The organism is Streptomyces sp. NPDC001890 (assembly GCF_042891445.1).
Lineage (GTDB): Bacteria > Actinomycetota > Actinomycetes > Streptomycetales > Streptomycetaceae > Streptomyces.
This window is the reverse complement of sequence record NZ_JBIATE010000001.1, coordinates 283,229-340,619: the sequence shown is the minus strand read 5'-3', so window position 1 is coordinate 340,619 and position 57,391 is coordinate 283,229. Positions and strand designations below refer to the sequence as shown.

Genomic DNA, 57,391 nt, shown 5'->3' with positions numbered 1-57,391 from the left:
GAGATGACCACCGCGGCGCCCGGGAACTCCAGGAGGGCGTTCTCCAGCGAGGACAGGGTCTCGACGTCGAGGTCGTTGGTGGGCTCGTCGAGGAGCAGCAGGTTACCGCCCTCCTTGAGCGTCAGCGCCAGGTTGAGGCGGTTGCGCTCACCACCGGAGAGGACACCCGCCGGCTTCTGCTGGTCCGGGCCCTTGAAGCCGAACGCGGAGACGTACGCCCGCGAGGGCATCTCGACCTGGCCGACGTTGATGTAGTCCAGCTCGTCCGAGACGACGGCCCAGAGGGTCTTCTTCGGGTCGATGTTGGCGCGGGACTGGTCGACGTAGGAGATCTTGACCGTGTCACCGATCTTGACCGAGCCGGTGTCGGGGGTCTCCAGGCCCTGGATCATCTTGAACAGCGTGGTCTTGCCCGCGCCGTTCGGACCGATGACGCCGACGATGCCGTTGCGCGGCAGCGTGAACGACAGGTCGTCGATGAGGACCTTGTCGCCGAAGGCCTTCGAGAGGTTCTCGACCTCGACGACGATGGAACCGAGCCGCGGGCCCGGCGGGATCTGGATCTCCTCGAAGTCCAGCTTCCGCATCTTGTCCGCCTCGGCCGCCATCTCCTCGTAACGGGCGAGTCGGGCCTTGGACTTGGTCTGCCGGCCCTTGGCGTTGGAGCGGACCCACTCCAGCTCTTCCTTGAGCCTCTTGGCGCGCTTCTCGTCCTTGCGGCCCTCGACCTTGAGGCGGGCGGCCTTCTTGTCGAGGTACGTGGAGTAGTTGCCCTCGTACGGCAGGGCGCGGCCGCGGTCGAGTTCGAGGATCCACTCGGCGACGTTGTTCAGGAAGTAACGGTCGTGCGTGACGGCGACGACGGCGCCGGAGTACTTCGAGAGGTGCTGCTCCAGCCAGTTCACCGACTCGGCGTCGAGGTGGTTGGTGGGCTCGTCGAGGAGCAGCAGGTCGGGGGCCTCGATCAGCAGCTTGCAGAGCGCGACGCGGCGCTTCTCGCCACCGGAGAGGTTGACGACCGGCCAGTCGCCGGGCGGGCAGCCCAGGGCGTCCATGGCCTGCTCCAGCTGGGCGTCCAGGTCCCACGCGTTGGCGTGGTCCAGGTCCTCCTGGAGCTTGCCCATCTCCTCCATCAGCGCGTCGGAGTAGTCCGTCGCCATGAGCTCGGCGACCTCGTTGAAGCGCTTGAGCTTGCCCATGATCTCGGCGGCGCCGTCCTGGACGTTCTCCAGGACCGTCTTCGCCTCGTCGAGGTGCGGCTCCTGCATGAGGATGCCGACGCTGAAACCGGGCGACAGGAACGCGTCACCATTGGACGGCTGCTCCAGGCCCGCCATGATCTTCAGCACCGTGGACTTACCGGCGCCGTTGGGGCCCACCACACCGATCTTCGCCCCGGGCAGGAAGTTCAGATTGACGTCATCAAGGATCACCTTGTCGCCGTGCGCCTTGCGCGTCTTGCGCATGGTGTAGATGTACTCAGCCAAGAGAAACCGTCCGGCAATCGATGTGTGGGCAGATACACCCCATCTTGCCTGACGTCCATCCCCGGATGGAAACCCGCCCGGTCCACGAGACACCCCGTCCCGGCCCCCGGAGCGTGCGGGCGGCCGCCGCCGGGCATGAGAGGGCCCCGGTACGCGTCGGCGTACCGGGGCCCTCATCAGCGAACGTGACAGTCCGCCCCCTGTTCGTCACTCCGCAATCAAAGGTGCGGCGCGACGGTGCGGAATCACTGTGCGGAGGTCTGCGTCTTCCGCTTGCGCAGGAGGAAGACCGCGCCGCCGCCGACGACGACGAGGGCGATCGCGACGCCCGCGATGACCGGGGTGGCGCTGGAGCCACCGGTCTCGGCGAGGTCACCCGAGCCGCCGGTGGTGGAGCTGCCGCCGGACGTGGCCGGAGCGGGCTTGTCGCCGCCGGTCTGGGTGTCGGTGCCGCCGCTGGCGCTGCCGCTGGTCTTGCAGTCCAGGACGCCCTTGAACGTCTTGGAGAAGCCGCCGGGGCCGGTGATCGTGAAGTCGTACGCCTGGTCCTCGGCGACCGGTACGGTGACCGTCTGGGACTTGCCCGCCTCGATGGTGTGCTTCGCGCCGGCCAGCTCGAAGGTGAATGCCTCGTCGCCCGTGTTGGCGGCGGTGACGTCCACGCCGCCCTTGGCGCAGTTCTTCTTCGCCGTGACGGCCGGGATGGCGCCCTTCTTGGCCCAGGTGCCGGTGGCGGTCGCGGAGACCGTGGACTCGCTGGAGCCGGCCAGGATCATGGTCTGGCTCTTGGTGACACCGGCGAACGCCCGGCCGACCGGCACCGAGGTGGTGGCCTGGACCGTCAGCGAGGCGGAGCCGTCGGCGGTGCCCTCGGGCACGTCGAAGTAGAGCTCGGCGCCGTTGGCCGCGGCGGTGACGGGCTTGCCGGCCTTGTCGGTGACCTTGACGCCGGTGGCGGCGTCGGCGGGCGGGGTCACGGTGACCTGGCCGGCGTTGGTGTGGACGGTGACCGGGCCGAGCCGCTCACCGGACTTGCCGGAGACCGCGGCCGGGTCCAGGGCGAGGGACGCCTTGGGCTCGGCCTGGTCGACGGCGTTGCTCTCCAGCCAGTCGGCCAGCTTCTCGGCCTGACCGTCGGTCGCGTCGACCTTCACGTTGTCCGAGTAGCGCCAGATGGCGACCTGGGTGCCCGCCGCCGCGGTCTTCTCGGTGAGCGGGCCGGTGCCGGCCTCCTTGGCGAGCGCCGCGAGGTCGTCGACCTGCGGGTAGGAGTGCTCCAGGATCCAGCGGATCTTGCCGGCGTTCTTGTTGCTGCCGAGCGAGGTCTGGTTCCAGGGGGTCTCCAGGTACTTCGCCTGGTCCTGGGTGGGGTTGTGGATGTCGATGCAGTACGTCTTGAGCTTGCCGCCGCCGTCGACGGTCATCTCGAAGAGACCGGCGGGCAGCTGCTGGTCCTTGCCGCCCGTGTGCAGCACGGCGCGGTCGAAGGTCTTCAACCCGTCCAGTACCGCGGCCGCGCCGCCCTGATGCTGCGGTGCCTCGTCGGCGACCGCGCCGCCCGCGCCGACGAGGGCGCCTGCCATGACCAGACCGGATGCCACCACCGATGCGGCCAGCCGGGCTATGCCGCGCCGCCTCGGAGAATTGGCCGTCGCCCCCGAGGACGACGAAACGGTCGCTGAAGAAGCAGAAAACACAGAATTCCCCTCCGGGCGGGGCCCTCCGCGCCTGATGCGCGTGTGGGGATTGCCCCGCCAGTCGACTCAAGTGCCCCGTGAGTACTGGGGAATCCTAAGGAGGAAGCGATGAACAGTCCCCCGTCATACCGTCGTACAACCATTCCGAATCGGAATCGTTATCGCCGGTATCACCGGCGTTCGCCTCCCGGGCCCGTTCCCTACCCGTTCCCTGCCTGTTTCCGGCCTGCTCCTGGCCCGTATCTCACCTTGCTCCCGGGCCGCTCCAGCCCCCTCATGACACCGACGCGAGTTCCTTGACGGCTTTCTGACGGTCCGTCGACCGCTTGCGCCGGGAGCCGTCCGGTCCTCCGGACCCGTCGGGGCCGCCCGGTCCGGCGGCCTCCCCCGGCTCCGCCGGCACACCCGACGCGTCCACAGCCTCCACCCGTGCCGTCAGCGCGGGTTCGCCCCTCGTCACCCGCCGGAACGCCGCCGTCCCCCGCGTCAGATCGTGGCCCACCGCGACCGCCTCGATGTCCACGAACGTCCTGTGCTGCCCCTCCCGTTCCTCCTCGCGCACCTTCAGCCGGCCGTGCACGACGAGTGGTTCCCCGACGGAAACGGAACCAGCCAGATTCAAAGCCAGAGTGCGCCAGGCCCACACCGTGTAAAAGCTGGTGTGCCCGTCCGTCCAGAGCTGTTTCTCGCGGTCCCAGCGGCGCGGCGTCACCGCGAACCGGAATCGCGCCATTCCGCCGGTCGCGGTCTCCCGGAACTCCACGCCCGTAGCCGCGTTGCCCACCAATGTCACCAAGGTGTCGTTCATGACTCCGCCTCCCCTTCGGCCTTCGGAACAGCGATCGCGTCCACGCGGTCACTGATCCCAGGTTGAAGGGGAGGCGGAAATCCTGCTCGCGCCTGTGGACTACCGGCCGGTTGTGGAAATCTCCGTCACCGTCGCGTACCTCTCGCGCACCTCGCGGTACCGCACGAGCTCCGCGGCCACCGGATCGAGCACCCGGGCCCGCCCGCAGGCAGCCGCCGCCTCGCGCAACTGCCGCTCGGCCTCCTGCCCGTACCGTCGCGCCGGCCCCCGTGCCGCGGCCACGCACGACCACTCCACGAGCGGCCCGCCGACGACGCCGGCCATCATCACCAGGGCGGGCGTGAGGTAGCCCGGTTCGAGCACGCCGACGATCTGGCCGGCCAGCCAGAGCCCGCCGAAGATCTGCAGCAACGTCATCGCGGCCTGCGCCAGCACCGCCGCGGGCCACCACTTCGGCCGCGGCGGCTTCCCGCCCGCCCGGCCGCTGTGCGCCGCTCCGCAGGCCCCGGCGACGCCCGTGGCCACCACCGCCCCGCCGCCCGGGGCGTGCTCCGCACCGGCCCTTTCCGCCAGCGCGTCGAGCGCCTCCGGCAACCCGTCCGCGCCGTTCACCGCCGCCTCGCGGACCGCCTGCGCCCAGGGACCCGGCAGCCCGTCGGCGGCCTCGTCCGCCACCGTCCGTACCGCCTGCTCGACGCGCTGCCGGGCGGTGAGCCGCTCCTCGGGGGGCTCGGGCCGCGCCGGGCGCTCCGGGCCTCCGGGACGCCGGGTGGACTCGTACCAGCGCCAGAGCCGCAGCCACGGCGTGCCGCACGCCCTTCCGGCGTTCCTGCGCCACTCGCGCTCGGCCGCCTGGCCCGCCGCGGCCGCCCCGACGGCTTCCGCCAGCCCGTCGGTGAACTCCTCACGGGCCCGCTCGCCCAGGCCGGGCCGCCCCTCCGCCACGTACACCGGGCGGAGCCCGGCCGCGGCGGCGTCCACGTCCGCGGAGAGCCTGCGCGCCGCCGCGGTGCGTTCCTGGGCGAACCGGCCGAGCACCTCGCGCAGTTCGTCGACGCCCTCGCCGGTGAGCGCGGACAGGGACATGACGGTGGCGCCCGGTTCGCCGTGTTCGCCGAGCGCCATGCCGTCCTCGTCGAGCAGCCGGCGCAGGTCGTCGAGGACCAGGTCGGCCGCGTCGCCGGGCAGCCGGTCGATCTGGTTGAGGACGACGAAGGTGATCTCGGCATGCCCGGCGAGCGGCCGCAGATAGCGCTCGTGCAGGGCCGCGTCCGCGTACTTCTCCGGGTCGACGACCCAGATCACCGCGTCGACCAGGGCCAGGACCCGGTCGACCTGTTCCCGGTGTTCGGTCGCCGCCGAGTCGTGGTCGGGCAGGTCGACGAGTACGAGTCCCTGGAGCGCCTCGTCGGTGTCCGCACCGCCCGGCTGCGGCCTGCGCCTGAGCCGTCCCGGGATGGCGAGCCGGTCGAGCAGTCCGGCGGCCCCGTCGGTCCAGGAGCAGGCGATGGGGGCGGCGGTGGTCGGCCTGCGCAGCCCGGTCTCGGAGATCTGGGCGCCCGCGAGGGTGTTGAAGAGCATCGACTTGCCGCTGCCGGTGGCCCCGGCGATGGCGACGACGGTGTGCCGGGAGGAGAGCCGCTGCCGGGCCGCCGCCTCGTCGAGCACCCGTCCCGCTTCGGCGAGGGTGTCCCCGTCGAGCCTGGCCCGGGACAGTCCGACCAGTTCCCGCAGCGCGTCGAGCCGGGGGCGGAGCGGGCCGCCGGAGGGCACGTACGCCTCGACCTGGGGCGGCCGTGCGTCGTCGTCCCGGACGGGCTCGGGTTCGGGTTCGGGGTCCGCCGCCTTGACCGCCGCCCGCCGGGCGATGAGCCCGTCGTTCCATTCCCGGCCCGGCTCCGGCACCAGGACCGGCTCCGGCACCCGGCCGGCCTCCGGTACCGGGACCAGCCCGTCGGTCCCCTGGTCCTCGGGGGGAGCGGGGCTCCCGGCCGGTGCGGTCCCCTCGTCAGTGACGGCAGTCATCGCTGCCACCTCTCCTTCTGCAGTACGGACAGCGCGGCAATCAGTTCGGCCTGCGGCTCCGGGGCCACGTCGAGCGCGTCGAGCGGTGCGAGCCGCCGGTCGCGCTCGCCGTTCAGCACCCGGTCCAGGCATTCGGTGAGCAGCGCCCCGCCCTTGTCGCGCAGCCGCAGCGCGGTCTGGGCGCCGATCCGTTCGGCGAGCTGCTCCCCGGCGCCGCGGGTGCGGCGGCCGCCGAGCAGCTCGGCGGCCAGCAGCGCGGCCACGGTCTCGGCGTCGGGAGCGGCGTTGCGTTCCAGGTCGCGCACCTCTTCCTCGGCCAGCTCCTCCAGGACCCGCCACCACCGCCGTACGGTCATGGCGATCCGGCCCCGGATGTCCTCGGCGGGCCCCCATCCCCCGGCCTCCCGGCCGACGTCCTCGAAGCCGAACCCGCGGCCCGCGGGTTCGCGCTGCCAGGTCGTACGGATCTGCTCGTCGGCGGCGGCCACGGCGCACTGCAGGAGCGCGGCGAGGCTTTCGACCAGCGCTTCGAGAAGTTCCCCCGCGGTGCTGTACTGCGGGTAGCCGCGCCACCTGGTCCGGGCGTCCCCGGCGAGCACGCCGCCGCTGTGCAGCCTGCGCCGGACCCGGACGCCCTCCGCCCGGTACGCGTCCTCGACCACGCCGGTCAGCCGCACGGCCGCCGCGTACTGCGCGGCGACGGCCCCGGCCAGCTCGGGCATCCGTACGTCCAGCGAGTCGATGACCCCGGCCGCCGTACGCCCGACCGCCTGCTGGCGGGCCGCCGGGTCCTGGGCGCGGTGGCTGAGCCAGGCCCGCAGCGGGGCGACGGCGGTCGTGGGCAGCAGCCCGCTGCCGCCATCGGCCGATTCGGGCAGCTCGGGGATGGTGAAGCGCGGCACCTCGCCGAGTCCGGCGCGGGCGAGCAGCGCCCCGTACTGCTGCGACACCTCGGCGATCACCTGGTGCGGCACCCGGTCGAGGACGGTGACGAGCGAGGCGTCGTACTCCTTGGCGGTACGCAGCAGGTGCCAGGGCACCGCGTCCGCGTAGCGGGAGGCCGTGGTCACCATCACCCACACGTCAGCGGCGCAGATCAGCTCGGCGGCCAGCATCCGGTTCCGCACCACGAGCGAGTCGATGTCGGGCGCGTCCAGCAGCGCGAGCCCGCGCGGCAGCCCCGGCGAGGTCTCGACCCGCAGCCAGGTCCCGTCCTCCTCCTCGCCCGCGTCGAGTCCGTCCAGCCCGTCGAGGTCGTCGCAGCGGCCGGGCTCCCCGGACTCCTCGGGCGGCAGCCAGACCCGGGTCAGCTGCGGCAGTACGCGTGCTCCCGCGAACCAGTGGTGATCGTCCGGATGGCAGACGAGCACGGGTGTCCGGGTGGTCGGCCGCAGCACCCCGGCCGCGCTGACCGGCCGCCCCACCAGCGAATTGACCAGCGTCGACTTCCCCGCCCCGGTCGACCCGCCGATGACCGCGAGCAGCGGCGCTTCGGGATCCCTGAGCCGGGGAAGCAGATAGTCGTCGAGCTGGGCGAGCAGCTCGCTGCGGGTCTGCCGGGCGCGCGCGGCTCCCGGCAGCGGGAGTGGCAGACGCACGGCGGCGACACGGTCGCGCAGGGCGGAGAGTGCGTCGATGAGCTGAGGCCGTACGTCCAAGGTCACCACATGCGAAGAATGCCCAATTTTGGAGCCTTTTTGAAGCGTATAGCCACCTCTGCGCGCCGCTTCTCTTCCAGAAATGAAGTCGGGACAGACGGGATGAGTGGGGCGCAGGCATAACGAGTGCACAACACCCGGGGCGGGAGGCGCCAAAAGCGGTGCAGGAATCCCACCCACCTGCGATTATCGGTTCGCTTCACCGAACCTCCACATCGTGCCACGCAGGTGAAGCAACCAGGACGAGGCGATCGGAGCCCTATCCTTGTCCCGGCAGGTCACCGACCGGCCCGGCCCCAGGGCTCCAGGCCGCCGAGGCCACCACCCGGCCCCCGTAGCTCAGTGGATAGAGCAGGTGCCTTCTAAGCACTTGGCCGCAGGTTCGAGTCCTGCCGGGGGCGCACGGATCAAGACCCTCCTCCGGGAGGGTCTTTTTGCTGCCCGCGGACCGGTTCGGGTCCGGGGCCGTCAGGCGCGCAGGAAGGTCAGGACCGCCAGGACTCGGCGGTGCGTCTCGTCGGCCGGCGGGAGGTCCAGCTTGGCGAGGATGTTGCCGATGTGTTTGCCCACCGCCGCCTCGGAGACGACCAGTTCGCGGGCGATCGCGCCGTTCGACCGGCCCTGGGCCACCAGGGCGAGCACCTCGCGCTCCCTGGCGGTGAGGCGTTCCAGCGGGTCGCGGCGGCGGCGCAGGAGCTGGCGTACGACTTCGGGGTCGACGACCGTGCCGCCGTCGGCGACCTCGCGCAGCGCGTCGATGAACTCCTCGACCTGGCCGACCCGGTCCTTGAGCAGATAGCCGACGCCCGAGCCGTCACCGGAGTCCAGAAGGTCCGCGGCGTAGGCGCGTTGCACGTACTGGCTCAGGACCAGCACCGGGAGGGCGGGCTGCCGTTCGCGGAGCCGGACCGCCGCGTGCAGGCCCTCGTCCTGGAAGCCCGGCGGCATCCGGACGTCGGTGACGACGATGTCCGGGGAGTGTTCGGCCACGGCCGTGGCGAGGGCTTCCGCGTCGCCGACCGCCGCGACCACCTCGTGGCCGAAGCGGCCGAGCAGGCCCGTCAGTCCCTCGCGCAGCAGCACGCTGTCCTCGGCCAGGACTACGCGGAGCGATCGGTCCACTCGCAAGGAATCTCCACACGCAATCGGGTCGGGCCCCCGGCCGGGCTGGACAGCGCAAGTCTGCCATCGAGCACGGAGACCCGGTCGGCCAGGCCGGTCAGTCCGCTGCCGCCCCCGGACGTGCTCGCGCCGCCCCGTCCGTCGTCGTGGATCTCCAGGAAGAGGCGGCCCTCGCGGTGGCCCCCGCTGACCTCGGCGCGGCTCGCGCCGCTGTGCCGGGCGACGTTGGCGAGGGCCTCGCAGACCACGAAGTAGGCGGCCGCCTCGACGGCTTCGGGGAGCCGGCCGGGCAGTTCGACGTCCACCCCGACGGGGATCACGGAGCGTTCGGCGGCGTCGGCGACCGCGGCCTGGAGGCCGTAGTCGGCGAGCACCTGCGGGTGAATTCCGTGGATCAGTTCGCGCAGTTCCGCGAGGGCCCGGCCCGCCTCCTCGTGGGCCCTGGTGAGCTGGTCGGCGAGGGGGCCGGGCGGGGCGTCCAGGCGGGCCAGGCCGAGCATCATGGTGAGGGCGACGATGCGCTGCTGGGCGCCGTCGTGCAGATCGCGTTCGATGCGGCGGCGTTCGGCCTCGAAGGCGTCGACCAGCCGGACCCGGGAACGGGTCAGTTCCACGACCCGTGCGTCCGGCTCCGAGGGGCCGGGGGTGAGCAGGAGGCGGGTCAGTTCCGCCCTGGCTCCGGCCAGGGCGCCCAGGGCGTAGCCGCCGAGCAGCAGGAGCACGAGCCCGAGCGCCGCCGTCGCGAAGGCTTCGGGCCACGTCGTGACCATCCACAGCTTCACCACGCGGAACTCCTCGCCGTCCCCGTAGAGCTCCATCAGTACGGGGGTGCCCGCCATCACGAGGGGCGCGGCCGCGCAGACGCTCACCGCGAGGGCGTCGAGCGGCCACAGGACCAGGGCGAACAGCGCCGCGTACCCGAGCTCCCACCAGGTCGCCCGTTCCCGGAACCGGCATGCCGCCCAGCTCCGCAGCCCCGGTTCGGCCGGGCGGCGGTGCGGGTCCGGGGCCGGGGCGGGGCCCAGCAGGCCGAGCCTGCGCCGCTCCAGGGCCGCCACCGGGATGCCGGTCAAGGTGAGGAGGGCGAGCAGCGGCAGGCCGATCAGCACGACGGAGAGCGCGCCGCCCACGGCCGCGACGGTCACGGTCACCACCAGGACGACCGCACCGGCCAGGGCGCCGCTGATCAGGTAACCCGCCGACCGCCAGGGCCAGGAGGACAGCAGGTAGCGGGGGGACGGCAGGGCCTGCCAGACGGCGCCGGGGCGCGTCCGGGGCGCGTCCGGCTCCGCATCCTCCGGGCGCACGACGGGGCTTGGCTGACGCTGCCTCGGGCTCATCGCCCCACCGTAGAAGCCGGTCCCGGACGGGTACATCCGGGCTGCCCGACTCCCGGGGGTGGGGCAGGGCCTACCCCCGGGGCGGGGACGCGGGGTCAGCGGTTGAAGGACGACCCCAGCGCCGCGTTCGTTCCGACAGTGCCGAGCGCTCCGTGGCCGAAGGTGAACGAGCCCTTGGCCACCGGGCCGGCCGCCGCGTCCGGGAAGACCCACAGGGAGCCGGCGTCCGAGTTCTCGCCGGGGGCGCCGACGGCCAGTTCGCTGCGGCCGTCGCGGTCGGCGTCGACCAGCTTGGCGGCGCCGCCGAACCGGTCGTTCGCCTCGGCGACTCCGGGAACGTCCGCCGTGTCCTGGTTGAAGCCCACGGTGCCGGTCCCGGTCGGGCCGGACACGGTGCCGGGGAGGACCAGGACCGAGCCCGCGTCCTTCGTCGTGCCGAGGTCCTCGCCCGGGACGCCGACGGCGATGTCGCCGTAGCCGTCGCCGTTCATGTCGCCGATCGACACCGAGGCGCCGAAGCCGTCGCCCCGCTCGGCGGCGCCCGGGACACCGGCGCTGTCCTGGTTGAAGACCTTGGCCCGGTCGCCCCGCGGGCCGTTCGCGCCGCCCGGTACGTAGGTGATCATGCCGCCCTTGGCGAGCGGGAGGTCCAGGTCGCTGTCGTAGCCGTCGACCGGGCGGCCCACGACGAGGTCGGCGTACTCGTCGCCGTCGATCCGGCCGGCCGTGATGGTCTCGCCGCCCTGGAGGCGGTAGCCGTTGGCCGCGTTCACGGTGGTGTAGTCCTCGGCGAGGCCGGTGGCACCGCCGTCGCGGACGAGGATGCGGCGGGCGTCGTACTCGTCGCCGTCGTGGACGACGCCGGCCAGGTCGTCGTGGCCGTCGCCGTCGAAGTCGCCCGCGGTGATGTCCATGTAGCGCAGGTCGTCCACGTCGGGTATCTCCCTGGCGGGGGCCGCGGCGCCGCCGTCGCGCTTGAACGGGCCCGACAGGACATAGGTGTTGTGCATGCCGACCGTGACGATGTCCATGGCGCCGTCGCCGTCGAAGTCACCGACCGCGGTCCTGGCGCCGACCTCGTCGTACAGCTCGTCCCCGGTCAGGAGGGTCGCGCCGCCGGAGAGTCCGTGCGCGCCGCCCCAGATCACGGTGAGCGAACCGGCGGACCCGGCCGTGCCGATCTTCTCGTTGCCCGCGCCGACCACGAGGTCGCTGTATCCGTCCTTGTCGAGGTCGGCGGAGACCATCGAGCCGCCGAACGCGTCACCGGCCTCGGCGGAGTCCGGTATGCCGGGCGAGTTCTGGGTGAAGACCTGCTTGGTGGAGGTCTGCGGCCCGTTCCCGGAGCCGTACACCACGGCCACGTAACCGGCCTCGGCCTTGCCGTCGACGGTGCCGCCCGGCGCGGTGAACGCCAGGTCCGGGTAGCCGTCCCCGTTGAAGTCGTCGCGGCGCGGGGCCGGGGCGGGCACGGCCGCGTTCGTGGACGCCGGCGCCGAGGCCGTGGCGCGGCCGGGCGTCGCCGCCTGGGCGGCGGGGAAGGTGATCACGGCGGTCGCCACGGTGATGGCGAGCACCACGGTGGTTCCTAGCGCGCGGGATGCCACATGGGCTCCTTCGTTCGGGTGTGGGAGGTTGGTGTGAGCCTGAGAGCCGGAGTACGTGGACGGTCCGGTGCGGTACGGCGGTACGGCGGTACGGCACCGGTGCTTCGCAGAGTCAGACCTGTGATGGCGCGCGGCGGTTGCGTTCACACGGCAACCGTCACAGCTCCTCCACCCGGGCCCTGGCGGGCGGGTACGGAACAGGGGCGCCACCGCACCATTGACGGTGCCCGCGATCCCCGTCTAGCTTCCGAGCTACCTCATTGAATCCTTTCACGGTGCGTGCCTCCGCTGAGGAGCCCTCATGAACCAGCCCGCCAGGGGCCCGGCCCCGGCCCCCGCCTCCCCGGTCCTGGCACTGAAAAGCGTGAGCAAGTCCTTCGGCGCCGTACGCGCCCTGCACGACGTGTCGCTGTCGCTGTGCCCCGGTGAGGTGCACGCGCTCGCCGGGGAGAACGGTGCGGGAAAGTCCACCCTCATCAAGACGCTCGCCGGAGTGCACCGCCCGGACGGCGGACAGGTGCTGCTCGACGGCCGGCCCGTCGTCTTCCACGGGCCCGCCGACGCGCGCGACGCCGGGATCGCCGTCATCTACCAGGAGCCGACGCTCTTCCCCGATCTGTCGATCGCCGAGAACATCTTCATGGGCCGTCAGCCCCGGCGCGGCCTCGGCCGGATCGACCGCCGCGCCGTGCACGGGGCCACCGCGGCACTGATGCGCCGGCTCGGGGTCGACCTGGCGCCCGACCGGCCGGCCCGCGGTCTGTCCATCGCGGACCAGCAGCTCGTCGAGATCGCCAAGGCGCTCTCCTTCGACGCCCGGGTCCTGATCATGGACGAGCCGACCGCCGCGCTCACCGGCAGCGAGACGGCCCGGCTCTTCGCCGCGGTGCGGGCGCTGCGCGACGAGGGTGCGGCCGTGCTGTTCATCTCGCACCGGCTCGACGAGATCTTCGAGCTGTGCGGGCGGGTCACGACGCTGCGCGACGGCCGCCTGATCTCCTGCGAGCCGCTGGCCGGGCTGACCCAGGACGACCTGGTGCGCCGGATGGTCGGCCGCGAGCTGGACGAGCTCTATCCGAAGCAGGACGCGGAGATCGGCGAAGTCGCCCTGTCGGTGAGCCGGCTGACCCGCGAAGGGGTCTTCCGCGATGTGTCGTTCGAGGTCCGGCGCGGGGAGATCGTCGCGCTCGCCGGGCTCGTCGGCGCCGGCCGGACCGAGGTCGCCCAGGCGGTCTTCGGCGTCGACCGCGCGGACGCCGGGGAGGTACGGGTGAACGGCACCGTGCTGCGCCCCGGGTCGCCGACCGCCGCGATGGCCGCCGGGCTGGCACTCGTGCCGGAGGACCGCCGTCAGCGCGGGCTCGTGATGGCGCTGTCCGTCGAGCGGAACATCTCGCTCACCGGCCTCGGCGACGTCCGCAGGCGCGGGCTGGTCCGCCGGACCCTGGAGCACGACCGGGCCGCCGACTGGGCGGTACGCCTCCGGCTCAAGTACGACCGGCTCGCCGGCGCCGTCGGCGAGCTGTCCGGCGGCAACCAGCAGAAGGTCGTGCTCGCCAAGTGGCTGGCGACCGGGCCGTCCGTGCTCATCGTCGACGAGCCGACCCGTGGCATCGATGTCGGCACCAAGGCCGAAGTCCACCGGCTGCTCTCCTCGTCGGCCGCGGACGGGCTCGCGGTGCTGATGATCTCCTCCGATCTGCCCGAGGTGATCGGGATGGCCGACCGGGTGCTCGTCATGCGCGAGGGCCGGCTCGTCGCCGGACTCCCGCGCCGCGACGCCACCGAGGAGACGGTCATGGCCGCCGCGACCGGGCTGGGCGAGAGGGCGGTGGCATGACGACCCACGGCGACACGACCCCCGTCGGCGACACGGCCACCACCGTCGGCACGACCCCCGCCGTCGGCACGACCACGACCCCCACCAGCGGCACGACCACCACCGGCGCCGCCTCGCTCCTGGACGCCGTGTTCCGGGCCCGGGAGATCTCCATCGCCGGGGCGCTCGTGCTGCTGGTCCTCGGCACGTACCTCGCCAACCCGCGGTTCCTGTCCGGCCAGGGCGTCAAGGACCTGCTGCTCAACGCCTCGATCCTGGTGCTGCTCGCGGTCGGCCAGTCGGCCGTCGTGATCACCCGCAACATCGATCTGTCGGTCGGTTCCGTCGTCGGGCTCTCCGCCTTCGCCTGCGGCCGGTTCGTCGCCGGGACGGACCACGGGGTGCTCACCGTGCTGCTGCTCGGCGCCGCCGTCGGGGTGGTCTGCGGGCTCGTCTCCGGCGCCCTGGTCAGCTTCGGCGGGGTCCCGGCGCTCGTCGTGACGTTGGGCATGCTCTACGTCGTCCAGGGCGTCGACTACTGGTGGGCGCAGGGCGACCAGATCAACGCCGCCGAGGTACCGGACCCGGTCCTGGGGCTCGGCAGCGGCAGCGTCATCGGCGTGCCGTATCTGCCGCTGATCGCCGTGGTCCTGCTCGCCGCGACCGCGTACTTCCTGCGCAACCACCGCTCGGGCCGGGAGCTGTACGCGATCGGTTCGAGCCCGGAGGCCGCCCTGCTCGCCGGAATCCCGATCCGCCGCCGGATCCTCGCCGCGTACGTCTTCTCGGGCGCCGTCGCCGGTTTCGCCGGGGCCCTGTGGCTGGCCCGGTTCGGCACGGTCGTCGCGGACAACGCGCACGGCTGGGAACTGACCGTCGTCAGCGCCGTGGTCGTCGGGGGCGTCGCCATCACCGGTGGTACGGGGACGGTCTGGGGCGCGGCGCTGGGCGCCCTGCTGCTCACCACCATCGGCAGCGTCCTGGTCGTGCTGAAGGTCGACTCCTTCTGGCAGGGCGCCATCACCGGTGCGCTGCTGCTGCTCGCCATCGGTGTCGACCGGGTCGTGAACCTGCGGATGACCGCCGCACCGAGGAAGAGGAGCACCCGGCATGGGAACGGCGGCTGAGACGCGGGAGGCGGCGGACGCCGCGCGGACCGGGAGGGGCCGGGCCGCTCGCGTACGGAGTGCGGCGCTGCGCTGGGACAGCGCGGTCGGGGTGCTCCTGGTGGCGGTCCTCGTCGTCGGCCTCGGCACCACGGACGGCTTCGGCTCCGGCGAGAACCTCGCCTTCGCGTTCAACGACATCGTCGAGGTCGCCGTCATCGCGCTGCCGATGACGCTGCTCGTCGTCGCGGGTCAGGTCGATCTGTCGGTCGCCTCGATGCTGGGCCTGGGCAGTGCGCTGACCGGTGCGCTGTGGAACGCCGGCTGGGCCTTCGAGACGATCGTGCCGGTGGTGCTGCTGGCCGGTGCGGCGGGCGGGCTGCTCAACGGCTGGCTGGTCACCCGGGTGGGGCTGCCCTCGCTGGCCGTCACCATCGGCACCCTGGCCCTCTACCGGGGTCTGGCCTCGGTGGTGCTGGGCAGCGACGCAGTGACCGACTTCCCGCAGGCGTACGCCGACTGGACCGTCGACACCACCACCGTGCCCGGCACCTTCGTCACGTACCCGGTCCTGCTGTTCGCCGTCCTCGCGGTGGTCACCGGGATCGTGCTGCACGCCACGGCGCTGGGCCGTTCGCTGTTCGCGATCGGGTCCCAGGAGGAGGCTGCGTACTTCGCGGGGATCCGGGTCAAGCGGATCAAGCTGCTGCTGTTCGTCGTGACGGGGCTGTTCGCCGCGTTCGCCGGTGTCCTGTTCACGCTGCGGTACGGCAGTGCCCGCGCCGACAACGGTCTCGGCTTCGAAATGCTCGTCATCGCCTCGGTGCTGCTCGGCGGCGTCGACTTCGACGGCGGGAAGGGCACCGTGTTCGGCGCGGTCGCCGGGGTGCTGCTGATCGGAGTGCTGAAGAACCTCCTGACACTCAACGACATCGCCAACGAGGTGCAGGTGATCGTGACCGGCCTGCTGCTCGTGGCGTCCGTACTCACCCCCCGGGTGATCGCCGCCGTCGTGGCACGAAGGCACCGGCGTTCCGCCGCCCGCGGCCCGTCCTGAGCCCTCCCCCGCACCTCGCCGAAACCGCTGGTACCGCTGATACCGCCGAAACCGTCGAAAGGCAGATCGCCGCCATGATGCTCCGCAGCACCGCCGGGCGCCGCGCCGTCGCGACCGCCGCCACCGCCGTGTCCCTGGCCCTCGCCCTGGCCGCCTGTTCCGGCACCACGAAGGACAGCGTGGGCAAGGGCTCCGCGAAGTCCGGGCGCACGGCGGAGGCCGATCCGAACGCGCCGCTGAAGAAGGGCCTGAAGCTGGCCTTCCTGCCCAAGCAGATCAACAACCCGTACGAGAAGATCGTGGACGACGCGGGCATCGCGGCGGCCGCGGAGTTCGGCGGTACGGGAAAGGAGGTCGGCCCCTCCGACGCCGGTGCCTCCTCGCAGGTGAGCTACATCAACACGCTGATCCAGCAGCGTCAGGACGCGATCCTGGTGGCGGCCAACGACCCCAACGCGGTGTGCGGCCCGCTGAAGCAGGCCATGAAGAAGGGCATCAAGGTCGTCGCGTACGACTCCGACACCGCGAAGGACTGCCGCCAGCTCTTCATCAACCAGGCGAGCTCCGAACAGATCGGCCGCAGCCTGGTCCAGCACCTCGGCGAGCAGATCGGCTACAAGGGAAGGATCGCGATCCTCTCGGCCACCCAGAACGCCACCAACCAGAACACCTGGATCGGCTTCATGCAGGACGAGTTGAAGCTGCCCCGGTACAAGGACATGAAGCTGGTGAAGGTGGCGTACGGGGACGACGCCGACCAGAAGTCGTTCCAGCAGACGCAGGGCCTGATGCAGGCGTACCCGGACCTGAAGGGCATCATCTCGCCCACCACCGTCGGCATCGCCGCCGCTGCCCGCTATCTGAGCGACTCCTCGTACAAGGGCAAGGTCGTGCTGAACGGCCTGGGCACGCCGAACCAGATGCGCAAGTACGTCAAGGACGGCACCGTCGAGCAGTTCTCGCTGTGGAACCCGGAGGACCTGGGCCACCTCGGTTCGTACGCCGCCGCCGCGCTGGCGTCGGGGCAGATCACCGGCGCGCAGGGGGAGAAGTTCGAGGCGGGCCGGCTCGGCGAGTACACGGTCGGCAAGGACGGCGAGGTCATCCTCGGAAAGCCGACCGTGTTCGACCGCCGGAACATCGACAGGTTCGACTTCTGAGCGGCCGAACCGGCCCGGCTCTTCCTTCCGCTCGCTCCGCGCGGCCTAGAACTCCGCCCCGACCACGGCCAGCAGGGCGAACGCGGCGAGGGACAGCAGCGTCCTGACCCGGTGGAGCCGGTTCCAGCGGGACTCGAACGCGGCGCGGGCCGCGCTGTCGTCGCCGCCCTCGGACTCCGCGAGCGCCTTGTTGAGCGGGATGTTGCCGGCGATCGTGATCAGGTGGCCGGCGACCGCGCAGACCAGTGCCGCGACGGCGAGCACCCGGTCCGTGCCGCCGTCGCCGCCGATGGCCACGACGGCCGGGAACGCGATCACGCCGAGGAAGAGGACCAGGAAGGCGGGTCCCGGCACCTTTTCGTTGAAGCGGCGCATGGCGGCCGTGAACCGCTCGTCGGGCAGTTCCGCGATGCCCGGCATGATCGCGATCAGGAAGGTCAGCATGAATCCGGCGTAGAGGCCCGTCGTGATCACGGCGAGCACCAGGAACAGGGAGGACAGGGAGGAGGACATGAGGCACATCATGTCCTCGGCGGGCGGGCCGCCGCTCCCCGTTCGGCCCAGTCGGTCCAGCTGAACCGGCCGGTCCGGTCAGCCCAGTTCGCCTTCCGGTGTTCCGTCCGGACCGCCGTCGTCCGGGCCGTTCTTGAGCCGGTCGGCCTGTCCGATCATGGTTGCCAGTTTCTGCACCGATTCGTCCTCGGTCCCGGCAGCCAGCTTCCTCGCGTGCGAGGAGAGTTCACCGAGTCCGGGCGCGCCCGGCAGCTGCTCGCCGCGCAGCGCCTCGGCGAAGTAGGCGGCCACCGCGGTCACTTGGAGGCGCTTGCTGTCACCGTCCCACAGCGGTCCGTCGATCGCGTCCGTCCCGACGGTGCCCTCCCGCTCGTGCGGTGCCCGGGTCCTCGGGTCCAGCCAGCGCACGGTCGCCGTCGCCACGTGGCCGGAGGCGCCCGCCCTGAGGCGTACGGCGTAGAGCGCGGTCACCGTGTGGCCGGGGCCGACCTCGCCGCCGTCGACGCGGTCGTTGCGGAAGTCCTCGTCGGCGACCTTGCGGTCCTCGTACCCGATGAGCTTGAACTGCTTGACGGTCTTCGGGTCGAAGGCGACCTGGGCCTTGGCGTCGCGCGCCGTCAGTTCGAGGTGGGCGGGCAGCTGGTCGACGAAGACCTTGCGGGCCTGGTCCTCGTCGGCGATGTAGGTGGTGTGGCCGTCGCCCTTGTTGGTGAGCTGCTCCATGAACGCGTCGCCGTAGTCGCTGCCGACACCGACGCCGAAGAGGGTGATGCCGTGCTCGCGGCGGGCGGAGCCGATGCGCTCCAGGATGGCTTCGGCGTCCGTCTCGCCGGTGTTGGCGAGGGCGTCGGAGAGCAGCACGACCCGGTTGTTGGCGCCCTCGACGCGGCCGTCCACCGCCTCGTCGTACCCGCGGCGGATGCCGGCCTCCACGTTGGTGGAGTCGGTGGGTTCCATGGAGTCGACCCGCTCACGGATCCTGCCCCGGTGGTCCCGCAGCCGGGTCATCGGCAGCAGGGTCTCCGCCTCGTCGCTGAAGGTGACCAGGGAGACCGAGTCGTCGTCGCGGAGTTCGTCGGTGAGGATGTCCAGGGACTTCTTCACCAGGTCGAGGCGGCCCGCCTCGGCCATCGAGCCGGAGATGTCGACGACGAAGGTGAGCGCGGCAGGCGGGCGTTCGTCACGGGTGGGGGCGGCCCGGGTGGCCAGCCCGACCCGCACCAGCGACCAGTCCTCGTCCTTGTCCCCGGCGCGGGCCCCGTCGACGTTCACGGTGAAGCCGTTGCCGTCCGGGCGCCGGTAGCCCTGGCGGAAGCTGTTGACGAACTCCTCGGGCCGCACGGTGGACGGATCGGGCAGGCCGCCGTCGGCGAGGGTGCGGCGCGCGTAGCCGTACGAGGCGGTGTCGACGTCCAGGGCGAAGGTGGACAGGTAGTCGGGCGGTGCGGACTCCCGCAGCCCGTCCTGCTTCTTCGCGCCGTCGCTCTCGGCACCGGCCGAGGCGGCGGGCCCGGGGCCCGGGAGCGCCCCGCCGCCCCGGCTGTCCGTGGCGGCCTTGTCCCCGTTCGACGTCCCCGCCGAGCATCCGGTGAGCAGCGCCCCGCCCACCAGCAGCACACCGAGTGCGCCCCGCCAGGTCCGTGCGTGCCGCCTGTGCCGCCTTGTGTGTTCAGCCGTCCGGCGTTCCATCGCCTGCCCCCAACGTCGTCGTGTCAGCACTTGTGAATGTGACGTGCGAGACGGCGCCGGGGAGCAGACGAAGATGTTGCGGAAGGATCTCGATGCGGCAACAACGGGCGGGAATCCTGCGGAACATCAAGGTCAGGACACGATGTCCTTACGACTGAACCCCCGGAAGGCCAGCGCGAACAGGATCAGGGCATAGGTCACCGAGACCGCCGCCCCCTTGGCCATGCCGCCCCACTCCAGCTCCGGCTGGAGCGCGTCCGCCCAGGCGAACTGCCAGTGCGCGGGCAGGAATTCGCGCCAGGAGCCGAGGGCGGTGACGGCGTCCAGCACATTGCCGACGATGGTCAGCCCGACCGCGCCGCCGACCGCGCCGAGCGGGGCGTCGGTCTTGGTGGACAGCCAGAACGCCAGCCCGGCAGTGACCAGTTGGGACACGAAGACGAACGCGACGACGAGGGCGAGCCGGGGCACGGTCTGCGAGGCGGCGAGCGCTCCCCCGGTGGGCAGTTCGAGCGGCCCCCAGCCGTAAGCGACGGCTCCCGCGGCCAGTGCGACGAGCGGCAGCAGCACCATCGCGGCCAGGCTGAAGCCGAGCGCCACGACGAGCTTGCTCCACAGCAGCCTGGCCCGTGGCACCGGCGCCGCCAGCAGGTAGCGCAGTGAGGACCAGCTCGCCTCGGAGGCGACGGTGTCGCCGCAGAACAGTGCGACCGGGACGACGAGCAGGAACCCGGCCGAGACGAACAGGCAGGTCGCGGCGAAGTTCGCGGCGGACGCGGTCGCGGTGTCCATCAGGGTGATCCGGTCGCTGCCGCCGCCCCGCGAGTCCGGGGTGCCGCCGATCGCGAACGCGACGATCAGGATGAACGGCAGCGCGGCCAGCACCCCGCCCATGAGCAGGGTGCGGCGCCTGCGCAGCTGGCGCACCGCCTCGACGCGCAGCGGCAGGGTGTGCCGGGCCCGGTAGCCGGGGGCTTCGGCGCCCTGGGCGAGATCGACTGCGGCACTCATGCGGAGCCTCCGGAGATCAGGGTGAGGAACGCGTCCTCCAGGCGGCGGTGCGGTCCGACACCGGTCAACGGCACGTCCAGCCTGACCAGTTCGGTGATCAGTCCGGACGTGGTGGCGCCGTCGAGCCGCACCAGCAGGCCGAGCCCGTCGTCGGTGCGGGCCGCCGAGCCGATCCCGGTGAGTGCGGCGATCTTCTCCACCAGCGGTTCGGGGACCTCCTGGGCGGTGGTGACGAGCAGCATGTCGCCGGAGCCGGTGATCTCGGCGACCGGGCCCGCCTGGACGAGCCGGCCCCGGTCCATGACCACCAGGTGGGTGCAGGACTGTTCGACCTCGGAGAGCAGGTGGCTGGAGACGATGACGGTCCGGCCCCCGGCCGCGTAACGGATCATCACGTCACGCATCTCGCGGATCTGGGGCGGGTCGAGGCCGTTGGTCGGTTCGTCGAGGATCAGCAGGTCCGGCATGCCGAGCATGGCCTGGGCGATGGCGAGCCGCTGCCGCATGCCCTGCGAGTACGTGCGGACGGCGCGGGCCAGGGCGTCGCCGAGCCCGGCGATCTCCAGGGCCTCCTCCAGGTGCGCGTCCTCGGCGGGGCGCCCGGTGGCCTGCCAGTACAGCTCCAGGTTGGCGCGCCCGGACAGGTGCGGCAGGAAGCCGGCGCCCTCGACGAACGAGCCGACGCGGGAGAGCACGGGGGCGCCCGGCCGGATGGCCTGGCCGAAGACCCGGATCTCGCCGTCGTCGGGGGTGATGAGCCCCATCAGCATGCGCAGCGTCGTGGTCTTGCCCGCGCCGTTGGGACCGAGGAGGCCGAGCACCTGCCCCTTCTCGACCCGGAAGGACAGGTCCTTCACGGCATACCTGTCGGCGGACTTGGCGTATTTCTTGGCCAGGCCGGTGATCTGGAGGGGTACGTCGGCCAGGGCCGGGTCGGGTGCGGGGGTCGCGGTGCGGCGGCGGGCGGTGAGCAGCAGCAGGGCGGCGATCGCGACGGCGGCGGCCGGGAGCCCCCAGGTCCACCAGGGCAGGGTGGCCGGTGCGGTCTTCAGGGCGGGTGCGGTGGGGACGGCGAGCGGTCCGGCGGGGCTCACGGTATACGTCGTCGGCTCGGCCGGTGAGGCGTAGCCGAGGTCGGTGGCGGAGAGGACGAGGCGGAGCCGGTGTCCGGCGTCGAACCGGTGGTCGATGGCGGGGAGGGCCAGCCGGACCGGCTTGCCCTGCTGGCCGGGGGTGATCCGGAAGGGGGCGACGAGCTGGGAGGGCAGCAGCTGCTGCTTGCCGTCCGGCGACACGTCGTACACCTTGCCGAACAGCACCGCGTCGCCGTGCCCGGCCTTGACGTCGACCTGGACGGCCGGCGAGCCGGTGACGTCCAGCGCCTCGTCCAGCGGGGCGGAGTCGAAGCGGGCGTACTGGCCGGGGAAGTCGATGGAGAGGCCGACGCCGAGGGAGGAGAGCTGGGCGAGGCCGCCGCCGACGCCGGGAACGGCGGAGATGGCGGGCGGGCCGGCCCCGGCGGGGTTGTGGAACGTCTTGGTGCGGCCGGCGAGGGCGACGCTCCGCGTGCCGTTGCTCAGCCCCGGGTACGTATCGCTGCTCGCCCCGCGCACCAGGGTGGCCCCGTCGGTGGAGTCGATGCCTCCGGTGCGGGTGACGCGGAAGGCGGGCCCGGTGTCGGCGCCCTTGTCGTCCTTCAGGTACCGGTCGAACCAGCTGCCGATGCGCCGGTGCACCCGGTCGGTCTCCGGGTCGCCGCCGTCGTGTCCGCCGGCGATCCAGTCGACGGCGACCGGTGCGCCGTTGCCGCTGATGGCCTTGGCCATGGCGTCGGCCTGGCCGAGCGGGAAGAGGGAGTCGGACTGGCCCTGCACGATGAGCGCGGGCACCTCGATGCGGTCGGCGACGGCGCTCGGCGAACGCTCGGTGAGCAGGGCGCGTGCGGCGGCGTCGGGCTTCCCGCTGACGGCGACCCGTTCGTACATCTCGCAGAGCCGCTTCTCGAACTTCTGGCAGCCGCCGCCGGTGGTGACGAAGATTCCGGCCCAGAGCTTCTTGAAGACCCCGTCGGGGAAGAGGGCGTCGGCGAGGTTCCAGTAGGTGATCTGCGGGGTGATGGCGTCGACCCGCTCGTCGTGCCCGGCGGCGAGGAGGGAGACGGCTCCGCCGTAGGAGGCGCCGGTGATCCCGACGCGGGGGTCGCCCTTCGCGTCGAGTTCCACCTCGGGCCGCTCGGCGAGCCAGTCGATCAGCCGGGACACGTCCGCGACCTCGCGGTCGGGGGCGTTGAGCCCGATGTTCCCGCCCGACTTCCCGAACCCGCGGGCGGACCAGGTCAGCACGGCGTACCCGGAGCGGGCCAACTGCTCGGCCTGTGCCCGCACGTCGTCCTTGCTGCCGCCGAAGCCGTGCCCGATCAGCACGGCGGGCCGGCGCCCGGTGGAGCCGGCGGTGAAGTACGAGGTGTCGATGGACACCCCGTCGGCCTTCATCATCCGGTCCTGGCGGTGCACGGCGGGTCCGCTGTCGTCGGCCGCGGCGTTCCAGGTTCCCGCACCGGCCAGCACGGCGAGCGCCGCCAGGCCCGCGACCCAGCGGCCGCGTCTGCGGAGCGGCAGCCGCCGCCACCTGGACCTGCTCGCTTCGGAAGTCTCCATGGTGCGACCCTAAGCGGACCGTCGCGGCGTGCGGCCAGCCACCAGAGGGAGGTCTCCGGCCTCCTTGCGGCGTACGGCGTTCCACCGGCGTACTCCATGCGCGGTATACCGGGCCGTTCGCGCCGGCGGTACGCCGGCTACCGGGTGGCTCACATGGTGTTGACGATGAGGCCGATGTGGGTGAAGTAGTTGAGCCCGCCGAAGAGCAGGAACGCCAGACCGGCCAGCCCCCAGACGACACCGATCACCGGGGCCAGCCTGCTCGACGGCCGGCGCAGCACGAAGGGGAACAGCAGCGCGCCGATGCCCACCAGGACGTACAGCCCGGACATGAAGCTCGCCTCCAGGATCGGCCACCGCGCGAACTCCCCGGAGATGGGTTCCTCGGGCGGTGCGGCGAAGAGGGTGTACTTCCAGCCGGCGGCGGCGATGCCGAAGCAGGCGAGTCCCATCCCGAACACGAAGAGGGAGATGGGCATGGCGGTGCGGGCCGACCGCTCGATGCGCTCCGCGCTGTTGAGTTGGGCTCCGCGCTTCCAGAGGTAGAAGGCCGCGGCGAAGAGGAAGACGCCGAAGGCGAGCGCCGGTTCGCCGAAGATGATGTTGTCGAACGGGAAGCCCTGACCGGCGAGCGGCCAGGTCAGGGTCATGTGGAGGCCCGTGGTGACCAGGGTGAAGCCGAGGGCGCCGAAGGCGAGGACCCACCCTTCGGGGCTGATGGCGCGTCCGGGCGTGAGGAGTTGGCGCCCCAGCGCCACCACGAGCAGCAGCCCCGCGCCGGCGGCCACCGACATGATCGTGTTGTACGTCGGCATCCTGGCCCAGTCGATCTTCAGGCCGGATGCCGCCAGGGGGATGACATGGTGGATCATCCCGGGAGCGTATCGATGAATATGTGAGGGATGCGGCATTTGCCCGCCCGTCCGAGTCGCAGGCGTGTGACACATCCCCGCGCACCCCCGTACATCCCCGCACATCCCCGCGCCCGCCCCCTCCCGGCGGCACCGGAAGCCAGGGGGTCTTGTCATGGACACCCAGCCACGGTCTACTCGCATAGACCGTCGCGCTCACCCCCCTCCACCGCTCGCCGGATGCCGGTGGCGCCTCGGCCTTCCCGCAGTGCTCCACATTCCCGTAGTGCTCCAACTGCCGGCAGGAGAGATCCCCTTGAGTACATCGACACCGCTGCGCACGGCACTGATCGGTGCCGTCCTGGCCGCGACCGCCCTGGTCCCCCTCCAGGGCACCGCGCTGGCGGCACCGTCCACAACGGACACGGCGGCCACCGCCGCCTCCGCCTCCTCGGTCTCCGGAATCGAGGACGCCACCGCGCTCGCGCTCGCCCGCTCCCTGGCCGATCCCGACTGGAGCAGAGAGGTCCGCAGAGCCGCCCTGGCCGCGGACTCGGTCGGCCTGGGCGCGCTGGCCGACGACGCCACCGCCCCGGCCGGCCGGAAGCTCGCCGCCCGGATCACCGCGGCCGACCGGGGCGTCGCCGCCGCCAAGGGCCTGGGCAGCGGCGCGGGTTCACTGCTGCGGCTCGGGCTGGCGGACGCGTCGATGAAGGGCCGGCTCGCCTCGGGCGCGGCCCCTCTGGTGGCCGCCGCCCCGTCCGACGACGACGGCGCCCGGACGTTCACCGCGTACGACAGCCGTGGCGCGGCCCATGAACTGCCCCTGGACAGCGCCCCCGAACGGCCGGTCTACCTCGTCGACATCGATGGCGCGAAGGCCGTCGCCGAGGGGCTGAAGGTCATCGACAAGACCCTGGAGTCCAAGGGCCTCGGCCTGACCGCGCCGTCCGCCGGAACCAGCGTGTCCGCCGCGTCGGGCATCGACACCACCCGGATCGACTCGGTGCGGCTCGGCGACGTCCAGGAACCGTTCTTCAAGGGCGACGCCGAGATCTTCACCCTCGTCACGGGCTTCGGCAAGGACGGCAAACCGCGCGTCGACACCGTCGAGATGCCCTATCTGAACAAGGAGGACACGACCTACTACCCGGGCCAGGTCCTGGTGAACTGGTCCAACTACAAGTACGACATGGCCGACGCGGTCATGATGGAGGACGACGGGGACACCAACTACCAGGCCCTGGCCAAGGCCATCGCCGCGGTCCTGCTCACCATCACCGACCAGGGCGCGTACATCCCGCTGGTCGACGCGCTGCTCGACGCCATCCCCACCAACTGGTGGACCGACGACCCGGACTACGTCGAGTCCTGGTACACCCTCGCCAGGAGCAGCAGCGGCCAGCGCAACGGCGCCGCGGGCAACGGCTGGATGACCGTCTCGCCGTACCACGTGCCGGAGCTCTGACCACCCGCGCCGTGACGAGCCGGAGCATGCGCGGTGCGCGGTGCCGCGCATGCTCCGGGCTCAGGCCGCCGCCTCCCCCGGCAGCGGAACGCCGCCCAGCGGGTACGGCGACTCGTGGGGCAGGAGCGCCGCCGCCTCGTCGAGCCGTCCGTCACGGACCAGTTGATGGATCTGCCGGGCGAGCGGGGTGACGTCGCGGATGGACACCGTCCACTCGTCGGCGTACCGCCGTGACGCCTCGCCGGACAGCCCGAGCTGGAGGGAGCGGTACGGCAGCCGCTCCAGGCGCAGATCGCGCTCCGGGTCCCACTGGACGCGGGCCGGGGCGCGGCGCAGGTCTCGCTGCCAGGTGGCGCGGTCCGGGTGGACTCCCCTGACGTAGTGCGAGAGTTCGGCGTGCTCCAGGGCCCAGTCGAAACCCTCGCGGGTGATCTCGACGGCCAGCACGGTCTCCTGACCCTCCTTCAGCCCCCAGCCGCAGCGGTACATCATCCACAGGAAACTCGGCTTGATCCATGTCATGCGGTCGCGCTTCCAGGCTTCGGGGAAGCGCCCGTCACGGACGGCGGGAGTACCGATGAGGGGGCCGTACGCCTGGTAGACGGTGATGGTGGTGTCCGTGTGCTGGGCGCGGATCTCGTGCTGCGGCCTGGTCAAAGCGGTCATGGCCCCATCAGAACACCGCTCCGGCGGGCGCGGCGAACGGTTTACGGCGTACCGGAGGCCGGGGCTCCGCGGGGTGGTGGACGGGCCTGTCATCGACGGGCACTGACATTCGTCATACGGAGCCCGGTACACGCGGCTCTGCCGGGCACCGGGCCCCGGCGGCCAGTCTGTACGTATCGAGAGCGGGGCCGGGAAGGCACCGCCGATACGCGGGAGAGGAACCCCTCATGACCAGCCCGGCCGCCACCGTCACCGCCCCGGTCGCAGTTGCTCCGGCCGCCACCGCCCCGCACGCGCCGCGCAACGCCCTGCTGGACAGCCTGATGCCGCTGCTGGTGGATGTGGCGGTGCCGCTCGCCTCGTACTACGCGCTGAAGGCGGCGGGCCTGAGCACCTTCGCCGCGCTGGCCTGGAGCAGTGTGCTGCCGGCCGTGCGCACCGGGTGGGGCGTGCTGCGCGAGCGCCGGCTCAACGGGCTGGCGGCGCTGATCGTGACGGTCAACGTGGTGAGCCTGCTGACCAGCCTGATGGTCGGGGACCCGCGCCTCATGGTCGCCAAGGACAGCGCGGTGAGCAGCATCATCGGGCTGGTGATCCTGGTGACCGCGCTGAAGGGGCAGCCGATGATGACCGCGGGGCTGCGGCCCGTGCTGGTGAAGGGCGACGCGGCCAAGGACGCCGCCTGGCAGCGGCTCTCGGCCGGCTCGGCGGCGTTCCGGCGGGCGGAGATCCGGTTCTCGGCGGTGTGGGGTGCGGCGCTGCTGGGCGAGTGCGTGGTGCGGGCCGTGGGTGCCTGCACGCTGCCGGTGGAGACGATGGTGTGGCTCGGCACGGTGATCATGGTGGTGACGATGGTGTTCGCGTTCCTGGTCTCGGGCCGGGTGGGCGCGGTCCCGATGCAGGGCATGATCGCCGAGGAGACCGGGGCGGAGAAGGCGGCGAAGACGGCGCGGACCGCGCGCTGACCGGCCCCGGGGTGCCCGCTCGATTACTTCCGAGGTAATTGAGCGGGCACCCGCGTGTTCCTACCGTTCCCGTACAGCCATGCGGTCCCTTGTGCGGCCGCATGACAACGGAAGGAAGACCTCGTGATGTCGTTCCAGAACGCAAGTGCGGTCCGGACTGCGGACACCGCCCGTTCCGACCGGCTGCTCCGGTTCGCCCTCGTCTCGGACGTGCTCCTCACCGGGGCGAACGGCATCGGCTATCTCGCGCTCGCCACGGTCCTGGACTCGTTCCTCGGCGTGCCCCGCTCGGTGCTCTACCCGGTCGGGGCGTTCCTCGTCGTGTACGCCCTGTGGGTGCTGACCGTCTCCCGCCAGGAGAACATCGGCCGCGGCGCGGTCGCCCTCGTCATCGCCCTGAACACGGCGTGGGCCGTGGCCGGTGTGGTGATGGTCGCGGTGGACGCACTGACCGCCACGGGCGCCGGCGACTTCTGGATCGTGTTCCAGGGCCTCTCCGTGGCGGGGATGGCCGCGCTCCAGTACGCGGGGCTGCGGCGGCTGTGAGACCTACGGCGACGGCCCGTACGGACGCGGGGTGCGTCCGTACGGGCCGTCGGTGCCGGGCCGTCGATCAGTGGTTGCGCGGGAAGCCCAGGTCGACACCGGCCGGGGCGTCGGCCGGGTCCGGCCAGCGGGTGGTGACGACCTTGCCGCGGGTGTAGAAGTGCACGCCGTCGTTGCCGTAGATGTGGTGGTCGCCGAAGAGGGAGTCCTTCCAGCCACCGAAGGAGTGGTAGCCCACCGGCACCGGGATCGGCACGTTGACGCCGACCATGCCGGCCTCGATCTCCAGCTGGAAGCGGCGGGCGGCGCCGCCGTCGCGGGTGAAGATCGCGGTGCCGTTGCCGAACGGCGAGGCGTTCATGAGGGCGACGCCCTCCTCGTAGGTCTCGGTGCGCAGGACGCACAGGACCGGGCCGAAGATCTCGTCCTTGTACGCGTCCGAGTCGGTGGACACGTTGTCGAGGAGGGAGAGGCCGATCCAGTGGCCGTCCTCGAAGCCCTCGACGGAGAAGCCGGTGCCGTCCAGGACGACGTCGGCGCCCTGGGCGGCGGCGCCCGTGACGTAGGAGGCGACCTTGTCGCGGTGGGCGGCGGTGATCAGCGGGCCCATCTCGGACGTCGGGTCGTTGCCGGGGCCGATCTTGATCTTCTCGGCGCGCTCCTTGATCTTCGCGACGAGCTCGTCGGCGATGGAGCCGACCGCGACGACCGCGGAGATCGCCATGCAGCGCTCACCGGCGGAGCCGTACGCGGCGGAGACGGCGGCGTCGGCCGCGGCGTCGAGGTCCGCGTCCGGCAGCACCAGCATGTGGTTCTTCGCGCCGCCGAGCGCCTGGACGCGCTTGCCGTTGGCGGAGGCGGTGGCGTGGATGTGGCGGGCGATCGGGGTGGAGCCCACGAAGGAGACCGCGGCGACGTCCGGGTGGTTCAGCAGCCCGTCGACGGCGACCTTGTCACCGTGCAGGACGTTCAGCACGCCGTCCGGCAGACCGGCCTCGGCGGCCAGCTCGGCCAGCAGGTTGGCGGCCGAGGGGTCCTTCTCGCTGGGCTTGAGGACGAAGGTGTTGCCGCAGGCGATGGCCAGCGGGAACATCCACATCGGCACCATGGCCGGGAAGTTGAACGGGGTGATGCCCGCGACGACGCCGAGCGACTGGCGGATCGAGGAGACGTCGACCCGGTTGGAGACCTGGGTGGACAGCTCACCCTTGAGCTGGGTGGTGATGCCGCAGGCCAGCTCGACGATCTCCAGACCGCGGGCGACCTCGCCCAGCGCGTCCGAGTGCACCTTGCCGTGCTCGGCGGTGATCAGCGCGGCGATGTCGTCGCGGTGCGCGTCGAGCAGCGCCCGGTAGCGGAACAGGACCGCGGTGCGGGCGGCCAGCGAGGACGTGCCCCAGGTGGCGTAGGCGTCCTTGGCGGCGGCGACCGCGGCGTCGACCTCTTCGAGGGAGGCGAGCGCGACCTGGGTGGTGACGGCGCCGGTGGCCGGGTCGGTGACCGGGCCGTAGTTGCCCGAAGCGCCCTCGACGGTCTTGCCACCGATCCAGTGGTTGACGGTCTTCATGACAGAACTCCTTCAGAGGTGGGGGCGTCGGTCGGCGACGTGACGTTCGTACACTTCCCGGGCTTTCACGGCCGGCGGCCGGGTGGCCGTCTCGGCTACGGGAACATCCCACCACGCCTGCGCCGGAGGGGGGCCCGACACAGTGTCTGCCGTTTCGGTCTCGACGTAGACACAAGTGGGACGGTCCTCGGCACGTGCCTCGGTGAGGGCTTCGCGCAGGTCACGCACCGTCTTGGCACGCAGCACCCGCATGCCCAGCGAGCCGGCGTTGGCCGCGAGATCGACGGGCAGCGGCGGGCCGGTGAACGTGCCGTCCGCCGCGCGGTGCCGGTAGGCGGTGCCCAGGCGTTCGGCGCCGACCTGCTCGGACAGGCCGCCGATGGACGCGTAGCCGTGGTTCTGGAGGACGACCAGCTTCACCGGCAGTTCCTGCTGGACGGCGGTGACGAGCTCGGTGGGGTTCATCAGATACGTGCCGTCGCCGACCAGGGCCCAGACGGGGCGGCCGGGCGCGGCGAGCTGCACCCCGATCGCGGCCGGGATCTCGTAGCCCATGCAGGAGTAGCCGTACTCCACGTGGTACTGGTGCGGGGAGCGGGCCCGCCAGAGCTTGTGCAGGTCGCCGGGGAGCGATCCGGCGGCGTTGATCAGGATGTCGTCCTCGGTGACGAGGGCGTCGAGGAGGCCGAGCACCTGTGCCTGGGTGGGCCGGGCGTGCGGGTCCGGGGCGGTGAACGCGGCGGTGACGCGCCGCTCCCACTGCTCCTTGGCCTCGGTGTACTCCGTCTCGTAGGCGGGGTCGACGCGGTGGTTGCGGGCGGCGAGCGCGGCGGTGAGGGCTTCGAGGGCGGCGCGGGCGTCGGCGACGAGCGGGAGGGCGCCGAGCTTGTGGGCGTCGAAGCCGGTGATGTTGATGTTGAGGAAGCGGACCGCCGGGTCGGCGAAGAGCGTGCCGGAGGCGGTGGTGAAGTCGGAGTAGCGGGTGCCGATGCCGATGACCAGGTCGGCGGTGCGGGCCAGCTCGTCGGCGGTCGCGGTGCCGGTGTGGCCGATGCCGCCGATGTCGGCGGGGTGGTCGTGGCGCAGTGAGCCCTTGCCGGCCTGGGTGGCGGCGACCGGGATGCGGGTGGCGGCGGCGAACGCGGCGAGGGTCTCCTCGGCGGCGCTGTGGTGGACCCCGCCGCCCGCCACGATCAGCGGCCTGCGGGCGGTGCGCACCGCCCGTACCGCCCGGTCGAGTTCGTACGGATCGGGGGCGGGGCGGCGTACGTACCAGACGCGCTCGGCGAAGAACTCCTCCGGCCAGTCGTACGCCTGCACCTGCACGTCCTGCGGCAGCGCCAGCGTCACGGCGCCGGTCTCCGCCGGGTCGGTCAGGGTCCGCATGGCCTGGAGGGCGGCGGGGACCAGGGCCTCGGGGCGGGTGATCCGGTCGAAGTAGCGGGAGACGGGACGCAGGCAGTCGTTGACGGAGATGTCACCCGCGGACGGGACTTCGAGCTGCTGGAGGACCGGGTCGGCGGGCCGGGTCGCGAAGGTGTCGCCGGGCAGCAGGAGGACGGGGAGGTGGTTGACCGTGGCGAGGGCGGCGCCGGTGACGAGGTTGGTGGCGCCGGGGCCGATGGAGGTGGTGACGGCTTGCGCGGAGAGCCGGCCCGACTGGCGGGCGTAGCCGACGGCGGCGTGCACCATGGCCTGCTCGTTGCGGCCCTGGAGGTAGGGCATCGCGCGGCCCGACTCGACGAGCGCCTGGCCGATCCCGGCGACGTTGCCGTGGCCGAAGATGCCCCAGGTGGCGCTGATCAGGCGCTGTCGCCGGCCGTCGCGCTCGGTGTACTGGCGGGCCAGGAAGGACACCAGGGCCTGGGCGGTGGTGAGGCGGCGGGTGGTGGCGGTCATGGGCGCGGCTCCGTCCCGTAGAAGGGGAGTCTGGGGTCCACCGGCTGGGCGGGCCAGGTGTCGCGGATCCAGCCGTGGTCCGGGTGATCGCTGATCAGCCACTCCCGCTGCTCCCCCGGGCCCGCCATCACGTTGAGGTAGTAGAGGGTGCGGCCGGGGGAGGCGATGGACGGGCCGTGCCAGCCGTCGGGGATCAGGACCGCGTCGCCGCTGCGGACCTCGGCGAGGACGTCCGTACCGCCGGGGCGGGAGGGCGAGACCCGGTGGTAGCCGAGTCCGTCGTGCTCCACCTCGAAGTAGTAGATCTCCTCCAGCACGGACTCGGCGCCGGGGCGGTGCTCGTCGTGCTTGTGGGGCGGGTAGGAGGACCAGTTGCCGCCGGGGGTGAGCACCTCGACGGCGATCAGCCGGTCGCACTCGAAGGTGTCGGCGGCGGCGAAGTTGTTGACCTGCCGGGAACAGTTCCCGGAGCCGCGCAGCTCGACGGGTACCTCCGGCGCGGGGCCGTAGCGAGCGGGGAGTCGTCGCTCGCACTTCGCTCCTGCCAGGGCGAAGCGGCCTCCGGCGCCGGAGGCGATCTGCGCATGGGCCTCACGCGGTACGTACGCGAAGTCGGATACCCCGCTGAACACGCTTTCCCGGCCCAGCAGTTCAAAGATCTCACCTGAGGCGTGCACCGTACAGCCACCGGTCAACGGCAGAACGATCCACTCGCTCTCCCCGGTGACGAGCGTGTGAACTCCGCCCGGTGCGAGTTCGAGGATCCGCAGGCTGGAGCGGTCCCAGCCGGCCCGCTCCGGGTCGATGTCGAGGGCGTAGGAGCCGCTCGCCGTGCTCCCGGCCTTCAGGTGGTGGCGCGATCCGTCGCCGGTCGTGGTCATGCCCTCGGCCTCCTCTCTCCCGGCCCCGTTCCGCTCGGTCCTGTTCTTCTCGGCTCCAGCAGCGAGACGGCCGTGTCCACGGCCGCTGCCACCTCTCCGTCGGCCGGGTAGAGCAGCGAGCGCCCCACCACCAGACCCTGGACGGTGGGCAGTCGAAGCGCCGTGCGCCATTTCTCGAACGCCCCGTCCAGGTCGTCGCCCACCTCCCCGCCCAGCAGCACCGCGGGCAGCGTCGACGTCTCCATCACCCGGGCCATGTCGTCGGGGTTCTCGGTGACGGGGACCTTGAGCCAGGTGTACGCGGACGTCCCGGCGAGCCCGGAGGCAATGGCGATCGAGGTGGTGACGGCCTCCGCGCCGAGGTCGTTGCGGACGTGGCCGTCGGTGCGGCGACAGAGGAACGGTTCGACGAAGACCGGCAGCCGGTGTGCGGCCATGGCGTCGATGGCGCGGGCGGTGGCGTGCATGGTGTCGAGCGAGCCGGGGTCGTCGTAGTCGATCCGGAGCAGCAGTTTGCCCGCGTCGAAGCGGAGCCGCGCGAGGTCCTCGGGGCGGTGGCCGGTGAACCGGTCGTCGAGTTCGAAGGCCGCGCCCGCGAGTCCGCCGCGGTTCATCGAGCCGATGACGACCTTGTTCTCCAGCGCGCCGAGCAGCAGCAGGTCGTCGAGGATGTCGGCGGTGGCGAGCACTCCGTCGACGCCGGGGCGGGAGAGGGCCAGGCGGAGCCGTTCCAGCAGCTCGAAGCGGTTGGCCATGGCCAGTGCGCGGTCGCCGACGGCGAGCGAGCCGCGGGCCGGATGGTCCGCCGCGATGATCATCAGCCGGCCGTCGCGGCCGACGAGCGGGCGTCTGCGGCGCCGGGCGGCGGCCTCGGCGACGGCCTCGGGGTGGCGCATGCGCAACTGGACGAGCTCGGAGACGGAGGAGGCCGGGGGTGTCATGGAGTGGCTCCGGTGGGGCGGGAGGTGACGGCGCCTTCGGTCAGGGCCGCTTCGACTTCGTACGGGAACGGCATGGCGGACGAGCAGGCGAGCCGGGAGGCGACGATGGCCCCCGCCGCGTTGGCGTACCGCATGATGCGCCCGGTCTCCCAGCCCGCGAGGAGGCCGTGGCAGAGCGCCCCGCCGAAGGCGTCGCCGGCGCCGAGGCCGTTGACGACGTCGACGGGCAGCGGCGGCACTTCGGCCACCGCGCCGTCGCGGTGGACGGCGAGCACACCTTCGGGGCCCTGTTTGACGACGGCGAGTTCGACGCCGGCGCGGATCAGTGCGCGGGCGGCCGCGTGCGGTTCGCGCTCGCCGGTCGCGATCTCGCACTCGTCGATGTTGCCGACGGCGACGGTTGCGAGGGCGAGCGCGTCGCGATAGCGGGCGGTGGGGGTGTTCCCCGATGCGGCCTCGTCCCAGAACATCGGGCGCCAGTCGAGGTCGAAGACGGTGATGCCGCGGCGGTCGCGGGCGCGCAGCGCGGCGAGGGTCGCGGAGCGGCTCGGTTCCGCGCACAGCCCGGTGCCGGTCATCCAGAAGACCCGGGCCGACCGGATCGCCGCGAGGTCCAGCTCCGGGGTGTGGATCTCCAGGTCGGGGGCCTTGGGCTGCCGGTAGAAGTAGAGGGGGAAGTCGTCGGGCGGGAAGATCTCGCAGAAGGTGACCGGTGTCGGATACGCGTCGACGGCCGTCACCCACCGGTCGTCCACCCCGAACTCCCGCAGCTGGTGGTGGAGATACTCCCCGAAGGCGTCCCGGCCGGTGCGCGTCACCACCGCCGTCCGGCGGCCGAGCCGGGCCGCCGCGACGGCCACGTTGGACGGCGAGCCGCCGAGGAACTTCCCGAAGGTTTCGACCCGGGACAGGGGCAGACCGGTCTGGAGGGGGTAGAGATCCACACCGATGCGGCCCATGGTGATGACGTCGTACCGCTCAGGCATGACCATCCCTTCGACCGTCCGTCCGTCCGTTCGGGGTGACTTCCCCAGGTCTAGCCCTCCCCCGGAACCGTGTCAATGCTTTGTCCGGACATACGGACGAATGATTGACACCCGCTCCCCCGGCCGGAACCCTGGACGGCATGACCTCCTCCACAGGGGCCCCGGCCCGTATCCGCATCGGTTCGGCACCCGACTCGTGGGGGGTGTGGTTCCCCGACGATCCGCTCCAGGTGCCCTGGCGGCGCTTCCTCGACGAGGTCTCCGAGGCGGGTTACGAGTGGATCGAGCTCGGCCCGTACGGCTACCTCCCGACCGACCCGGTCCGTCTCGCCGACGAGACCCGCCGCCGGGGGCTCTCGGTGTCGGCCGGGACCGTTTTCACCGGATTGCACCACGGACCGGGCGTCTGGGACCGGACCTGGGCGCATGTCGCCGACATCGCGGCACTCACCCGGGCGACGGGCGCCCGGCATCTGGTGGTCATCCCGTCGTTCTGGCGCGACGACAGGACCGGCGAGGTCCTGGAGGACCGCCGCCTCACCGCGGAACAGTGGCGCGATCTCACCACCCAGACGGAGCGGCTGGGCCGGGAGGTGCTGGACCGCTTCGGGCTGCGCATCGTCGTCCATCCGCACGCCGACACCCATATCGACACCGCGGAGAACGTCGCCCGTTTTCTCGACGCCACCGATCCGGACCTCGTCTCGCTCTGCCTGGACACCGGGCACTACGCCTACTGCGGCGGCGACAGCGTCGAGCTGATCGAGACCTACGGCGAACGGATCGGCTATCTCCACCTCAAGCAGGTCGACCCGGAGATCCTGGCCCGGGTCGTGGCGGACGAGGTGCCGTTCGGCCCGGCCGTGGCGCGCGGCGTGATGTGCGAACCGCCGGGCGGGGTCCCGGCGCTGGAACCCGTGCTGGCCGCCGCCCGCGCACTGGACGTCGACCTGTTCGCCATCGTCGAGCAGGACATGTACCCGTGCCCGCCCGACAAGCCGTTCCCCATCGCCCGCCGCACCCGGGAGTTCCTCCGCTCCTGCGGCGGAACGGGACAGCAGCGCGGAACGGGACAGCAGCGCGGAACGGGACAGCAGCGCGGGCCGGGACACGCCGAACGGGCCGGGGACGTGACGTAGCGGCGGTGCGCGGTGTTGTCCTCGGTGAGAGGCGGGGGTGCGGCCCCGGTCGCACCCCCCGCCGCCGTACACCACACCTCCGCGCAAGGAGCAGCTCACCATGATCCGAAAGATGCCGCCGTCCCGCAGGACGGCCGCGGCCCCGGCACTGACCGCCGCCGCCCTGACCACGGCCGCCCTGGTCGCCGCCCTCGTATCGGCGCCGGGAGCCTCGGCCGACGAGGGCAACCCGGCACCGCCGCCCGGCTCCAGCCCGGTCTGCGCCTTCTACGACGGCGACCGGCCGACCTCCTTCGGCGAGCAGGGCGACGAGGTCTCCCAGGCGCAGTGCCTGCTGGCCAACCGTCACTACCTGCGCTGGTCCGCGGTCGACGGGACGTTCGGGGCCGCGACACTCGTCGCCGTGCAGCGCTTCCAGGCCGACCATCCACCGCTCGTGCCGGACGGCCGGGTCACGCAGGCCACCTGGTCGGCACTCTGGCACGCGGGGCCGAACCACGTGACCCCGCTGCCCTTCCCGTAACCTGCCGCCCTTCCCGCACGACCCCGTCCTTCCGCGCGCGACCCGCACCCCCTTCCTGCCCCGTACGGCGGCGAGCCGCCCCGTACGGGGCACCGCCGCTCGCCCGAATGCCCCACAGCTCCACGCACCATAGGATTCGGACAAATTAGGAGATTATGCGCGAGATGTAGAGGGAGTCCGCGTGAGCTGGAACAGCGACCCTGGCAGTCCGTCACCCGCCGGCCCGTCCGCCCGGCAGTCACCGCCCACCCCGCCCCACCCCCAGGGCCCGCCGGCACCGCCGCAGCCAAGACCCGGCCTCTGGAAACGGTGCCTGTGGGGCGGCATAGCCCTCTGGGTGCTGACGGCGGTCGTCACGTACACCACCAGCAACACCAACCTGCTGCCGACCCTCATCCTGCTCGGCAGCTTCCTGGTCCCGGCCGTCTTCGTCCTGTGGGCGCACGAACGGCACGGCAGCGACCTCGGCGCGGGCCTCATCCTCGGCTGCTTCCTGACCGGCGGAATCCTGGGCGTGCTCGGCGCCTCCGTCATGGAGTCCTATCTACTGCACCCGTCCATCTGGATATTCCTGGGCGTCGGCCTGATCGAGGAGGCCGTGAAGCTCCTGGCGCTGATGTTCGTGCTCCGGCGCCACCCCGGCGTCCACGGCATGCGGGCCGGGCTGGTACTCGGCGCGACGGTCGGATTCGGGTTCGCCGCCTTCGAGAGCGCGGGCTACGCCTTCAACGCCGCCGTCACCATGAAGGGCATCGACCTGCACGCCCTGCTGGAGACCGAGGTGCTGCGCGGGGTGCTCGCACCGTTCGGTCACGGACTCTGGACCGCGATCGCCGGTGGCGTACTGCTGTCGTTCCGGAAGCCGAACGGGCGTTTCCACTTCGCCGCGCCCGTGATCGGCACCTATCTCGGCGTCGCCGTGCTGCACTCGCTCTGGGACTCGATGCACGGCATCGCGATCTGGCTGGTCGCCCGGGTCACCGACACGGGCCTGAGCCGCGCACTCTTCTCGCAGGGCTACATCCCGGCCCCCACCGAAGAACAACAGCACCTGTTCACCCTCTTCTCGGTCGGCGGCATCGTCGTGATCACGCTCGTCGCGCTGGCCTGGCTCCGGTCGCTGGCCCGCAGCGCGCGGCGCCCCTGAAACCGACGACCGGCGAGGCACTCGCATTCATACCCCCTAGGGGTATAGTGTGGAACGTGTCGGGGCGCACCGGCCTCCCCCGGGGCCCCTGACGCCACAACCCTTTGTGCTCGTCGAAGAGGAGAACACCATGACCGCCGAGACCCAGCTCCCCCAGGCCACCGGCTCCTGCTGCTCGCCCAGCGGCTCCTGCCACGACGGCACGGACGCCGGTGTGCAGGCGGGCGGCGTGACCACCGTCTACCAGGTGTCCGGCATGACGTGCGGACACTGCGAGGGCGCCATCTCCGCGGAGGTCTCCGGCATCGAGGGTGTCACCTCGGTGAAGGCCGTGGCCGCCACCGGTCAGGTGACCGTCGTCTCCGAGGCCCCGCTGTCGGACGACGCCGTGCGCGCCGCGGTCGACGAGGCGGGCTACGAGCTCGTCGGCCGGGCCTGAACACCGTCGGGGAACACCCGATACACCGGACGCACCCGCGTCCCCTTTGCCGCCGGGCCGGACCTGCCAGCAGATACTGGTGGGGTACGGCCCGGTCGGCATTTCAGGAGTTCGGACATGCACAGCGCAACAGAGGCCGCGGCCCGGACGGCGGAGGACTCGACCGCCGAGCTCACGATCGGCGGGATGACCTGCGCCTCCTGCGCGGCCCGCGTCGAGAAGAAGCTCAACCGGATGGACGGCGTCACCGCCACCGTCAATTACGCGACCGAGAAGGCCAAGGTCGCCTTCGGCCCCGGGACCGGCCTCGCGGATCTGATCGCCACGGTCGAGAAGACCGGTTATACGGCGCAGCCGGTACACCGCCCCGAACCGCCCGCGCCGTCGCCGCCATCGCCCGCGCCGCCGCCACCGGCGGAGGCAGGCACGAGGACCGACGTGAAGGCCGACGCCGAGGTCGGGAGCAGGGCTGGGAACGAGACCGAAGCCGACACCGGTACCAGTACCGAAGCCGGTACCGAAGCTGGTACCGAAGCCGAGACCGCTGCCGGTGCCGACGCCGGTGAGCAGGAGGACGCCGGCCCGGCTCTCGCCTCGCTGCGGCAGCGCCTGATCGTCTCGGCCGTCCTCGCCGCCCCGGTCGTCCTGCTCGCGATGGTCCCGGCCCTCCAGTTCGACAACTGGCAGTGGCTCTCGCTCACCCTCGCCGCCCCCGTCGTCGTCTGGGGCGCCCTGCCCTTCCACCGCGCGACCTGGACCAACCTCCGGCACGGCGCGGCCACCATGGACACCCTGGTCTCGATCGGCACGCTCGCCGCCTTCGGCTGGTCCCTGTGGGCGCTCTTCCTCGGCGACGCGGGCATGACCGGGATGCGGCACGGCTTCGATTTCACCGTCTCGCGCGACGGCGCCTCCTCCACCATCTATCTGGAGGTCGCGGCCGGGGTCGTCACCTTCATCCTGCTGGGCCGCTACCTGGAGGCCAGGTCCAAGCGGAAGGCGGGCTCCGCCCTGCGGGCGCTGATGCACCTGGGCGCCCGGGACGCCTCCGTCCTCCGGGACGGTACGGAGGTACGCGTCCCCGTCGCCCGGCTCACCGTCGGCGACCGCTTCGTGGTCCGCCCCGGCGAGAAGATCGCCACCGACGGCACCGTCGTCGAGGGTGCCTCGGCCGTGGACGCGTCCATGCTGACCGGCGAGTCCGTGCCCGTGGAGGTCGGCGTCGGCGACTCCGTCACCGGGGCGACGCTCAACGCGGGCGGCCGGCTCGTCGTGGAGGCCACCCGGATCGGCGCCGACACCCAGCTCGCCAGGATGGCAAAGCTCGTCGAGGACGCCCAGAACGGCAAGGCCGAGGTGCAGCGCCTCGCGGACCGGATCTCCGCCGTCTTCGTGCCCGTGGTGCTGCTGATCGCACTCGTCACCCTGGTCGGGTGGCTGCTGGTCACGGACGATGTGACCGCCGCGTTCACCGCCGCCGTGGCCGTACTGATCATCGCCTGCCCCTGCGCCCTGGGCCTGGCGACCCCCACCGCCCTCATGGTCGGCACCGGACGCGGCGCCCAGCTCGGCATCCTGATCAAGGGCCCGGAAGTCCTGGAGACCACCCGCCGCGTCGACACGATCGTCCTGGACAAGACCGGCACCGTCACCACCGGCCGCATGACCCTCCTCGACGTCCACACCGCCGAGGGCACCACCGAGACCGACGTACTGCGCCTCGCCGGAGCCCTGGAACACGCCTCCGAGCACCCCATCGCCCAGGCCGTCGCCACCGGAGCCACCGAACGCACCGGCACCACCCTCCCCACCCCCGAGGACTTCACCAACGTCCCCGGACTCGGCGTCCAGGGCGTCGTCGAGGGCCACGCCGTCCTCGTCGGCCGTGAGCAGCTGCTCGCCGACGCGGGCATCGACATGCCCGGCACACTGTCCGGCGCCGTCGCGGACGCCGCGGACGAAGGCCGTACGGCGGTCGTGGTCGCCTGGGACGGGCAGGCGCGCGGCGTCCTCACCGTGGCGGACAAGGTCAAGGAGTCCAGCGCACAGGCCGTCGCCGAGCTCCGCGCACTCGGCCTCCACCCCGTTCTGCTGACCGGTGACAACCGTGCCGTGGCCGACGCCGTGGCCCGCGCCGTCGGGATCGACGAGGTCCACGCCGAGGTGCTGCCCGAGGAAAAGGTGCACGTCATCGAGCGGCTGCAGGCCCGGGGGCACTCCGTCGCCATGGTCGGTGACGGGGTCAACGACGCGGCCGCCCTCGCCCGGGCCGATCTGGGCCTGGCGATGGGGACCGGCACGGACGCCGCGATCGAGGCGAGCGATCTCACTCTGGTTCGTGGAGATCTCAAGGTGGCCGCCGATGCGATCCGGCTCTCCCGGCGCACCCTGACCACGATCAAGGGCAACCTCTTCTGGGCATTCGGCTATAACGCGGCCGCCCTGCCCCTTGCGGCATTTGGCCTGCTCAACCCTATGATTGCCGGAGCGGCGATGGCCTTCTCATCGGTCTTCGTCGTGACGAACAGCCTCCGGTTGCGCGCCTTCACGTAAAATCCACAAAGAGATCCAGATCACATGGATTTCAGGGTAACCATCCGGCGGGTTCGTGAGTCTAAGAGTGCGATGCCAAGGATGTCTTGGGGGACGTCCGTCGGAGCGTCTTGGGGGACGCGCCGGGCAAGCGTTGGCCGGGGCACGTGCACCGGGGAGCTTTGAGCGGCCCTCCCGTGCGTACGTACCCCGGCAGACCGCACGACGCAGGACAAGTGAAAAGCGCAGTTCGCAGCTAGTCGAGGAACGCAGGAGCTCCGGCTCCCACAGACGCCCGGCCGGATCCCGTGGGGGGAATCCGCTCCGGGACATGGGAAGCGCCTCGCTGTCGGCCCGTGGGGGGATCGATGGCGGGGCGCTTCTCTCTGCCCGGCATGCGGGGACGCAAATCGCCCCGGACACCGCGCTCTGTGCGAAGGCGCGGTACTCGGGGCGAAGTCGACCGGCCTCGGCGGCCGGGGTCGTGCGGGGGGTTGCTACGAGGTTCAGCGGCCCTCGACCGGGACGAAGTCGCGCAGGACCTCGCCGGTGTAGATCTGGCGCGGGCGGCCGATGCGGGAACCCGGCTCCTTGATCATCTCGTGCCACTGGGCGATCCAGCCGGGAAGGCGGCCGAGCGCGAAGAGCACGGTGAACATCTCGGTCGGGAAGCCCATGGCCCGGTAGATCAGACCCGTGTAGAAGTCCACGTTCGGGTAGAGGTTGCGCGAGACGAAGTACTCGTCGGAGAGCGCGTGCTCCTCCAGCTTCAGCGCGATGTCGAGCAGCTCGTCGGACTTGCCGAGCGCGGACAGCACGTCGTGGGCAGCGGCCTTGATGATCTTGGCGCGCGGGTCGAAGGACTTGTACACCCGGTGGCCGAAGCCCATCAGGCGGACGCCGTCCTCCTTGTTCTTCACCTTGCGGATGAAGGAGTCGACGTCGCCGCCGTTGGCCTGGATGCCTTCGAGCATCTCCAGCACCGACTGGTTGGCGCCACCGTGCAGCGGGCCCCACAGGGCCGAGATGCCGGCGGAGATCGAGGCGAACATGTTCGCCTGCGAGGAGCCGACCAGGCGCACGGTGGAGGTCGAACAGTTCTGCTCGTGGTCCGCGTGCAGGATGAGCAGCTTGTCGAGCGCGGAGACGACGACCGGGTCCAGGTCGTACTCCTGGGCCGGGACCGAGAAGGTCATGCGCAGGAAGTTCTCGACGTACCCGAGGTCGTTGCGCGGGTAGACGAAGGGGTGGCCGATCGACTTCTTGTAGGCGTACGCCGCGATCGTCGGCAGCTTGGCGAGCAGCCGGATCGTCGAGAGGTGGCGCTGCTCCTCGTCGAACGGGTTGTGGCTGTCCTGGTAGAACGTGGACAGCGCGCTGACGACCGAGGACAGCATGGCCATCGGGTGGGCGTCGCGCGGGAAGCCGTCGAAGAAACGCTTGACGTCTTCGTGCAGCAGCGTGTGCTGGGTGATCTCGTTCTTGAAGGTCGACAGCTCGTCGACCTTGGGAAGCTCGCCGTTGATGAGCGTGTACGCGACCTCCAGGAACGTCGAGCGCTCGGCGAGCTGCTCGATGGGGTAGCCGCGGTAGCGGAGAATGCCCTGCTCACCGTCGAGGTAGGTGATGGCGGATTTATAGGCTGCGGTGTTGCCGTATCCGCTGTCCAGCGTCACCAGACCGGTATTGGCCCGGAGCTTCCCGATGTCGAAGCCCTTGTCGCCGACGGTGCTGTCGATCACCGGGTAGGTGTACTCGCCGTCGCCGTACCGCAGTACTACAGAGTTGTCGCTCACGTCATCCCTCACCGACGTAGTGCCTCTTCTTCGAGGTTCCCTGACTGTCTCCACCCTCCCCCATTTGGCTCAGGAGAGTGCACTCGGGGTCGTCCATTGGACCTACTCGCGGCACTGAGTGCCGCGAACTTACTCATCCTGCCCCCTCGGTTCCGGTTCCGGAAGGGCTGGGTGATGTTTCCCACCGATTTGATCGATCATCTTTTCCGCCGATCCTCCGCCCGAGCCACCCGAGAGCCGGTAATCCAGCGCCGTACAGCGCCTGCCTGCGGAAACCGTGCGGACCGCCTGGCCGATCGCCTGCCGCGAGCCGACCAGTACGACAAGCTTCTTGGCCCTGGTCACAGCGGTGTACAGCAGGTTCCGCTGGAGCATCATCCAGGCGCTCTTGGTCACGGGGATGACGACGGCGGGGTACTCGCTGCCCTGGGAGCGGTGGATCGTCATGGCGTACGCGTGGGCCAGCTCGTCGAGCTCGTCGAAGTCGTAACCGATCTCCTCGTCCTCGTCGGTGAGCACCGTCAGCGTCTGTTCGTCCGGGTCGAGGGCGGTGACGACGCCGACCGTGCCGTTGAAGACGCCGTTCTCGCCCTTGTCGTAGTTGTTGCGGATCTGGGTGACCTTGTCGCCGACCCGGAAGACCCGGCCGCCGAACCGCTTCTCGGGGAGGTTCGGGCGGCCCGGGGTGATGGCCTGCTGGAGGAGCCCGTTGAGCGTGCCCGCCCCGGCCGGGCCCCGGTGCATCGGGGCGAGGACCTGCACGTCGCGCCGCGCGTCCAGGCCGAACTTGGCGGGAATGCGACGGGCCGCGACATCCACCGCGAGTACTCCGGCGTCCTCCGTCTCGTCCTCCACGAAGAGGAAGAAGTCCTTGAGGCCCTGGGTGAGGGGCGGTATCCCGGAGTTGATCCGGTGGGCGTTGGTGACGACGCCGGACTGCTGGGCCTGGCGGAAGATGGTGGTGAGCCGGACCGCCGGTACGGGGCTGCCGTCGGCGAGCAGATCGCGCAGCACCTCCCCCGCGCCGACCGACGGCAGCTGGTCGACGTCCCCGACGAGCAGCAGATGGGCACCGGGTGCCACCGCTTTCAGCAACTTGTTGGCCAGCAGCAGATCCAGCATCGACGCCTCGTCGACGACGACCAGATCGGCGTCCAGCGGGCGGTCCCGGTCGAAGGCGGCGTCGCCGCCCGGTTTCAGTTCGAGCAGCCGGTGGACGGTGGACGCCTCGGCCCCGGTCAGCTCGGAGAGCCGCTTGGCCGCCCGCCCGGTCGGCGCGGCCAGCACCACCTTGGCCTTCTTGGCCCGCGCCAGCTCCACGATCGACCGGACCGTGAACGACTTCCCGCAGCCGGGCCCGCCGGTCAGCACGGCGACCTTCCGGCTGAGCGCGAGCCGGACCGCCGCCTCCTGCTCGGGCGCCAGCTCCGCCCCCGTACGCGTACCGAGCCAGGCCAGCGCCTTGTCCCAGTCCACGTCCGCGAAGGCCGGCATCCGCTCCTCGGGCGTCCGCAGCAGCCGCTGCACCTGGGCGGCAAGGGCGACCTCGGCCCGGTGGAAGGGGACCAGGTAGATGGCGGTGACGAGCTCGCCGCCCTCGGGCGACGGCACCTTCTCCCGTACGACGCCCTCCGGGTCCTCGGCCAGTTCGGCGAGGCACTCGATGACCAGCCCGGTGTCGACCTGGAGCAGCTTCACCCCGTCCGCGATCAGCCGCTCCTCGGGGAGGAAGCAGTGCCCCTGGTCGGTGGACTGCGACAGCGCGTACTGGAGGCCGGCCTTGACCCTTTCCGGGCTGTCGTGCGGGATGCCGACGGCCTGGGCGATCTTGTCGGCGGTGAGGAAGCCGATGCCCCAGACGTCGGCGGCCAGCCGGTAGGGCTGGTTCTTCACGACGGAGATCGAGGCGTCCTCGTACTTCTTGTAGATACGGACGGCGATGGAGGTGGAGACGCCGACTCCCTGGAGGAAGACCATCACCTCCTTGATCGCCTTCTGTTCCTCCCAGGCGGCCGCGATCATCTTCGTGCGCTTGGGGCCGAGGCCGGGGACCTCGACGAGCCGCTTCGGTTCCTTCTCGATGATGTCGAGGGTGTCGACGCCGAAGTGGGTGGTGATCCGGTCGGCCATCACCGGGCCGATGCCCTTGATCAGCCCGGAGCCGAGATAGCGGCGGATGCCCTGGATGGTGGCGGGCAGGATCGTCGTGTAGTTCTCGACGGTGAACTGCTTGCCGTACTGCGAGTGCGAGCTCCAGCGGCCTTCCATGCGCAGCGATTCGCCGGGCTGCGCACCGAGCAGCGAACCGACCACGGTGAGCAGGTCGTTGGCGCCGCGACCGGTGTCGACGCGCGCGACCGTGTATCCGTTCTCCTCGTTGGCGTACGTGATGCGCTCCAGCACACCTTCGAGGACGGCCATGTTGGACATGCTTCCGACGGTATCGCCTGCCACCGACATCGTGTTCCGGGCCTCCGGGCCGACGGCCGACAGCCGACAGCCGAAAACCTGCCCCGCCGGCCGGCGGCCGACGGGGCAGGGTGTCGCGGTGGTTCAGCGCTTGGTGGTGCTGTTGAAGAGCGAGCGCGACCAGAGGTAGCCGACCAGGGTGATACCGGCGCACCAGGCCAGGGAGATCCAGCCGCTGTTGCCGATCGCCGAGCCGGTGAGCAGGCCGCGCAGGGTCTCGGTCATCGGCGTGAACGGCTGGTACTCGGCGAACCAGCGCAGGCCGGGCGCCATCGAACCGGCCGGCACGAACGCCGAGCCGAGGAACGGCAGGAACTGGATGAGCAGCGGCTTGTTGCTCGCGGACTCGACCGTCTTGGAGATCAGGCCGAGCGCCGCCGACAGCCAGGCCACGGCGAACGCGATGGCCGCGATCAGCCCGGCGACGGCCAGCCACTCCAGCGGGTTCGCGTCGGGGCGGAAGCCGAGCGCGAGGGCCACGCCCACCACCAGGACCAGGCTCACCACCGTGGTGATGACGGAGCCGATGACATGGCCCGTCATGAACGACGAGCGTGTGATGTTCATGGTGCGGAAGCGGTTGATGATGCCCTCGGTCATGTCCTGGCAGACCGCGATCGAGGTCGACATGGCCCCGGCGGCCACGCCCATGATGATGACGCCGGGCGTCAGATACTCCAGATAGGCGTCCCGGCCGCCGTCGCCCGGCAGACCGGCGCCGATCGAGTCCCCGAAGGCGTACACGAAGAGCAGCAGCATCAGGATGGGCATCATGGCCGGGCCGAGCGAGACGGCCGGGTAGCGCAGCGCGTGCTTGATGTTGCGCCGCAGCATCGTCATCGAGTCGTGCACGGCGTACGTGAGGGTGCTCATCGCAGGGTCTCCTTGACGTGGAGCGGGGTGGCGTCGGTGCCGTCGCCGGTCAGGGCGAGGAACACGTCGTCGAGGTCGGGGGTGTGCACGGAGAAGTCGGCGGCCCGTACTCCGGCCGCGTCCAGTCGGTCGAACAGGGCGCGCAGTGCCTCCATGCCGGCGTCGCTCGCCACCCGCAGGGAGAGGTTCTCGTCGTCGCGGGCGGCGCCGGGGAAGGCGGCGGCCGCGCGCTCGAACTCGTCGACGGCGTCGAACCGCAGCCGTACATGGCTGCCGGGGATCTGTGCCTTGAGCTCGTCGGCGGTGCCCTCGGCGACGATCCGGCCGCCGTCGAGCACCGCGATCCGGTCCGCCAGCTGGTCGGCCTCCTCCAGGTACTGCGTGGTGAGGAAGACGGTGACGCCGCCCTCGACCAGCGAGCGCACCGTGTCCCACATCGTGCGGCGGCTGCGCGGGTCGAGCCCGGTCGTCGGCTCGTCCAGGAAGATCACCTTCGGGTCGCCGACCAGCGTCATCGCGAGGTCGAGACGGCGCCGCATACCGCCGGAGAAGGTCGCGGCACGGTTCTTGGCCACGTCGGCGATGCCGAACCGCTCCAGCAGCTCCCCGGCCCGCCTGCGCCCTTCGCGCTTGCCGAGGCGCAGCAGGTCGGCCATGAGGAGCAGGTTCTCCTCGGCGGTGAGCAGGTCGTCGAGCGCGGCGAACTGTCCGGTGACACCAATCGCGGCGCGCACCCCGTCCGGGGAGCCGGCGACGTCGTGGCCCGCGACCTGGGCCTGTCCGCCGTCGGCGGCGATGAGCGTGGACAGGATCTGCACGGTCGTCGTCTTCCCGGCGCCGTTCGGGCCGAGCAGCGCGAACACGGATCCGGCCGGGATGTGCAGGTCGATGCCGTCGAGGACGGTCTTGTCGCCGTACGACTTGCGCAGCCCGACGGTGGAGATGGCCGGGGCGCCGACGGCCTGATGAGTGGACGTGGGCATGACAGATGAAGGCATGGAGCCCTCCGGAGGTGAGGGAAGTGGAGTGAAGGAAGCGAGAGGTGAGAAGTGCCGTAAGTGGTACGGGAGTTGCCGGTGCTCAGGGCTTGGCGCGGCGGATGTCGATGTTGCCCCAGCGGGTGCGGGCGCGGACCTGCACGGTCTGCTCCGTCTCGGCCGGCGGCGCCGAGTCGGCGATCGTGTTGTGCACCTGCCCGCGCTCGGCGCTGACGTCGAGCCAGGCGGCGGTGCCCCGGCGGACGCCGATGTCGATGGCACCGTACGAGGTCTCCAACTGGACGGCGCCGGAGACCACTTCGGCGACGCGCAGGGCGCCGTGGGCGGTGGTGGCGGTGACCGCGGCCTCGGCGCACAGGATGTCGATGTCGCCGTAGGCGCCGCTCGCCCGCAGGTCGCCGACGACGGTGCCGACGGTCGTGCTGCCGTGCGAGTTCTTCAGGACGGCGGGCCCGTCGACCGTGCCGACGCGCAGACTGCCGGAGCTGGTGGTGATCTCGGCCGCGCCCTCGACCCGGTCGACGGAGATCGAGCCGTGGGAGACGGTCAGGTGTACCGGCCCGGTCTCGTCGAGCCGGACGTCGCCGCCCGAGCTCTTCACCCGGACCTTGCCGAGCCGGCCCTCGGCGGCCACCTGGGTCCAGGCGCCGGTGACGTCGACGTCGGAGCCGGCCGGCAGGTCGATCACGACGTCGACGGCGCCGGCGGGGCCGATGAAGCGGCGCTCCTTCGTCCTGACGGTCAGGACGCCGTTCGCGTACGAGACCTCGGTCTGCTCGGCGGCCCGCACGTCCTTGTCCCGCTTGGTGCTCGCGGGCCGTACCTCGACGGCGGTGTCGCCGCGCCCGCTCGCGGTGAGCCGGAGGGAGCCGGCGCCGACGTGTGCGGTGACCGTGATCGGTTCGGGAGTGTCGAAAGAAGGCATGGCTGTACCGTCCTCATGACTCGTCGGGACGTCCCCGCAGGTGGGACGTGGTGTGGGTGGCCCGGTTCGGGCGTGGGTGCGGGTGTGGCCGGAGCCTGTCTAGCGCACCCAGCCCGTGAAGCTCTGTCCTGTGGTGGCGGCCTTCTGGGGTGTACGGGGCTGCGCGCCGCCGTCGACCGCGGCCGACACGGCTCGTACCAGCCACGCGTTGACCGAAAGGCCCTCACGGTTCGCGGCGTCCTCGGCGCGGGCCTTGAGATGGGCGGGCAGGCGCAGGTTGACGCGGGCGGTGCCGCCCTCGTCGCCGTCGGCGGGCGCCGGGGCCGGGGCCTTGAGCGGCTCGGCGGGCCCGCTCCTGTCCTCGTACGCCCCCTCGCCCGTCGGCCGTGTCACCACGAAGTCGGGGTCGAGCCCACGCAGTCGTACGTCGACCGATCCGGGGGCGAGTTCACGGGTGATCTCGTCCATCGCGGCGGAGAGCACGTTGAGCATCGTCAGACGGGTCGCCGACTCCAGCGGAGCGGTGAGCCGCTCGGCCAGCTCACGGGCTTCTTCGCCGCCGGCTTCGGCGGCCACCGCGAGTTCGCGGCGAAGGTTGTCGACATACGGCGTGAGGTCCATGACGCCATAGTGGCACCAGAGTGGCGCCACTCGCAAGCCCGAAAGGGAAGCAACTGCGGGGCACTCGCGCATTGATGGCTCTGACCTGCGAAAATATGCCGACACCAGATTGCGTCAATGCGGTGCCACGCAGATTCCCGGCTTCTCCGACACCTCCGATGGCACCACGTGGCGCCATGTGGTGCCACCTGACACCACCTGACACCACCTGATGCCGCCTGGCATCACCAGGGTTTGTCGACGGACGCCCCCGGACACGAAACGGGGCCCGGTCGCAGGACCGGGCCCCCCTCGCTTTCCCCCAACGCCGAGACTTCCCGATCCCCCCAGATCCCTCCCCGGAAGCACCCGACGCCAGATATGACCCGGCGAACCACCGGACGGTTGTACGCCTTGACGATCTCTTTGCCTTGCGGGCAAAGAGCCTTGTCAGCAGGCGTGTTCGGCGTACCGGGAGGCGACCTCGGCAAGGACTTCGGCGCCGTCCCTGGCCCAGAGCGCCTCGTTGAAGATCTCCACCTCGACCGGGCCGTCGAAGCCGGTGGCCTCGACCAGCGAGCGGAACGCCCGGAAGTCCACGGCCCCGTCGCCGAGTTGGCCGCGGCCCACCAGAACTCCCGCCGGGAGCGGGGTGATCCAGTCGGCCAGCTGGAAGGAGTGGATCCGGCCACCCGCACCGGCACGGGCGATCTGCGCGGCCGCTTGGTCGTCCCACCAGATGTGGTACGTGTCGACGACGACACCGACCTGGTCGGCCGGGAAGCGCTCCGCGATGTCCAGCGCCTGGGAGAGCGTGGAGACGACGCAGCGGTCCGAGGCGAACATCGGGTGCAGCGGCTCGATGGCCAGACGTACGCCGCGTTCGGCCGCGTACGGGGCCAGTTCACCCAGGGCGTCCGCAACGCGTTCACGGGCGCCGTGCAGGTCCTTGCTGCCCTCGGGGAGGCCGCCGGAGACCAGGACCAGGGTGTCGGTGGACAGGGCCGCCGCCTCGTCGAGCGCGGCGCGGTTGTCGTCCAGGGCGCGGGCCCGTTCCGCCGGGTCCAGGGCGGTGAAGAAGCCGCCGCGGCACAGGCTGGTGACGGTCAGGCCGGAGTCGGCGAGGAGCCGGGCGGTGCGCTCGATGCCGTACGACTGGACGGGGGCCCGCCACAGGCCGACCTTGTCGATGCCCGCCTTGACGCAGCCCTCGGCCAGTTCGGGCAGCGACCACTGCTTGATGGTCTCCTGGTTGATGGAGAGACGGCCGTCGCTCATCGGGTGCCTCCGTTGCCGCCGTTGACCGTGAGCAGGGCGCGCATCCGGGATTCGGCCAGCTCCGGGTCGGGGAACAGGCCCAGCCGGTCCGCGAGTTCGTACGCCTTCGCCAGGTGCGGCAGCGAGCGGGCGGACTGGAGACCGCCGACCATCGTGAAGTGGTCCTGGTGGCCGGCCAGCCAGGCGAGGAGGACCACGCCCGTCTTGTAGAAGCGGGTGGGCGCCTGGAAGAGGTGCCGGGACAGCTCGACCGTGGGGTCGAGGAGGTCGCGGAAGCCCTGGGTGTCGCCCGTGTCCAGGACCCGTACCGCGTGGGCGGCCAGCGGGCCCAGCGGGTCGAAGATGCCGAGCAGGGCGTGGCTGAAGCCCCGGTCGTCGCCCGCGATCAGCTCGGGGTAGTTGAAGTCGTCGCCGGTGTAGCAGCGCACCCCGCTGGGCAGGCGGCGGCGGACGTCGATCTCGCGCTCCGCGTCGAGCAGGGAGATCTTGATGCCGTCGACCTTGTCCGGGTGTTCCGCGATGACCTTCAGGAACGTGTCGGTGGCGGCGTCGAGGTCCGAGGAGCCCCAGTAGCCGTCCAGCGCGGGGTCGAACATCGGGCCCAGCCAGTGCAGGACGACCGGCTCCGATGCCTGGCGCAGCAGGTGCGCGTACGTCTCCAGGTAGTCCTCGGGGCCGTTCGCCGCCGCGGCGAGCGCGCGGGAGGCCATCAGGATGGCCTGGGCGCCGCTCGCCTCGACGAGCGCGAGCTGCTCCTCGTACGCGGAGCGCACCTCGGCGAGGGTGGCGGGCCCGGCGGGCAGCTGGTCGGTGCCGACGCCGCAGGCGATGCGGCCGCCGACCGCCTTGGCCTCGGCGGCGGAGCGGCGGATCAGTTCGGAGGCGCCGGCCCAGTCCAGGCCCATGCCGCGCTGGGCGGTGTCCATCGCCTCGGCGACGCCCAGGCCGTGCGACCAGAGGTGGCGGCGGAAGGCGAGGGTGGCGTCCCAGTCGACGGCGGCGGGCGAGTCGGGGCTGATGTCGGCGTACGGGTCGGCGACGACATGGGCGGCGGAGAAGACCGTGCGCGAGGTGAGCGGGCCGGCGCCGGGGGCCAGGTCGAGCGGGGTGGTACGCGGTTCGTACGGGCCCTGCGGGAGGTGGATGGTCACTCAGATCAGCTCCGATGCGCCGTGCGCGTACGTGGGGTGGCTCGTCACAGCGACAGCTCCGGTACGTCGAGGCGGCGGCCCTCGGCGTGCGACTTCAGGCCCAGCTCGGCGAGCTGCACGCCGCGGGCACCGGCCATCAGGTCCCAGGTGTACGGCTCGTCCAGGACGATGTGGCGCAGGAAGAGCTCCCACTGGGCCTTGAAGCCGTTGTCGAAGACCGCGTTGTCGGGGACTTCCTGCCACTGGTCGCGGAAAGACTCGGTGACCGGGAGGTCGGGGTTCCAGACCGGCTTGGGAGTGGCCGAGCGGTGCTGGACGCGGCAGTTGCGCAGGCCCGCGACGGCGGAGCCGTGCGTTCCGTCGACCTGGAACTCGACGAGCTCGTCGCGGTTGACGCGGACGGTCCAGGAGGAGTTGATCTGGGCGACCGCGCCGCTCTCCAGCTGGAAGATGCCGTACGCGGAGTCGTCGGCGGTCGCGGCGTAGGGCTTGCCCTGCTCGTCCCAGCGCTGCGGGATGTGTGTCTGGACGTGGGCCTGGACGGTGGAGACCCGGCCGAACAGCTCGTGGAGCACGTACTCCCAGTGCGGGAACATGTCGACGACGATGCCGCCGCCGTCCTCCGCGCGGTAGTTCCAGGAGGGGCGCTGGGCCTCCTGCCAGTCGCCCTCGAAGACCCAGTAGCCGAACTCGCCGCGCACGGAGAGGATCTCGCCGAAGAAGCCGCCGTCGATGAGGCGCTTCAGCTTCAGCAGGCCCGGCAGGAAGATCTTGTCCTGGACGACGCCGTGCTTGATCCCGGCCTCGCGGGCCAGCCGGGCCAGCTCCAGGGCGCCCTCGACGTCCGTGGCGGTGGGCTTCTCGGTGTAGATGTGCTTGCCGGCGGCGATCGCCTTCTTGATCGCGTCCACCCGGGCCGAGGTGACCTGGGCGTCGAAGTAGATGTCGATGGTGTCGTCGGCGAGCACCGCGTCGAGGTCGGTCGACCACTCGGTCAGGCCGCGCTGCGCGGCGAGCTCCTCCAGCGCGTGGGCGCGGCGGCCCACCAGCACGGGCTCGGGCCACAGCACGTCCCCGTCTCCGAGGTCGAGGCCGCCCTGCTCGCGGATCGCGAGGATCGAGCGCACCAGGTGCTGCCGGTAGCCCATGCGACCCGTGACGCCGTTCATGGCGATGCGCACTGTCCTGCGTGTCACGAAACTTCCTCCATACAGCCGTAGCAAGCGCTTTCTATCCAGGATGACGCTAGCCTGCCGACAGCGGCCCGGACAAGAGGGCCCGGCCCGAAACCCTCGGAGGAAAGCGGATGACAGTCACCCTGGCGGATGTGGCGGCTCGCGCCCGGGTGTCGCCGGCCACCGTCTCCCGCGTGCTCAACGGCAACTACCCGGTGGCCGCGTCCACCCGCGAACGGGTCCTGCGCGCGGTGGACGACCTGGACTACGTGCTCAACGGACCGGCGAGTTCGCTCGCGGCGGCCACCTCGGACCTGGTCGGCATCCTGGTCAACGACATCGCGGACCCGTTCTTCGGGATCATGGCGGGCGCGGCGCAGACCGAGATCGGCGGGCCCGGGGACGGCTCCGGCCGGGCGGGCGGCGAGAAGCTGGCCGTCGTCTGCAACACCGGCGGCTCCCCCGAGCGCGAGCTCACCTATCTCACCCTGCTCCAGCGCCAGCGCGCCGCGGCCGTCGTCCTGACCGGCGGCGCGGTGGAGGACCCGGCGCACCAGGCCGCGGTCTCCGCCAAGCTGGCCAAGCTCGCGGACGCGGGCACCCGGGTGGTGCTGTGCGGGCGCCCCCCGCTGCCGGACGGCGGGGCGGTCGTGGCCGCGCTCGCCTTCGACAACCGGGGCGGCGGCCGGCGCCTCACCGAACACCTGCTCTCCCTCGGCCACCGGCGCATCGGCTACGTCGCGGGCCCGCCGGAGCGGACGACGACCCGCCACCGGTTGGAGGGCCACCGCGAGGCGATGCGGGCGGCGGGGCTCGCCGGCGGCGGTACGGACTCGCCCGAGGAGGACCGCCTCACCGTCCACGGCCCCTACGACCGCCGCTCCGGCTACGACGCCACCCTCGAACTCCTGCGCCGCGAACCGGAGGTGACGGCGATCGTCGCCGCCAACGACACGGTGGCGCTGGGCGCGTGCGCGGCGGTCCGGGACCAGGGGCTGCGCATCCCCGAGGACATCTCGGTGGCGGGCTTCGACGACCTGCCGTTCTCGGTGGACGCGGTCCCGGCGCTGACGACCGTACGGCTGCCGCTCTTCGAGGCGGGCGCACGGGCGGGCCGCCTCGCGATGGGCAAGGAGACACCGCCGCCCGGGGGCATCGCGACGATCGCGGCGGAGCTGATGGTGCGGGGGTCGACGGCGCCGCCGCGCGCGTGAGCCGCGCGATATCACGTAAATCCGACATTCGGGAGGACCGCATGACGGCCACGACCATGACCGCGACGAGCGCCTGGGACGTGCTGGACGGCGTCCGTCTACCCCGCGGCTACCGCGTCGAGATCACGGACGGGAAGATCACCATGACGCCGCGGGGTGAGGACCAGTGGAAGGTCGTCCTCGAAGCCGCCCCGCAGATCGATCAGCAGCTCGCCGGACACGGCGTCATCCTGTCGGACGTGATGATCGACTTCCCGTCCAGCCTGTACGGCTACGCACCCGATCTGGCCATCATCGCCCCGGGTTCGGAGCGCAACAGCCGCGGCCGGTTCGAGTGGCACAGCCTGGAGGCGGTCCTGGAGGTCGTGTCCAAGAGCACCCAGGACAACGACTTCAGCAAGAAGTTCCGGATGTACGCCGAGTGCGGCATCCCCGTGTACGTGATCATCGACCCGTCGACGGGCTCCTGCACGGTGTACCGGCACCCGACCCGTACCGGCACCTACAGCGACCAGGACGAGGTGCCGTTCGGGCAGGACCTCGTTCTCCCGCTCGAAGGCCGGGACATCGTCGTCAACACGGACGGATTCCCCGTCGCCGACGACACCTCCCGCTGATTCTTCCCCGGAACGGGGCAGTCGGCCCCCGGCCCCCGGATGCGCCGGCCGCACTCGGGTCCGTACGGTGCGGTGGCACGCACCGACGGAAGGACACGCACGTGAAGCTCGCTTTCTCGACCCTCGGAGTGCCGGGGATGCCGGTCGCCGATGTCGTCCGGCTGGCCGCCGGGCACGGCTATCAGGGGGTGGAGCTGCGCGCCCACCCCGAGGAGCCGGTGCACCCCGGCCTCTCGGCGGACGAACGGGCCGCCGTCGTCCGGGAGTTCAAGGAGGGCGGCGTCGAGATCCTGACCGTCGCCGGGTACGTCAGGGCCGCCGCCGAGGGCGACGACGCGCCGGTGCTGGACGAGCTGGCCGGGCTGGTGGACCTGGCGCACGACCTGGGTGCGCAGAACGTCCGGGTCTTCCCGGGCGGCGGCGGCCAGGACCCCGCCACGGCCGACGCGACCGCCGCCCGGCGACTGGCCGCAGCCGCCGAGCACGCCGCCGACCAGGGCGTACGCATCCTGCTGGAGACCCATGACTCGCACCGGGGCGGCGCCGATGTCGCCCGGGTCGTCGGGACGGTCGGGCACCGGCAGGTGGGCGCGCTGTGGGACATCATGCACACCTGGCTGGCCGGCGAGGAGCCGGCCGCGAGCCATGCGGTGCTGGCCCCGCACCTGGGCTACGTACAGGTGAAGGACATCGCGTCGGCGGAGGACATCGAGCCGTTGACGCTGGGGGCGGGGGTACTGCCGCTGGGTGCCTGCCTGGACACGCTGGACCCGGACAGCTGGGTCTGCTGGGAGTACGAGAAGCGCTGGCACCCGGCCGCGGCGGAGCTGCCGGGGCTGCTGGACGCCGGGCGGGAGCACCTGCTGCGGCTGGGCGCGGGCGGGCGGTAGACAGCACGCGGGCCGGGGGCGCGGCGCTCGGCCGGCTCAGGCGGCCCGCGCCACCTCCGGCTCCGGATCCGGCTCCGGGGCCTTCGAGGTCTCCGGGGCCCCGGAGCGCGGCCGTCGCGCCCCCGCCAGCGACGTCAGCGCCACCCCGCCGACCAGCAGCGCCGCCGCGCACCACCGCAGCGGGCTCACCGACTCGCCCAGCAGCAGCGCGGCGGAGGACATCCCGAAGACCGGGACGAGCAGGGTGAACGGGGCCACCGAGGAGGCCGGGTGGTGGCGGAGCAGGAAGCCCCAGGCGCCGAAGCCGAAGACGGTGGTGATCCAGGCGACGTAGACGATGATCCCGGCGCCGCTCCAGTCCAGCCCGGCCAGCGCCGCCCTGTCGCGGTCCCAGCCCTCGAAGAGGAGGGAGAGGCCGAGCAGCGGGAGCACGGGCACGGTCGAGACCCAGACCATGAAGTTGAGCGAGTCGGGCGGGGCGGCCTTGCGGGTCAGCACGTTGGACACGCCCCAGCAGGCCGCCGCAGCGATCACCAGGACGAAGGCGAGCACGGGCCCGCCCGCCCCTTCGTCGACGGCGGCGACCCCGATGCCGGCGAGCGCCACCCCCATCCCCAGCACCCGTATCCTTCCCGGGCGTTCACCGAGTGCGACGGCGGCGAAGAGGGCGGTGAAGACCGCCTGGACCTGGAGCACCAGGGAGGACAGACCGGCGGGCATCCCGCGGTCCATGCCGATGAAGAGCAGGCCGAACTTCGCCACCCCGAGGACCAGCCCGACGCCCACGATCCACTTCCAGGCGACCTTGGGCCGGCCGACGAGGAAGACTGCGGGCAGCGCGGCGACCAGGAAGCGCAGGGCCGAGAAGAGCAGCGGCGGGAAGTGCCCGAGGCCGAGCTCGATGACGACGAAATTGACACCCCAGACGGCTGCCACCAGGGCGGCCAGGGCGATGTGGAGGGGACGCATGCACCGAGGATCACCTGCACCGACCATGTAGCACCAGCGCGGATTTCTTCATGGTGAAATTGAGTATCGCTAACGATTCACGCGTGAATCGCCAAGGTTCGGGAGGTTGTGGTGCTCGATCTGGCCCGGCTGCGCGCCCTGCACGCCGTCTTCGTCCACGGCTCCGTCGCGGGTGCCGCCACCGCGCTCGGCTACACCCCGTCGGCGGTCTCGCAGCAGATCACCAAGCTGGAGCGGGAGACCCGCACCACGCTGCTGGAACGGCGCGGTCGTGGTGTCGCGCTGACCGAGGAGGCGCTCCATCTGGCCGAGACGGCCCAGCAGTTGCTGGCGATCGTGGAGCGCGCCGAGACGACGCTGGAGGAGCGCAGGGGACTGCCGACCGGGCGGCTGTCGATCGGTGCGTTCGCCTCCGCGGCGCGCGGACTGCTGCCCGGAGTACTGGCCGGGCTGGACCGGGAGCACCCGGCGCTGGAGGTGCGGCTGACCGAGGTCGATCCGCATCTCTCGGTCGACCTGGTGGCCAAGGGCGTGATCGATCTGGCGGTGGCGCACGACTGGGACATCGCCCCGCTGCCCGCCCCCGAGGGCGTGGCGCAGGCGGTGATCGGCGACGACCGCTGCGATCTGCTGGTGCCCGAGGGGCATCGCCTGGCCGGGCGGGAGGCGGTGCGGCGCGAGGAGCTGGCGAAGGAGCGGTGGATCTGCCAGCCGCCGGGGACGGTCTGCCACGACTGGCTCGTACGGACGTTGCGGGCGGCGGGCTGCGAGCCGGACATCCGGCACCAGGCGGAGGAGAACCACACCCAGCTGGCCCTGCTCGCCGCCGGCCTCGGGGTCGCGATGATCCCGCGCCTGGGGCGCGGGCAGCTGCCGCCGGGGGTGGTGGCGGTGCCGCTCGATCCCGTGCCGGTGCGACGGCTGTACGCGCTGTGGCGTACGGAGGCGGCCCGGCGGCCCGCGATCACGGCGGCGGTCTCCGCGCTGCGGGCGCACGGCGCCGCGGTGGGGCTGGGGCAGGGCTGAGGACGGGGCCGGGGCAGGGTCGCGGAGGCAGGCCGCGGGCGGGTGCCGGGACGATCTCTGCCACGCCGGAGACGCCCAAAACGGTCCGGACCCTTGACCGGAAGTTATTTTCTGGATATCCGTGCTCCTTGGAAGTTTCTTTCACCACTCTCACCACCTCTCGTCCCCGAGTACGGCCGAAGGAGCTCACGTGCACCACCGCACCTCCAGACGCACCCTCCTCACCGCCACCGCCGCGACGGCCGTAGCCGCCGTCACGGGCGCGGGCATCGCCCCCGGCGCGCTCGCCGCCCAGCGGTCCGCGAGCAGCGGACAGCACGATTCAGCCGCCACCACCAAGCGCCTCAAGCGGATCATCTCCGGGATGTCCCTGGAGGAGAAGGTCGGGCAGCTCTTCGTGATGCGGGTGTACGGGCATTCCGCCACCGACCCCGACCAGGCCGACATCGACGCCAACATGGCCGAGATCGGGGTCCGCACCGCCGCCGAGATGATCGGCAAGTACCACGTCGGCGGGATCATCTACTTCGCCTGGGCCCACAACACCCGCGACCCGCACCAGATCGCCGAACTCTCCAACGGCATCCAGCGCGCCGGTCTGGCCGGCCCCACCCCCCTGCCGCTCCTCGTCTCCACCGACCAGGAGCACGGCATCGTCTGCCGGGTCGGCGAGCCCGCCACCCTGATGCCGGGCGCGATGGCGCTGGGCGCGGGCGGTTCGCGCTCCGACGCCCGCAGGGCCGGGCAGATCGCGGGCGCCGAACTGGCCGCGATCGGCATCAACCAGAACTACGCCCCGGACGCCGACGTCAACGTCAACCCGGCCAACCCGGTGATCGGCGTACGCTCCTTCGGCTCCGACCCGCAGTCCGTGGCCGCCATGGTCGCCGCGCAGGTGAAGGGGTATCAGAGCAGCGGGATCGCCTCGACGGCCAAGCACTTCCCGGGCCACGGCGACACCAGCACCGACAGCCACACCGGACTGCCCGTCATCACCCACACCCGGGAGCAGTGGGCGGAGCTGGACGAGCCGCCGTTCCGGGCCGCGATCGCCGCCGGCATCGACTCGATCATGACCGCGCACATCGTGGTCCCGGCCCTGGACCCGGCCGAGGACCCGGCGACGCTCTCCCACCCGATCCTCACCGGCATCCTGCGCGAGGAGCTGGGCTACGACGGTGTCGTGGTGACCGACTCGCTCGGCATGGAGGGGGTGCGGACGAAGTACGGCGACGACCGTGTGCCGGTCCTCGCCCTCAAGGCCGGCGTCGACCAGCTGCTCAACCCGCCGAGCCTGGACGTCTCCTGGAACGCCGTCCTGGAGGCCGTGAAGAGCGGTGAGATCAGCGAGGCCCGGATTGATGAATCGATCCTGCGCATCCTGCGGCTGAAGACGAAGCTCGGGCTGTTCGACAACCCGTTCGTCAGCCGCGCGGGGGTGGACCGCACCGTCGGCACCCGGGCGCACCTCGCCGCCGCCGACCGGATCGCCGAGCGCACCACCACGCTGCTCGCCAACGACGGCGCGGTACTGCCGCTCTCCCGCCGCTCCCACAAGAACCTGCTCGTGGTCGGCGCCGATCCCGCTTCCCCGTCCGGCACCACCGGACCGCCGACCACCACCCTGGCCACGGCGTTCGGCGAACTGGGTCACACGGCGACCGCGCTGTCCACCGGCACCGCCCCCACGTCGGCGAAGATCGCCGAGGCGGTGGCCGCCGCTCAGGGCAAGGACGCGGTGGTCGTGGCGACGTACAACGTCTCGGCGACCAGCTCGCAGCGCACCCTGGTGAGCGCACTGGCGGCGACCGGCGTCCCGGTGATCACGGTGGCCATCCGCAATCCGTACGACATCGCCCGGCTGGCCGGGACCGGGTTCGCGGCGAACCTGGCCACGTACTCCTGGACCGATGTCGAACTGCGGGCCGCCGCCCGGGTGATCGCGGGCCGCGCCGAACCGCAGGGCACCCTGCCGGTCCCGGTGCAGCGCGCGGACGACCCGTCGAAGGTGCTGCACCCGGTCGGTTTCGGGCTGACGTACTAGCCGGAAAGCACGGAGCACCGAGCACGACGGAGGGGCTGTGCGGCACGCGCACAGCCCCTC

General features: G+C 71.7%; 46 protein-coding genes and 1 tRNA gene (1 of these 47 only partly in view). 18 read left to right on the top strand and 29 right to left on the bottom strand.

Annotation, left to right across the window (positions count from 1 at the left end; translation table 11 throughout):
• From ettA to ACFYY1_RS01460, 5 genes are all read right to left on the bottom strand, one after another.
• A protein-coding gene (ettA, locus tag ACFYY1_RS01480) for an energy-dependent translational throttle protein EttA (protein WP_388579339.1) crosses the window boundary here: on the bottom strand, positions 1-1,487 show its 5' portion. It extends 178 nt beyond the left edge of the window; 1,487 of the gene's 1,665 nt are visible here — the first part of the coding sequence; it begins with the start codon at positions 1,485-1,487; its stop codon lies off the left edge, out of view.
• 245 nt (positions 1,488-1,732) lie between these two features.
• Positions 1,733-3,184 (bottom strand): LAETG motif-containing sortase-dependent surface protein, encoded by a 1,452-nt coding sequence (locus ACFYY1_RS01475; RefSeq protein WP_388579336.1) that lies wholly within the window; start codon positions 3,182-3,184, stop codon positions 1,733-1,735.
• A gap of 274 nt (positions 3,185-3,458) precedes the next feature.
• Positions 3,459-3,992: a single-stranded DNA-binding protein gene (locus tag ACFYY1_RS01470; protein ID WP_388579334.1), complete on the bottom strand. Its 534-nt coding sequence runs from the start codon at positions 3,990-3,992 to the stop codon at positions 3,459-3,461.
• 99 nt (positions 3,993-4,091) lie between these two features.
• Positions 4,092-6,017: a YfjP family GTPase gene (locus ACFYY1_RS01465; protein WP_388579332.1), complete on the bottom strand. Its 1,926-nt coding sequence runs from the start codon at positions 6,015-6,017 to the stop codon at positions 4,092-4,094.
• Entirely contained in the window at positions 6,014-7,675 is a 1,662-nt protein-coding gene (locus ACFYY1_RS01460) for a dynamin family protein (RefSeq protein WP_388581414.1), read from the bottom strand. The genes ACFYY1_RS01465 and ACFYY1_RS01460 overlap by 4 nt, the downstream gene beginning before the upstream one ends.
• Positions 7,676-8,003: 328 nt before the next feature.
• Here ACFYY1_RS01460 and ACFYY1_RS01455 point away from each other — a divergent pair.
• Positions 8,004-8,076 (top strand) — tRNA-Arg (locus ACFYY1_RS01455).
• Between the two features lie 67 nt (positions 8,077-8,143).
• Here ACFYY1_RS01455 and ACFYY1_RS01450 read toward each other — a convergent pair.
• From ACFYY1_RS01450 to ACFYY1_RS01440, 3 genes are all read right to left on the bottom strand, one after another.
• On the bottom strand, positions 8,144-8,803 hold the full coding sequence (locus ACFYY1_RS01450; RefSeq protein ID WP_388579329.1) for a response regulator: 660 nt from the start codon (positions 8,801-8,803) through the stop codon (positions 8,144-8,146).
• Positions 8,776-10,137, bottom strand: a complete 1,362-nt coding sequence (locus ACFYY1_RS01445; protein ID WP_388579328.1) for a sensor histidine kinase — start codon at positions 10,135-10,137, stop codon at positions 8,776-8,778. Before ACFYY1_RS01445 ends, ACFYY1_RS01450 begins: the two co-directional genes overlap by 28 nt.
• A 95-nt stretch (positions 10,138-10,232) precedes the next feature.
• The gene (locus ACFYY1_RS01440; protein WP_388579326.1) at positions 10,233-11,744 is read right to left on the bottom strand and encodes an FG-GAP and VCBS repeat-containing protein; all 1,512 of its coding nucleotides are present in this window, start codon (positions 11,742-11,744) and stop codon (positions 10,233-10,235) included.
• Between the two features lie 301 nt (positions 11,745-12,045).
• On the opposite strand from ACFYY1_RS01440, the gene ACFYY1_RS01435 reads away from it, so the two are divergent.
• The 4 genes from ACFYY1_RS01435 to rhaS all read left to right on the top strand — a co-directional run bounded on the left by ACFYY1_RS01435 (position 12,046) and on the right by rhaS (position 16,886).
• Positions 12,046-13,584 (top strand): sugar ABC transporter ATP-binding protein, encoded by a 1,539-nt coding sequence (locus ACFYY1_RS01435; RefSeq protein ID WP_388579324.1) that lies wholly within the window; start codon positions 12,046-12,048, stop codon positions 13,582-13,584.
• On the top strand, positions 13,581-14,690 hold the full coding sequence (locus tag ACFYY1_RS01430) for an ABC transporter permease (protein WP_388579321.1): 1,110 nt from the start codon (positions 13,581-13,583) through the stop codon (positions 14,688-14,690). The genes ACFYY1_RS01435 and ACFYY1_RS01430 overlap by 4 nt, the downstream gene beginning before the upstream one ends.
• Positions 14,674-15,726 (top strand): ABC transporter permease, encoded by a 1,053-nt coding sequence (locus ACFYY1_RS01425; RefSeq protein ID WP_388579318.1) that lies wholly within the window; start codon positions 14,674-14,676, stop codon positions 15,724-15,726. The genes ACFYY1_RS01430 and ACFYY1_RS01425 overlap by 17 nt, the downstream gene beginning before the upstream one ends.
• Before the next feature lie 74 nt (positions 15,727-15,800).
• Entirely contained in the window at positions 15,801-16,886 is a 1,086-nt protein-coding gene (gene rhaS / locus ACFYY1_RS01420; protein WP_388579315.1) for a rhamnose ABC transporter substrate-binding protein, read from the top strand.
• Between the two features lie 45 nt (positions 16,887-16,931).
• Here rhaS and ACFYY1_RS01415 read toward each other — a convergent pair whose 3' ends face one another.
• The 5 genes from ACFYY1_RS01415 to ACFYY1_RS01395 all read right to left on the bottom strand — a co-directional run bounded on the left by ACFYY1_RS01415 (position 16,932) and on the right by ACFYY1_RS01395 (position 23,628).
• Complete coding sequence (locus ACFYY1_RS01415; protein WP_388579313.1) at positions 16,932-17,399, bottom strand: DUF1772 domain-containing protein; 468 nt, start codon at positions 17,397-17,399, stop codon at positions 16,932-16,934.
• A 78-nt stretch (positions 17,400-17,477) separates the two neighbouring features.
• Entirely contained in the window at positions 17,478-19,088 is a 1,611-nt protein-coding gene (locus tag ACFYY1_RS01410; protein WP_388579310.1) for a von Willebrand factor type A domain-containing protein, read from the bottom strand.
• 132 nt (positions 19,089-19,220) lie between these two features.
• Complete coding sequence (locus ACFYY1_RS01405; protein ID WP_388579307.1) at positions 19,221-20,099, bottom strand: ABC transporter permease; 879 nt, start codon at positions 20,097-20,099, stop codon at positions 19,221-19,223.
• A complete protein-coding gene (locus ACFYY1_RS01400; RefSeq protein ID WP_388581411.1) occupies positions 20,096-22,666 on the bottom strand; it encodes an alpha/beta fold hydrolase in 2,571 nt (856 codons plus the stop codon). The genes ACFYY1_RS01405 and ACFYY1_RS01400 overlap by 4 nt, the downstream gene beginning before the upstream one ends.
• Before the next feature lie 239 nt (positions 22,667-22,905).
• Entirely contained in the window at positions 22,906-23,628 is a 723-nt protein-coding gene (locus ACFYY1_RS01395; protein ID WP_388579304.1) for a DUF981 family protein, read from the bottom strand.
• 295 nt (positions 23,629-23,923) lie between these two features.
• Between ACFYY1_RS01395 and ACFYY1_RS01390 the strand changes: the two genes are divergently transcribed.
• A complete protein-coding gene (locus tag ACFYY1_RS01390; RefSeq protein ID WP_388579301.1) occupies positions 23,924-25,075 on the top strand; it encodes a DUF3103 family protein in 1,152 nt (383 codons plus the stop codon).
• A gap of 60 nt (positions 25,076-25,135) precedes the next feature.
• Here the strand turns inward: ACFYY1_RS01390 and ACFYY1_RS01385 are convergent, their stop codons facing one another.
• Positions 25,136-25,741 (bottom strand): DUF4291 domain-containing protein, encoded by a 606-nt coding sequence (locus ACFYY1_RS01385; protein ID WP_388579298.1) that lies wholly within the window; start codon positions 25,739-25,741, stop codon positions 25,136-25,138.
• 227 nt (positions 25,742-25,968) lie between these two features.
• On the opposite strand from ACFYY1_RS01385, the gene ACFYY1_RS01380 reads away from it, so the two are divergent.
• A complete protein-coding gene (locus ACFYY1_RS01380) occupies positions 25,969-26,706 on the top strand; it encodes a VC0807 family protein (protein ID WP_388579295.1) in 738 nt (245 codons plus the stop codon).
• A gap of 126 nt (positions 26,707-26,832) precedes the next feature.
• A complete protein-coding gene (locus ACFYY1_RS01375; RefSeq protein ID WP_388579293.1) occupies positions 26,833-27,252 on the top strand; it encodes a hypothetical protein in 420 nt (139 codons plus the stop codon).
• A 67-nt stretch (positions 27,253-27,319) separates the two neighbouring features.
• Here the strand turns inward: ACFYY1_RS01375 and mmsA are convergent, their stop codons facing one another.
• The 5 genes from mmsA to iolC are packed head-to-tail and all read right to left on the bottom strand — an operon-like array spanning position 27,320 to position 33,526.
• Entirely contained in the window at positions 27,320-28,819 is a 1,500-nt protein-coding gene (gene mmsA / locus ACFYY1_RS01370; RefSeq protein ID WP_388579290.1) for a CoA-acylating methylmalonate-semialdehyde dehydrogenase, read from the bottom strand.
• Between the two features lie 12 nt (positions 28,820-28,831).
• Complete coding sequence (iolD, locus tag ACFYY1_RS01365; RefSeq protein WP_388579287.1) at positions 28,832-30,718, bottom strand: 3D-(3,5/4)-trihydroxycyclohexane-1,2-dione acylhydrolase (decyclizing); 1,887 nt, start codon at positions 30,716-30,718, stop codon at positions 28,832-28,834.
• Positions 30,715-31,599: a 5-deoxy-glucuronate isomerase gene (iolB, locus tag ACFYY1_RS01360; protein ID WP_388579285.1), complete on the bottom strand. Its 885-nt coding sequence runs from the start codon at positions 31,597-31,599 to the stop codon at positions 30,715-30,717. The genes iolD and iolB overlap by 4 nt, the downstream gene beginning before the upstream one ends.
• Entirely contained in the window at positions 31,596-32,540 is a 945-nt protein-coding gene (locus tag ACFYY1_RS01355; protein ID WP_388579282.1) for a deoxyribose-phosphate aldolase, read from the bottom strand. The genes iolB and ACFYY1_RS01355 overlap by 4 nt, the downstream gene beginning before the upstream one ends.
• The gene (iolC, locus tag ACFYY1_RS01350; protein WP_388579279.1) at positions 32,537-33,526 is read right to left on the bottom strand and encodes a 5-dehydro-2-deoxygluconokinase; all 990 of its coding nucleotides are present in this window, start codon (positions 33,524-33,526) and stop codon (positions 32,537-32,539) included. Before iolC ends, ACFYY1_RS01355 begins: the two co-directional genes overlap by 4 nt.
• A gap of 140 nt (positions 33,527-33,666) precedes the next feature.
• Between iolC and ACFYY1_RS01345 the strand changes: the two genes are divergently transcribed.
• The 5 genes from ACFYY1_RS01345 (at position 33,667) to ACFYY1_RS01325 (ending at position 39,327) form a co-directional block, all read left to right on the top strand.
• Positions 33,667-34,665: a sugar phosphate isomerase/epimerase family protein gene (locus ACFYY1_RS01345; protein WP_388579276.1), complete on the top strand. Its 999-nt coding sequence runs from the start codon at positions 33,667-33,669 to the stop codon at positions 34,663-34,665.
• Between the two features lie 100 nt (positions 34,666-34,765).
• Positions 34,766-35,188: a peptidoglycan-binding protein gene (locus tag ACFYY1_RS01340; RefSeq protein ID WP_388579273.1), complete on the top strand. Its 423-nt coding sequence runs from the start codon at positions 34,766-34,768 to the stop codon at positions 35,186-35,188.
• Between the two features lie 181 nt (positions 35,189-35,369).
• The gene (locus ACFYY1_RS01335; RefSeq protein ID WP_388579270.1) at positions 35,370-36,335 is read left to right on the top strand and encodes a PrsW family intramembrane metalloprotease; all 966 of its coding nucleotides are present in this window, start codon (positions 35,370-35,372) and stop codon (positions 36,333-36,335) included.
• Positions 36,336-36,465: 130 nt separating this feature from the next.
• On the top strand, positions 36,466-36,774 hold the full coding sequence (locus tag ACFYY1_RS01330) for a heavy-metal-associated domain-containing protein (RefSeq protein ID WP_388579267.1): 309 nt from the start codon (positions 36,466-36,468) through the stop codon (positions 36,772-36,774).
• A gap of 117 nt (positions 36,775-36,891) precedes the next feature.
• Entirely contained in the window at positions 36,892-39,327 is a 2,436-nt protein-coding gene (locus tag ACFYY1_RS01325; RefSeq protein ID WP_388579264.1) for a heavy metal translocating P-type ATPase, read from the top strand.
• A 485-nt stretch (positions 39,328-39,812) separates the two neighbouring features.
• On the opposite strand, the gene ACFYY1_RS01320 is transcribed toward ACFYY1_RS01325, so the two are convergent.
• The 9 genes from ACFYY1_RS01320 to ACFYY1_RS01280 all read right to left on the bottom strand — a co-directional run bounded on the left by ACFYY1_RS01320 (position 39,813) and on the right by ACFYY1_RS01280 (position 50,592).
• Entirely contained in the window at positions 39,813-41,102 is a 1,290-nt protein-coding gene (locus ACFYY1_RS01320; protein ID WP_329921004.1) for a citrate synthase, read from the bottom strand.
• A 129-nt stretch (positions 41,103-41,231) separates the two neighbouring features.
• Positions 41,232-43,532: an ATP-dependent RecD-like DNA helicase gene (locus ACFYY1_RS01315; RefSeq protein WP_388579261.1), complete on the bottom strand. Its 2,301-nt coding sequence runs from the start codon at positions 43,530-43,532 to the stop codon at positions 41,232-41,234.
• Positions 43,533-43,655: 123 nt separating this feature from the next.
• Entirely contained in the window at positions 43,656-44,444 is a 789-nt protein-coding gene (locus ACFYY1_RS01310; protein ID WP_388579259.1) for an ABC transporter permease, read from the bottom strand.
• The gene (locus ACFYY1_RS01305) at positions 44,441-45,442 is read right to left on the bottom strand and encodes an ATP-binding cassette domain-containing protein (protein ID WP_388579257.1); all 1,002 of its coding nucleotides are present in this window, start codon (positions 45,440-45,442) and stop codon (positions 44,441-44,443) included. The genes ACFYY1_RS01310 and ACFYY1_RS01305 overlap by 4 nt, the downstream gene beginning before the upstream one ends.
• An 82-nt stretch (positions 45,443-45,524) precedes the next feature.
• Positions 45,525-46,367, bottom strand: coding sequence for a DUF4097 domain-containing protein (locus tag ACFYY1_RS01300; protein WP_388579254.1), 843 nt, complete (start codon positions 46,365-46,367; stop codon positions 45,525-45,527).
• A 99-nt stretch (positions 46,368-46,466) separates the two neighbouring features.
• Positions 46,467-46,988 carry a hypothetical protein gene (locus ACFYY1_RS01295; protein WP_388579252.1) on the bottom strand — a complete coding sequence of 174 codons (522 nt, stop codon included), beginning with the start codon at positions 46,986-46,988 and terminating at the stop codon, positions 46,467-46,469.
• A 429-nt stretch (positions 46,989-47,417) separates the two neighbouring features.
• Positions 47,418-48,245 (bottom strand): sugar phosphate isomerase/epimerase family protein, encoded by an 828-nt coding sequence (locus ACFYY1_RS01290; protein ID WP_388579250.1) that lies wholly within the window; start codon positions 48,243-48,245, stop codon positions 47,418-47,420.
• Positions 48,242-49,396, bottom strand: a complete 1,155-nt coding sequence (locus ACFYY1_RS01285; protein WP_388579247.1) for a dihydrodipicolinate synthase family protein — start codon at positions 49,394-49,396, stop codon at positions 48,242-48,244. The genes ACFYY1_RS01290 and ACFYY1_RS01285 overlap by 4 nt, the downstream gene beginning before the upstream one ends.
• Positions 49,397-49,440: 44 nt before the next feature.
• A complete protein-coding gene (locus tag ACFYY1_RS01280) occupies positions 49,441-50,592 on the bottom strand; it encodes a Gfo/Idh/MocA family protein (RefSeq protein WP_388579244.1) in 1,152 nt (383 codons plus the stop codon).
• Positions 50,593-50,702: 110 nt separating this feature from the next.
• Here ACFYY1_RS01280 and ACFYY1_RS01275 point away from each other — a divergent pair, with 110 nt between their 5' ends.
• The 3 genes from ACFYY1_RS01275 (at position 50,703) to ACFYY1_RS01265 (ending at position 53,292) form a co-directional block, all read left to right on the top strand.
• On the top strand, positions 50,703-51,785 hold the full coding sequence (locus ACFYY1_RS01275; protein WP_388579241.1) for a LacI family DNA-binding transcriptional regulator: 1,083 nt from the start codon (positions 50,703-50,705) through the stop codon (positions 51,783-51,785).
• Positions 51,786-51,826: 41 nt separating this feature from the next.
• Entirely contained in the window at positions 51,827-52,402 is a 576-nt protein-coding gene (locus ACFYY1_RS01270; RefSeq protein WP_388579238.1) for a Uma2 family endonuclease, read from the top strand.
• Between the two features lie 101 nt (positions 52,403-52,503).
• Positions 52,504-53,292, top strand: coding sequence for a sugar phosphate isomerase/epimerase family protein (locus ACFYY1_RS01265; RefSeq protein ID WP_388579236.1), 789 nt, complete (start codon positions 52,504-52,506; stop codon positions 53,290-53,292).
• Positions 53,293-53,328: 36 nt separating this feature from the next.
• Here the strand turns inward: ACFYY1_RS01265 and ACFYY1_RS01260 are convergent, their stop codons facing one another.
• On the bottom strand, positions 53,329-54,261 hold the full coding sequence (locus ACFYY1_RS01260; RefSeq protein ID WP_388579233.1) for an EamA family transporter: 933 nt from the start codon (positions 54,259-54,261) through the stop codon (positions 53,329-53,331).
• A 111-nt stretch (positions 54,262-54,372) separates the two neighbouring features.
• Between ACFYY1_RS01260 and ACFYY1_RS01255 the strand changes: the two genes are divergently transcribed.
• Positions 54,373-55,287 carry a LysR family transcriptional regulator gene (locus ACFYY1_RS01255; protein ID WP_388581408.1) on the top strand — a complete coding sequence of 305 codons (915 nt, stop codon included), beginning with the start codon at positions 54,373-54,375 and terminating at the stop codon, positions 55,285-55,287.
• A 190-nt stretch (positions 55,288-55,477) separates the two neighbouring features.
• Entirely contained in the window at positions 55,478-57,331 is a 1,854-nt protein-coding gene (locus ACFYY1_RS01250) for a glycoside hydrolase family 3 protein (protein ID WP_388579230.1), read from the top strand.
• Positions 57,332-57,391 lie beyond the last annotated feature (60 nt).

Coding starts and splice junctions, on each gene's coding strand:
- ACFYY1_RS01410 (WP_388579310.1), bottom strand. CDS start 19,088: ATGGAACGCCGGACGGCTGAACACACAAGGCGGCACAGGCGGCACGCA.
- rhaS (WP_388579315.1), top strand. CDS start 15,801: ATGATGCTCCGCAGCACCGCCGGGCGCCGCGCCGTCGCGACCGCCGCC.
- ACFYY1_RS01345 (WP_388579276.1), top strand. CDS start 33,667: ATGACCTCCTCCACAGGGGCCCCGGCCCGTATCCGCATCGGTTCGGCA.
- ACFYY1_RS01445 (WP_388579328.1), bottom strand. CDS start 10,137: ATGAGCCCGAGGCAGCGTCAGCCAAGCCCCGTCGTGCGCCCGGAGGAT.
- ACFYY1_RS01275 (WP_388579241.1), top strand. CDS start 50,703: ATGACAGTCACCCTGGCGGATGTGGCGGCTCGCGCCCGGGTGTCGCCG.
- ACFYY1_RS01415 (WP_388579313.1), bottom strand. CDS start 17,399: ATGTCCTCCTCCCTGTCCTCCCTGTTCCTGGTGCTCGCCGTGATCACG.
- ACFYY1_RS01310 (WP_388579259.1), bottom strand. CDS start 44,444: ATGAGCACCCTCACGTACGCCGTGCACGACTCGATGACGATGCTGCGG.
- ACFYY1_RS01465 (WP_388579332.1), bottom strand. CDS start 6,017: ATGACTGCCGTCACTGACGAGGGGACCGCACCGGCCGGGAGCCCCGCT.
- iolC (WP_388579279.1), bottom strand. CDS start 33,526: ATGCCTGAGCGGTACGACGTCATCACCATGGGCCGCATCGGTGTGGAT.
- ACFYY1_RS01325 (WP_388579264.1), top strand. CDS start 36,892: ATGCACAGCGCAACAGAGGCCGCGGCCCGGACGGCGGAGGACTCGACC.
- ACFYY1_RS01305 (WP_388579257.1), bottom strand. CDS start 45,442: ATGCCTTCATCTGTCATGCCCACGTCCACTCATCAGGCCGTCGGCGCC.
- ACFYY1_RS01380 (WP_388579295.1), top strand. CDS start 25,969: ATGACCAGCCCGGCCGCCACCGTCACCGCCCCGGTCGCAGTTGCTCCG.
- ACFYY1_RS01470 (WP_388579334.1), bottom strand. CDS start 3,992: ATGAACGACACCTTGGTGACATTGGTGGGCAACGCGGCTACGGGCGTG.
- ACFYY1_RS01260 (WP_388579233.1), bottom strand. CDS start 54,261: ATGCGTCCCCTCCACATCGCCCTGGCCGCCCTGGTGGCAGCCGTCTGG.
- mmsA (WP_388579290.1), bottom strand. CDS start 28,819: ATGAAGACCGTCAACCACTGGATCGGTGGCAAGACCGTCGAGGGCGCT.
- ACFYY1_RS01435 (WP_388579324.1), top strand. CDS start 12,046: ATGAACCAGCCCGCCAGGGGCCCGGCCCCGGCCCCCGCCTCCCCGGTC.
- iolB (WP_388579285.1), bottom strand. CDS start 31,599: ATGACCACGACCGGCGACGGATCGCGCCACCACCTGAAGGCCGGGAGC.
- ACFYY1_RS01315 (WP_388579261.1), bottom strand. CDS start 43,532: ATGTCCAACATGGCCGTCCTCGAAGGTGTGCTGGAGCGCATCACGTAC.
- ACFYY1_RS01340 (WP_388579273.1), top strand. CDS start 34,766: ATGATCCGAAAGATGCCGCCGTCCCGCAGGACGGCCGCGGCCCCGGCA.
- ACFYY1_RS01425 (WP_388579318.1), top strand. CDS start 14,674: ATGGGAACGGCGGCTGAGACGCGGGAGGCGGCGGACGCCGCGCGGACC.
- ACFYY1_RS01270 (WP_388579238.1), top strand. CDS start 51,827: ATGACGGCCACGACCATGACCGCGACGAGCGCCTGGGACGTGCTGGAC.
- ACFYY1_RS01405 (WP_388579307.1), bottom strand. CDS start 20,099: ATGAGTGCCGCAGTCGATCTCGCCCAGGGCGCCGAAGCCCCCGGCTAC.
- ACFYY1_RS01375 (WP_388579293.1), top strand. CDS start 26,833: ATGTCGTTCCAGAACGCAAGTGCGGTCCGGACTGCGGACACCGCCCGT.
- ACFYY1_RS01300 (WP_388579254.1), bottom strand. CDS start 46,367: ATGCCTTCTTTCGACACTCCCGAACCGATCACGGTCACCGCACACGTC.
- ACFYY1_RS01385 (WP_388579298.1), bottom strand. CDS start 25,741: ATGACCGCTTTGACCAGGCCGCAGCACGAGATCCGCGCCCAGCACACG.
- ACFYY1_RS01355 (WP_388579282.1), bottom strand. CDS start 32,540: ATGACACCCCCGGCCTCCTCCGTCTCCGAGCTCGTCCAGTTGCGCATG.
- ACFYY1_RS01290 (WP_388579250.1), bottom strand. CDS start 48,245: ATGAGCGACGGCCGTCTCTCCATCAACCAGGAGACCATCAAGCAGTGG.
- ACFYY1_RS01295 (WP_388579252.1), bottom strand. CDS start 46,988: ATGGACCTCACGCCGTATGTCGACAACCTTCGCCGCGAACTCGCGGTG.
- ACFYY1_RS01430 (WP_388579321.1), top strand. CDS start 13,581: ATGACGACCCACGGCGACACGACCCCCGTCGGCGACACGGCCACCACC.
- ACFYY1_RS01395 (WP_388579304.1), bottom strand. CDS start 23,628: ATGATCCACCATGTCATCCCCCTGGCGGCATCCGGCCTGAAGATCGAC.
- iolD (WP_388579287.1), bottom strand. CDS start 30,718: ATGACCGCCACCACCCGCCGCCTCACCACCGCCCAGGCCCTGGTGTCC.
- ACFYY1_RS01330 (WP_388579267.1), top strand. CDS start 36,466: ATGACCGCCGAGACCCAGCTCCCCCAGGCCACCGGCTCCTGCTGCTCG.